This is a genomic window from Pseudomonas sp. RL_5y_Pfl2_73, assembly GCF_963970515.1.
GTDB lineage: Bacteria > Pseudomonadota > Gammaproteobacteria > Pseudomonadales > Pseudomonadaceae > Aquipseudomonas.
Window position 1 is genome coordinate 282730 of record NZ_CAXAPD010000003.1, and the last position, 42832, is coordinate 325561.

Genomic DNA, 42832 nt, shown 5'->3' on the forward strand with positions numbered 1-42832 from the left:
TCCGACCCATAAACTGTTTGTCTTCGACGCCCAGGGCAAGCTGGTCCAAGCCCCAGGGCAGCGTATCGCGAGGGTTGCCTGATGGCTGAAATTCGTTTGCAGAACCTCGCCCACAGCTATACCAGCACCCCGGCGGGCCCCGAGGACTACGCGATTCGCGAGATGAACCACATCTGGGAGCAGGGCGGCGCCTATGCGCTGCTCGGGCCTTCGGGCTGTGGCAAGTCCACGTTGCTCAACATCATTTCCGGACTGCTCAGCCCTTCCGAAGGGCAGGTGATGTTCGACAGCAAGGTCGTTAACGAGCTGACCCCGGAACGGCGCAACATCGCCCAGGTGTTTCAGTTTCCGGTGGTGTACGACACCATGACCGTGTTTGACAACCTGGCGTTCCCGCTGCGTAACCAGGGCATGGCCGAGGCGAGGATCCACACCAAGGTGCAGGAAATCGCCGAGGTCCTGGACCTGCAAAACCTGCTGGGCAAAAAGGCCAGCAACCTCACCGCCGACGAAAAACAGAAAGTCTCCATGGGCCGCGGCCTGGTGCGCGACGATGTGTCGGCGATTCTGTTTGACGAGCCGCTGACGGTGATCGACCCGCACCTGAAATGGAAGCTGCGGCGCAAGCTCAAACAGATCCACGAGCAGTTCAACATCACCATGGTCTACGTCACCCACGACCAGTTGGAGGCTTCGACGTTCGCCGACAAGATCGCGGTGATGTACGGCGGCCAGATCGTGCAGTTCGGCACACCCCGGGACTTGTTCGAGCGCCCCAGCCACACCTTTGTCGGCTACTTCATCGGCAGCCCGGGGATGAACCTGATCGAGGTCACGGCACAGCCCGGTGGCGTCGGCTTCGCCTCGACGCACTTGCCGCTGTCGGAAACCTTGCAACGACGGGTCGCCGAAGCTGGAGGAAAAAGCCTGAAGGTCGGTATCCGTCCCGAGTTCGTGCATGTCTGGGACGGCCCCTATGACGACGCAATGCGGGCTGATGTGGTGCACGTCGAAGACCTGGGCACCTACAAGATCCTGACCCTCAACCTCGATGGCGTACCGCTGAAAGTCCGCTTGGCTGAAGACAAGCCCGTGCCGGAAGGCACCGCGTACATCAGCTTTCCGGGCCAATGGCTGATGGTTTATGCCGATGAATACCTGCTGGAACCGTTGAGTGAGGTGCAGCCATGAACAAGGTGCAAAACAACAAGGCCTGGTGGCTGGTGTTGCCGGTGTTCCTGCTGGTGGCCTTCAGCGCCGTGATCCCGATGATGACCGTGGTCAACTATTCGGTGCAGGACATCTTCGACCAGTCCAGCCGCTACTTCGTCGGCGCCGAGTGGTACAAGCAGGTGCTGCTCGATCCACGGCTGCACGATTCGCTGTTGCGCCAGTTCATCTATTCGGCGTGCGTACTACTGATTGAAATCCCCCTGGGCATCGCCATCGCCCTGACCATGCCGACCAAGGGCAAATGGTCGTCCCTGGTGTTGATCATCCTGGCGATCCCGCTACTGATCCCCTGGAACGTAGTGGGCACCATCTGGCAGATTTTCGGCCGCACCGACATCGGCTTGCTGGGCTCCACCCTCAATGGCCTGGGCATCAACTATAACTATGCGGCCAACACCATGGACGCCTGGCTCACCGTGCTGGTGATGGACGTCTGGCACTGGACGTCGTTGGTGGCGCTGCTGTGCTATTCGGGGTTGCGGGCTATTCCCGACGTGTACTACCAGGCCGCGCGGATCGACCGGGCCTCCAGCTGGGCGGTGTTCCGGCACATCCAGTTGCCGAAGATGAAGAGCGTGCTGCTGATCGCCGTGATGCTGCGCTTCATGGACAGCTTCATGATCTACACCGAGCCGTTCGTGCTGACCGGCGGCGGGCCGGGCAACGCCACCACCTTCCTCAGCCAGACCTTGACGCAGATGGCCATCGGCCAATTCGACCTGGGCCCGGCGGCGGCGTTTTCCCTGGTGTACTTCCTGATCATTCTGTTGGTGTCGTGGCTGTTCTATACCGCCATGACGCACTCCGACGCCAACCGTTGAGGCCCGCACAATGAGCAAGAGAAAGCTGATTCCGCTGCTGATCTACATCCTGTTCCTGCTGGTGCCCATCTACTGGTTGCTGAACATGTCGTTCAAGAGCAACACCGAGATCCTCGGCAGCCTGACCCTGTGGCCCCAGGATTTTACCTTCCACAACTACAAGGTGATCTTCACCGACCCGAGCTGGTACACCGGTTACCTCAACTCGCTGTACTACGTGAGCCTGAACACGGTGATTTCCCTGGGGGTCGCATTGCCGGCGGCCTATGCGTTTTCCCGTTACCGGTTCCTGGGGGACAAGCACCTGTTCTTCTGGCTGCTGACCAACCGCATGGCTCCACCGGCGGTGTTCCTGTTGCCGTTCTTCCAGCTGTATTCGTCCATTGGGCTGTTCGACACCCATATCGCCGTGGCCCTGGCTCACTGCCTGTTCAACGTGCCGCTGGCGGTGTGGATCCTCGAAGGGTTCATGTCTGGGGTGCCGAAAGAAATTGACGAGACCGCCTACATTGACGGCTACAGTTTCCCCAAGTTTTTCGTGAAGATATTCGTCCCGTTGATCGGTTCCGGCATCGGTGTCACGGCGTTTTTCTGCTTTATGTTTTCCTGGGTCGAACTGCTGCTGGCACGTACGCTCACCTCGGTGAATGCCAAGCCGATCGCGGCGGTCATGACCCGCACCGTGTCGGCCTCGGGTATCGATTGGGGCGTGCTGGCGGCGGCGGGGGTGTTGACCATCCTGCCGGGCATGCTGGTGATCTGGTTCGTTCGCAACCACGTGGCCAAGGGCTTTGCCCTGGGCCGAGTCTGAGGAGTCGATGATGGAATGGATGAACTGGACCGCCCCCACGGCGACATTCTTTGGGGTCATCGCCTTGCTGCTGGCAGGCATGACCACGTGGGAACTGCGTTCGCCGAGCATCCCTCGGCGGGGTTTCCTGCCGATTGCCACCACCCGTGGCGATCGGTTGTTTATCGGTCTTCTCGGTAGCGCTTACCTGCATATGCTGGTGATCGGTGCTACCGACTGGAGCATCTGGATAGCGTTCGCGTTGTCCTTGGTGTGGCTGTTGGCAGTGATGCGGTGGGGCTAAAAGGGGTCTGTGTGGCTAATTCGAGTACTCGAATTAACCGTACAGGCCCCTAGTCGAAGGTTCGACGCTCAGGCTCTTAAACCCAAACAGGAGGTCTCTATGTTCAATAAAAACAATAAGCTGCGACATAGCGTTTCATTGGCAGCCATGCTGGCACTCAGCGGGCTGAGTGCTGCGGCCTGGGCCGATGCCTATGAAGACGCCGCTAAAAAATGGATCGGCAGTGAATTCAAACCGTCGACCCTGACAGCCGAGCAGCAGCTCGAAGAACTCAAATGGTTCATCAAGGCATCCGAGCCGTTTCGCGGTATGAAGATCAACGTGGTGTCGGAAACCCTCACCACTCACGAATACGAGTCCAAGGTACTGGCCAAGGCCTTCACCGAAATCACCGGGATCCAGTTGACCCATGACCTTCTGCAAGAAGGCGACGTGGTGGAGAAAATGCAGACGGTGATGCAGTCGGACAAGAACATCTATGATGGCTGGGTCAACGACTCGGACTTGATTGGTACGCACTTTCGCTACGGCAAGACCGAGTCGATCACCGATCTGATGGCCAACGAAGGCAAGGATTTCACCTCGCCGACCCTGGACATCAAGGACTTCATCGGCATCTCCTTCACCACCGCGCCGGACGGCAAGATCTATCAACTGCCCGACCAGCAATTCGCCAACTTGTACTGGTTCCGCGCCGACTGGTTCGAGCGCGCGGACCTGAAGGCCAAGTTCAAGGAGAAATACGGCTACGAGCTGGGCGTACCGGTGAACTGGTCGGCCTATGAAGACATCGCCAAGTTCTTCTCCGAAGACGTCAAGGAAATCGACGGCAAGCGCATCTACGGCCACATGGACTACGGCAAGAAAGACCCGTCCCTGGGCTGGCGTTTCACCGATGCCTGGTTCTCCATGGCTGGCGGCGGCGACAAGGGCCTGCCCAATGGTCTGCCGGTGGATGAGTGGGGGATTCGCGTCGAAGACTGCCATCCGGTTGGTTCCAGCGTCACCCGTGGCGGCGACACCAACGGACCTGCGGCAGTGTTTGCCACCACCAAATACGTGGACTGGATGAAGAAGTACGCGCCACCGGAAGCGGCGGGCATGACGTTCTCCGAATCAGGTCCGGTACCGTCCCAAGGCAACATCGCCCAGCAGATTTTCTGGTACACCGCGTTTACCGCCGACATGACCAAGCCGGGCCTACCGGTGGTAAATGCCGATGGCACGCCGAAATGGCGCATGGCGCCTTCGCCACGCGGTCCGTATTGGGAAGAGGGCATGAAACTGGGGTATCAGGACGTGGGCTCCTGGACATTTATGAAATCCACGCCTGAGAAACAGAAACTCGCGGCCTGGCTCTATGCACAGTTCGTGACGTCCAAGACCGTGTCGCTGAAGAAGACCATCGTTGGCCTGACGCCGATTCGTGAGTCGGACATCAACTCCCAGGCGATGACCGACCTGGCGCCGAAGCTCGGTGGCCTGGTTGAGTTCTACCGCAGTCCGGCCCGCGTGCAATGGACCCCGACCGGGACCAACGTGCCGGACTACCCGCGTCTGGCCCAGTTGTGGTGGAGCCACATCGCCGAAGCCGCCAGTGGCGAGAAAACGCCGCAGCAGGCCCTCGATGGGTTGGCCAAGGACCAGGATGCGATCATGACTCGCCTGGAACGCTCCAAGGCCCAAGCCACCTGCGCCCCGAAAATGAACCCCGAGCGCGACGCGCAATACTGGTTCGACCAACCGGGTGCACCGAAGCCGAAACTGGCGAACGAGAAGCCTAAAGGCGAAACAGTGAGCTACACCGAGCTGTTGAAATCGTGGGAGGCAGCCCGCAAGTAAAGCCCCAAGCGTGAAAACGAACGGCACCGAAAGGTGCCGTTTTTTTTTGCGTGCGCTTGCACCGCCATCGCGAGCAGGCGGCGGGTCAGCTTGCGGCGATGTTGACTGGGCTGACGCTTTCGCGAGCAAGCCCGCTCCCGCAGGGGGATTGTGGTGATCTGGAGGGAGGGTGATCAGCCCGCTTTGGCCGGGGTGGGCAAGGTGTTTGCGGCCATGGGCGATGGCTTGTTGTTCATCAGCGTGTCCAGCGCTTGCCGGTAGTTTTTGCCCGCCAGACTCATGCTGTTGTTATGCGTCGCCCCCGGCACCAGCAACAGGCGCTTGGGCTCCCGGGCGGCGTTGAACAGTTGCTCGCTGAAGCGCGGCGGTACGTAGCGATCGGCAGAGCCGTGCACCACCAGTAGTGGCATGTTGATTTCGCCGATTTTGTCGATGGAGTCGAATTTCTGCGACAGCAACCAGCGCACCGGCAGGGACGTATTCGCCATCGCGGTGGCGACATCGCCCAGGGACGTGAACGTGGATTCGATGACCAGACCTCGGACCTGGGCGGCGCCATTCTTCGCGGCCTCCTGGCCCAACTGCGCGGCGAGGTCCACCGCGATGGCCCCGCCCAATGAATGACCGTAGATCAGCCGCAGGGCCGGGTCTGGTTGCAGTACCTTGAGGCGCTCCCAGGCGATGCGTGCATCTTCATAGACGCTGGCTTCCGACGGCAGATCCCCATGGCTTTTGCCAAAGCCCCGGTAGTCGATGGCCAGTACCGAATAGCCCAGCGCCCTCAACTGCTGGATACGAAACAATTGGCCGGTCAAATTCCAGCGCACACCGTGCAAGTACAGGATGGCCGGCGCGTTCTTGCGTTTGGCCGGCCACCACCAGCCGTGGATATTTTCCCCGGCCTTGAAGTGCTTGGACTTGAGATCGAATTCCTGCACACCGCTGGGCAGCCCACTGAACCAGCTGGCCGTCCCCGGCTCAATGCGAAAGACCAGCTCGCGCTCCTTATGTTGCAGCACTGCACAGCCCACCGGCAGCCCGACCACCATTGCGCTCATGACAAGGAAGGCCAGCCAGCGCCGCCGAAGGCGAGAGAATAAAGGTAAAGGCATCGACGCAATTCACTACTCGAAACAGAAGATGCCTTGTAGCAGATTCTCCGAAAGCGGTGCAGGGATTTCGAATGACCGTGGCGAGGGGGACGCTCGCGCCGGAACCCGTAGGAGCTGGCGAAGCCTGCGATCTTTTGATCTTGATCTTTCGCTTTTGACTCAATGGGCTGTGGAAGGATCGCAGCCTCGTTTCACTCGACAGCTCCTACGCAGCTCCTACGCAGCGCCTATGCAGCGTTTACGGGCGATACATCAGTGCGCATCCTCATACTCAAGCAGCGTCAACACCCGCGTGGTCCGGTCATACGCGACCTTGGGAACGCCCGCCAGGCGTTTGTGCAGGACCTGGGTCAACGACTCTCCTGGCATCAGGCTAGCATCGCCAAAGTCTCCGTCCAGTTGCAGCGGATGCACGATGACCTCAAGCGAGCCATGTGCCGGTGGCGCGGCGTGGTCCAGGTCGGCTGGGGTGCAGACATAGTCGGCTGTCGCACCGCACAGGCTGCGCATGCGCCGGTTGAGCAGGGTCTTGAAGAGGCGCTTGGGCAGGTTCAAGTTGGCCCCCAGGTTGCGCGCCAGGCGCATGGGCACGCGCTGCCGGGCGGCGAAGCGGGCCACCAATTCGCCGATGGGCCAGATGTTGTGCACATGTTGATGGGAATCGAGATGACTGGGACGCAGGCCGTGGTCCAGGCAACATTGCCATTGCGTCTGCAGTTCATCTTCCACCGCCGCCAAATCCTTTGAACCCAGGCGCAGGCAATAACGCGACAGGTTCAGGTCGAACTGGCCATTGGCGTCGCAAAAAAGCGCTCGCGAGGTGATCGCCCGGCCCAACGGCGGGCCGTAGCTGAGGTTGAAGTGCAGGCCAACGTGGCCTTTGAGCAACGGTTGCCGAGCCAGTTCACACGCCTGCTCGAAACCTGGCATGTTGGCCATGGCCGTGGCCGAGCTGATGACGCCGGTCTCGAAGGCGCGCAGGATCAGCGCGTTTTCACTGAGGCTGAGCCCGAAGTCGTCAGCGTTGACGATCACTTGACGAGGCATTGGTGTTCTCCTGGTGCTTGGGGGAGGACGATGCCGTCGTCGCGGTTGGTTTGCTTTGGCGCTTGCCAAACCATGGTTTCAAGCTTTTCCATAGCCGCAAGGCAAATCCCAGGAGCAAGCCCCCGGGTTGCCATGAATAAAAACTCCAGCGCCAGTGTTCCAGTTGGCCGGTCATGCGTTCATGTAACTGATGGCTGGAGTTCTCCAGGCTGACTCGTGATGCATCGATCCAGCGCCAGTTTTCGTCCAGCCCCCAGCGGATCCACTCTTCGAGCAAGACCCGGCCGCTGCCCAGATCAGCGTGCTGCGGCAGGAACGCCAGGTTGTAGTCATACAGCCGCCCCTGATCCAGCAAACCGAGGCGATAGCTGATGCATTCGCCGTTCAGCTCCAGCATCACCACGCGCACCAGGCCCTGGGCGGCGAGGGCGGTGAAGGCGAGGTTCATCCATTGTCGGCGCCTGGGGTCGGCGAAGATGCCGACACCTTCCTCGCCTTTCCAGCTGGCCGCCTCGACATCGGCGATGTTGCGCAACAGTTGCCCCATGCTGATGGCATCCGGTTTCACCCGGCGGATCTCGGCACCGCAGGCGGCGATCCGCTTGCGTGCCCGTCGTAGCTTGTAGCGTGGGTCGCCAGAGATTTCCTGGTGGTCGCTGTCGCTGATCAGGTGCACCGGAACCCGGCAACTCAGGCGTCGTTCTCCGGTGGAACTCAGCGCCATCCAGGCACTGAGGACGCTTTCTTCACCGACCGGTTCGACCACCTCATTCAATTGTAGTAACGCGTGGGGCAGGTGCTGGCGGATCTGTATCAGCGCCTGCCCCATGCCTTCGGCGTCCAGGCGTACCAGCAAGGCGATGCGATCGGCCAATGGATAACCCAGGTGACGCAACACCCGGAACCGCAGACCGCCGATGCGCTCACGCGCCGATACCAGAGGCAGGCACAGGCATAGCGTCTGGTCTTGCCAGCCCAGCAACACGTGCAACTGCTGGTCTGGCAGCAGGGCGAATTCCGCCGCTTGCAGCCAGGCCAGGGTGTTGAAAGGCGTAGCGTCGGGCACTTGGGCTCGCAGCTGTTCATAAGCGGCTATGGGAAAGTCCTCAGCGCCCAGGGAGCGACACCATTGGAGCCGGATCGCCATGGCCATCAGGCCGTCGCAGTCGATGGAGCCGACCGGGCCGGTTTACGAAAGGCGTCCAGTACCGAGCCTGTGTAAAACGTATCGCGGAAAAACCGCCAGCGACCGAACAAGCAGTGCACATGGGTGATCTGGCCGCGCTCCTGGTAGTCCATGCGCAGGTGCAGCTTGACCGCTGGGATGTTGCGCAGGTCACACACATCGACGACTTTGTCGCAGCCCTTGTCCGCCATGACTTTCCATAGATTCAATTGCACATCCACCGACATTTGGCTGCCCCAGTAGGCCCGGATCATTTCCCCCCCGAATTCGAAGAACTCGCCAGGCTTGACCGGGAACCAGCAGCCATAGAAATGGCGGTCAAAGTAATCCCGTGTACTGCCCCATATGAAGCTGACGGTGTCGCCCTGGTCGTCCAGATACATCAATCCGGTGTGACCTTCGGTGGCCAGCTCGCGCATGGTCTCGACGCGGTCACCAAAATGGGTGGCAAAGGCGTCGACGTTTTCTGCGGTAATGAATTCCTGGCGCACCGGTCGATACGGTTTGAGGTTGTGCGGCCGTATCGGGGAGACCAGGTCGCGTTCCATCCACACCAGTTGTGAGTGGAAATACACATAGCGCCTGAATAGCTGTTTGAGGACGGCGCGCAGGCCTTTTTTCTGGATGCGATCACGCAATTTCTGCAGAGCGTTCATGGTGCCTCCTGACGGGTGGCGGGTTGGGGGGAAGAGGGTGCGGTCCAGCTCAGGGCAAACAGGGTTTCCCCTGGCAGGAGAAAGCGGATCTGCCCGGCCTCGCAGTTGAACGGGGCGCTGCGGCTATGGTTGTCGGGGCCGAAATACACCAGCTCGGCTTTGGCCTGGGGGCAGGGCGCGCCGTCCAGGCTGACCTGTTGCGGGCGCGTGCTTTTGTTCACGCCCAGCAGGCTGCGTCTGGCGTCGGTGGCCATGGCCAGCACGTCGACTTCGAAGGCGTCGTTATCCAGGCGCAGCACTTGGGTGAGCCAATGCTTTTGGATGAACTGCTGGGCCAGGCCCACTGGCTTGAGTTCGAAGCGCTGGCTGTCCAGCACTCGAACCATGCCTTTTGGGTACTCCGGTTCGTCGGCGAGCATGAACCAATTGAGCATGTCCAGCAGGCCGTCGGCAGAGGCGTTGATCACCACGGATGTCCACCAGAGGGCGGCGTAGTGAGTTTCCTGATCGTAGGGGCTCAGGCTCGAGCCGCTGGACATGTTGGTCTGGTCCAGCAACAAGGCCTTGCGCGGCCGGCCAGTGGTATCCAGGCCCACCAGGTCGGCGGCCTGGCGCACGCTGTTGCGATAGACCCGGGTCGCCAGCAGGTCGCGGACCATCCATTCATGCCAGGCCAGGGCGTCGATCTGGTCACTGTATTTGGCGAGCAAGCGCCGCGCCCAATCAATGCCGCGCCGGTCCGCGGCGTTTTCCGCCATAGGACCATTGGTCAATCGCGAGCTGGCCGGTATGGCAATGCGCACCCCCGCGCGGGCGTTGGCGGGGATGGCGCGAACCTGATTGGCCATGCTCTCGAACACCTGCTGGTAGCTGGCGAAATCCGGGTAGTTGAGGTTCGGTTCATCGGCGAAACTGAGGTAATGGATACCGTTGCCGCCCAAGGCGCGGGTCGATTTGAGCCAGGCCTGCAAGCCGCTGTTGCTGACGCGGTCGGCTCGCAAGTCAGCTTTGCGTGCGCTGCCGGCCAGCAGGGTGATGTCCCGGGTGATGCCGAAGCGGTCCTGGTACAGGCGCCGGAACTGATTTTCATAGTCCGGCTTGCTAGCGGTGATGTCGACCAGGCTGTAATAGCTGGCGGCCTGGGGCTTGAGGGCTTCGATCACCGGGTAGGCCGATGGTGGGGGCATGACGTAGGGCAGGTATACCCCCAGTTTCGGGGTTGTTCCCAGGACATCGCCATAGAGTTTCAGGCGCGTTTGCCCCGGGTCCTGGCGCAGCGGCTGCAGATGCTCGGCGTCCTGGGCGAACAGGTTCGCGGTGCCGTCCAGCCAGAACGCCGCCTTGCCGTTGCCCTGCAATTGCAGGCGCCAGGTTTGCTCGACATTGGCGACGGGCAGGGCGACTTGATCGAACTGCCAATAGGCCGGGTATGGCTTGAGGTGCAACCGTACCTGTTTGCCATCGGCGATGCGCCGGGCTTGCAGGCTGCGCACGCCGCCGTGGAACTTGCCCGCCAGCACGGCCTGTTCGCCGGGTGCGACCTTGAAATACAACTCATCGCCGTCGTGGCTTTCGGCGTTGAAATGCACCTTGGCCGGGGCGAACAACGCCCGGGTACGGGCATCGTGCTCGACGGTGTAGCGGCGAAAACTGTAGCCGGGAATTTCCAGCCGATAGCTGGCCGCCCCCGGCAACAAAGGCCACTGCTGCTCGCCACGCGCCTGGGTCGCCTTGATCAAACGTTCGCCCACTAGGCGCCCCTGGCCGTTGAGCAGGTACAGGTGTTCTGTATTGGCATCGGCCTGCCAGGCCGGCACCCAACGCACGGTCACGTAAGCGGGGCGGTCGGTCTGCAGGTACAGGCTGCCGTCGCGGATACCGGTCCATTGCATCGCCGCGCCATGAGCCCAAAAGGCCAGGCCCCAGAGGCACAGGCCAGCAGCCACTCTCACTGCAAGCCGACCCACCGCTCCAGCAAGGGCATTACCACCCCCTGAGGGAGCGAGCTTGCTCGCGAGGGTGGTTTGGCTGGCAACCGCACTCATGCCGATTTCCCGAGCAGCATTTTGCGCATCGGCAGCAAGTCGCTGGGCAGGATGATCAGTGTCTGCCACACCGCCACGCCGCTGAGGCGGCAGTACATGGCCAGTAGCGCCACGGTCACGCTCAGGTAGGCGATTGAAGACGCGGCGGCGGCCCCGACGATGCCGTAGAGGGGGATCAGGATCAGGTTCAGCGCCAGGTTCAGCAGAGCGCCCACGCCCATCAGCAGCGAAACCGTGCCGGGTCGGTTCTTGCCTAGCAGATCCAGGCGCAGGATGCTCGCATAGCACAGCCCGAACAGCCCCGGCAGGAGCGCCAGCAAGGCCGGATAAGCCGGCTGGTAGGCCGCGCCAAACAAGGTGACGATCAGCCATTGGCCGATCAGTGCCATGCTCAGGCAGGCGCCGAGCATCACCGTGGCGGTCAGGCGCAGGGCCAGGGGGGTCAGGCGCTGCATGTCGCTGTCCTGTTGCAACAGGCGTTTCATCAGCGGCGTGGTGACGGCTTCCGGCACGATCAGCAGCAGTTCGGCGGCAGCGCTGGCCATGGCGTAGTGTCCCAGCGCCGTGCTGCCCAGCAGGGCACCGATGAACAGGAAGTCCGAGCGCAGCAGCACTTGCTGGAACAGCAGGTCCGGATGGCTGCGGGCGCCGTAGCGCAACAGTTCGTTCTGATGGGTGCGATCCCAGCGCAGGGTGACCACATGATCGCGGCGCAACCACACCCAACCGGCCAGCGCCACCAGACTCAGGCCCGCCAGCCAACTGATTAGCGCCGCTTCCAGGGCGGCGTCTTTCCACATCCAGAACAGCGTGACAAACAGCAGCAGCGGCGCCAGGGATTCCATCAGGCGCAAGGCATTGAAGGCACCCACGCCACCCGAGGCGTTGTGCAGTGTCAGCAGGCCGCTCTTGAGCACGGTCAACGGCACGGCCAGCAACAACAGCCAGGCGAGCAATCCCAATTGCGTGGCGATGTCCAGCTCGCCGCCGAACTCGCGCACCAGCGCCACCACCAGCAAGGTCAGTAGCCCGGCTAGCAGGCAGCCGAAGACCAGCACCTGGCTGAGCAACAGCCCCATCGAGCGTTGCTGCGCTGCCTGATAACCCACGGCAGAATTCAGGCCACCGCTGGTGGCGGCGCTGATCAGGTCCGGCAGGGTGCTGAGCAACGCAAACAACCCACGTTCGCTGGGCCCGAGAATCCGTGCCAGCAGCACATTGCGCAGCAGGCGCAGGCCGATCATCGCCAGGCGTGTGCCCATGCTCAGCGCCAAGTGCTTGAGGTAATGTGCGCGGCTCATGGGCGTGCCCCTCGGCGAATGCGCCAGGCCAGTAATTCAGGGTGATGGGCATTGAGTTGGCTGACGCCGAAACGCGGCACGTTCAACGGGTCGCCGTCGTTGCGATACAGCCCCGCCTCGGTGCCGAGGGCGAAGGCAAAACCATGGGCCGCCACCTGTTGGCGCACCCGGGCATCGTGGTCGCCGTTGGGGTAGCAATATACCGGCAAGGGTTGGGCGCAGCCGTTTTCCAGGGCGATCCAACTGCGCGTCAGCTCTTCGTGCAGGCGCTGGTCATCCAGCCCGGTCAGGATCGCGTGACTGGCGCCATGGGGGCCGAAGCGGATCAGCCCGGAATCTTCGAGCATGCGCACCTGAGGCCAGTCCAGAGCCTGGGGTTGGGAGCCCTGGGGGCAGGCTTCGCTGAGGTCGCTCAAGGTCCCAGCATCGAGGCTCTTGAGGCTTTGCAGGTAGTGCATCAGCGCCAGGCTGCGGCGCTCGTCATCGATGTCATCGAGCATCACCGGCAGCGGTCGACCAACGTGCTGCAAATGCTCGATCAACGAATGCCGCGCCACCTGGCCATGGCTGCCCCAGAGGGTTTCGCCGATGCTTTCCCACCAGAAGTGCTGGCGACTGCCGATGAAATCGGTGGAGAGGAAAATACTCGCTGGCACCTGGTATTGACGCAGCAACGGAAAGGCATTCATGGCGTTGTCGCGCCAACCGTCGTCGAAGGTCAGGGCCACCCGCGGACGGTTCGGAACGTTTTCAGGATCGGCCAGCAACAAGGTCATCAGCGGCACGCACTCGAAATGCCGTTGCAGCCAGATCAGCAAATGTTCAAACGCTTCGGGCCCCACGCACAGCTCGTTGCGATGGGGCAATTCGGCGGCGCGGTCGTTGTTCAACACGCGATGGAGCATCAGGATCACGCCGGCGCCACGCAGCGGGTGGCGGCCCAGGGACGTGTTCAGGTACAGCCAGCCGCCGGTGCGCTTGAAGACTTGTTTGATCGACATCGGCCCTTCTCCTCAGCGGTTCTGTTCGGGGTTCCACTGGCTGTAGCGCTGGCCCCGCAGGAACTGCCAGAGCCCGATGCTCATGCCCGCCAGCGTCACCAGTACGAATGCGGCCAGGCGAAAGGGCCGGGGCAAGCGGTGGCGCGCGTCCATCAAGCCGATCAGCGCCATGGCGTAACCGAGCAATTGCGCCACCAGGCTCAGGCGATAGAACGGATGCTCGTTCCACAGCCAGACGTTGCTCAGCAACAGGGGTAACAGCAGCACCGGCGCGAGGCGGCGGATCAACTTGTGGCTGATCAGCCCGATGGCATAGAGGCCGTGACGCAGCGGGTTGAGCAGTTCCCGGCGCTGGGCCAGGCTCTGCAACCCGCCAACGGTGACCCGCTGGCGCCGACGAAACTGCTTGTCGGCTTCGTCCACGCCCTGGTCGGTCACCCGGGCCAGGGGGGCGTAGACGATGGACTTGCCGGCGGCCGGCGCGCAGGTGCTGAGGAAAAAATCGTCGTTGACCTGGGCCGGTATCGGTTGAAACAACACCCGGCGCAGGGCCAACAGGGCGCCGTCGGCCGAGACCATGCAACCGGTGCGGCTCTCCACCCGCCGCAGCCAGCCTTCGTAATGGCGATACAGGCTGTCGCCCAGGCTCAGGCCCTTGCCCGGCACCGGGATTTCCATGTGCCCGGCACAGGCGCCGACTTCCGGATCGCCCAAGGGCGCCAACAGATGGCTGAGGGTGTCGCTGGCCCATTGGTTATCGGCGTCGGTAAATACCAGGATGTCGCTGCTGCTGTGGGCGACACCGGTATTGAGGGCGGCGGCCTTGCCCTGGCGCGGGAGGTCGAGCACGCTGATGCGCGGATCGATCACCTTGCGTGCGCAGGCCACTGTGTCGTCGGTGGAGCCGTCGCTGGCGAGGATGATTTGCAGCGAATGGGCCCGATAATCCTGGGTCAGCAAGCAGCGCAACTTCTCCTCGATGTGCCGCGCCTCGTTGTGGGCGGCAATGACAATGCTCACGTCCATCGGCAACGCCTTGCCATAGCGACGCCGCGGAAACAGTGGCGCCAGCAGGCTCAGCAGCAAGGGATAACCGAGGTAGGCGTACACCGGCAGCAACAGGCACGACCAGTAAATGAATTCAGCCACGGGCAGGTCTCCTGGTATTCCAATGACACAGGTTAAGCAGCAGTGCGGCGCCGGTCAGGTGCAGGCGCACCCAGTGCAAGGCCCACAATTGCAAGCTCAGGCGCGGATCACGCCGGCTCTGGCGCAGGCTCAGGAACAAGGGCGGCAGGGCGGTGACCAGCAACAGCGTCAGCGCCAGGTGCAACTGCCCCTGGAGCACCGCGAGCACTGCCAGCAGGTCCAAGCCCCAGGCGCCAACGGACAGCGCCGGGAAGCGCAGCAGGCGCAGGCTCGGGCCATGGCTGCGAAGCAATTGCAGATGACTGCCCTGACGCCACAGCTCCTTGCGCATCCACTCGCGCCAGCTGCCTTCGTAGCCCCAGTGCAGGGCGACGCTTTCGTTGACCAGCAGCAATTGCGCGTCGGTCTGGCGCAGGCGCAAGGAGAAATCCTTGTCTTCGCCGGTGCGCAGGGTTTCGTCGAAGCCACCGACCCGGTCGAACCAACGGCGGCGCATCAACAGATTGGCACTGGGCAGCCAGTGCACCCGATGCAGGAGACGTGACCCGGGACGTTGGCTGCGGCGCTGCCAGGCTTCGGCGAACCACGGCGCCTGCCGGGGCGTGTCGAGGTCCAGGCCGAGTACGTCGCCCTGGTGGCCTTCGAGCTCCAGCAACAGCTTGAGCCAGTCGGCCGGCATCTCGATGTCGGCGTCGATGAACGCCAGCCAGTCACCGCTGGCGAGCGCAGCACCGCGGTTGCGCAGGGCGCCGATGTGCACGCCTGGCACGATCAACACCCGTGCCCCCAACTCGTTGGCGATGCGCGGGCCGTGGTCGTCGGAGCCGTTGTCCACCACGATCAATTCACATCCGAGGCCTGCCTGGCGGGCGGCTTCCTGCGCGGCTTGCAGCGTACGACCGATGTGTCGGGCTTCGTTGTACATCGGGATGACAATGCTGACGCAGCTCATGGGCGAGCCTCCTGTGGCGCGGCCTGCTCGGCGTCGTAGCGCAACACACTGGTGAGGGCGAGCATGATCCACAGCAATTTGTGGTTCGGCGCACTGAGGAACATCAGAAACAACGCCAGCGAGAGGAAACTCATACCCAGGTGCGTCAGCAGGTCCGCCTGCGCCCAGTCCCGCCGATGCAACCAGCGTTGGCGGGCGCGCAGCAGGTTGTACAGGCCAAGGCCGATCATGCCGACGAACATCAGCCCGCCGGGGACGCCGATTTCGCTGAAGATTTCCAAGTAAGTGTTATGGGCCCGGCGATAAAGGTCTCCCAGCTTGCGATTGGCCGAGAATGCCTTGGCATAGCCGGTGGGGGCGTAGTGCAGGGGAAAGGTCCCGGGGCCTGAGCCGAGTATCGGATTTTCGCGGATCATCTGGCTGCCGACGATGATGTACGAGGCGCGGCGGCCCAGGGATTCATCCTGGTGGGCGCTGGCGCCGGCACTGAGGATGCTCAGCGACTGGATGCGCGCGACATAGCCGGCCGGCATCACGGCGATTGCCAAGGGAATCAGCAATGCCAGCCCAAGCATGGCGAAGCCCAAGTGCCGTGGGCGGATGCGCGGTAACTGCGCGCGGTAGTGATAGAGCCCGATCATCAGGCTGAGCATCAACACCACCAGCCCTGAGCGCGATTCGGTCTTGGTCATGCCGCCCAGCAGCAGGATGAAACAGCCGCCCCAGAACAACCGGTAAAGCAGGTTCGAGCTGCGCAGCACCAACAGCAGCGCCAGCGGTACGGTAAAGGCAATCAACAGAGCAAAGGAGTTCGGGTCTTCCAGCAGACCGGACGCACGGCCCTGATCCTGGTACCGGGTCGAAAACATCGCCAGCACGCAAGTGGTGGTGACGCTCAAGGTCACCAGGCGACAGAACAGCTCCAGGTTCAATCCACGACCGATCAGCAGGGTGATGACGAACAGGATCAGCCCCACCGTCAGCTCGCGAAAATGGGTCGTGGACAGGCCCATGTTTTCCGACAACAGCAGGCTCAGGCCATAGAGCACCATGAAACCGATCAGCGGCCGCCAGATATTGCTGCGCAGGCGCGTCCCGGGAATCTGGCGCAAGGCCAACTGCAACATCAGGATCATGATCAGCGCCAAGCCAAGGAACTTGCTGCCGGAAAAGGCGTTGTCCTTGAACAGGCCTTCGAACGGTACCAGGGCGGCAATGCCCAGCAAACCCCAGCCGGGCTTGCGGTACAGTACGGCGACACCGACCAGGCCGAGCACAGCGCCCGGTGCCAGGAACGGATAAGGGCTGGCCAGCAACGCCAGGCACACAAGGCCCAGCAGGCTGACGATCGAGAGCGGGACAATCATGAGCGAGCCTCCCGTGCCGTGCGGATGTAAAGCTGCGACCAGCGTTCGGCCAACGTGCGCAGGTCGTAGCAGTCCCGTTGGGTGCGGCGTGCGTTGTCGGCCAGGATCTGCGCCAGAGGCGGTTCGCTGAACAACGTTTCGATCTGCGCCGCCAGTTCCGCGCTGTCGGTCGGTGCTGCGAGCAGGCCGTTGTGACGGTCCTGTAGCACGTCGGGAATGCCGCCAACGCCGAACGCCACCACCGGCACGCCGGCCTGCATGGCTTCGAGCAGAATCATCGGGGTGCCTTCGGTGCGCGAGCTGATCACCAGGGCGTCGAGGCGACTCCACCAGGCGTTCATGTCGGTCTGGTAACCCGGTAATTCGATACGCGTGGGCAGTCCGGCATCGGTGATGCGCTTGAGCAGCGCCTGGCGTTCCGGGCCGTCGCCGAGCATCACCGCGTGCAGCGATGAATGCTTCTGGCACAGCGGGATCATGGCGTCGAGGAACAGGTCCGGGCCTTTCTCGCTGCTCAAGCGGCCGACGTAGCCGACCCGCCAGCGTTGTTTGTCGGCGCGATGGGCCAATGGCGTGCTGGGTGCTGGCAGGCCATTGGGGATGACATCGAGTTTTTCCGCCCGCACGCTGGCCCGGCGATGCAACGTGGCAATGCTCTCGGCCACGCAGACGACCCGCTTGACCGAGGCGGTGCGGCACAGTTGCAGGCTCAGCCAGGTATAGAAGCGCTGTTTGGGACTGCGCGGTGTGAAGCCATGTTGAGTGATCACCAGCGGCAGGCGCAGCAGCGTGGCGGCGGACCAGCCGAACAACAACCCCTTGAAGTTGTGGGTGTTGAGCAGCGGTTGCTCGTCCCGGCGCTGGCGCAGGTGCTGCAACAGCTCGGCCCAACTGGCGCAATGACGGCAATCGACCCCGGCCTGGCGAAAACGCGTGATCAAGGTCGGCGGTGCCGCCAGGAACAGCACCTGGTGCTGTCCGGGCGTTGCCAGGCAATGATCGAGCAGCATCCGCTCGGCCCCGTAGAAGCCGCCGCTGTCGAGCAGATGAATGATCGACAGGGGGCTGCTGTGGCGGGTCGGGCCGAACGGCGCGTTCAATTTCGCACCCAATGGACAAGGCTGGGCAGGCTCCAGTTACGGTGGGGGTTGATCTGGTCGGGGGACTGCTCGTTGATCACCAACAGCACCGGCACATCCAGTTGCTGGGTGATTTGCGCTGGATGCTTGAAGCGATGGTCGAAGAACTCACGTACATAGACCAGGGCAATCGCCAGCAGCAGGCCGCTGAACATGCCGAAGGCAATGATCAACATCGGCTTGGGAAAGGCCGCAGCGGTGGGTTCGAACGGTGGGCTCAGGACTCGGGCGTTGGACAGGTCGGTGTCCAGCGAGCGCGCGGTGCTGGCTTCGGCGAAGCGCTGGGCATAGGTGGAGAACGCCGCATGCAGGGCGTTGATCTCGGTGTCCATCTGCCGCAGCTTGCTCTGGGTTTCCTGGAGTTGGTGGATGCGCTCCTTGAAGGCGGCGATACGCTCGACCTTCTGATCGATCACCGAACTGACCACCGCCAGGTCGGTGGTGCGCTCCTGGATCCGGTTGTTCACTATCTTCAGGAACTGCTGGCGTGTGCGGATGATCTGCTCCCGGGCCAACAGCATCGGTTCGCTGCCGGGCTGGAAGATCGCCAGGTCATTCATGTAGCGGCTGACCTGGCTGGTCAGTTGCTCGCCCAGTTGCCTGATTTCCCGGTCTTCGAAGGCAATGTTGTCCACGGTGGTGGTGAAGGTGAACGGGAAGGTGTAGTCGTTGAACCGCGATTTGTTCGCCGCCGCAAGATTGGTCTTGAGGTAGTCGAGCCAGCGTTGGCTTTGCAGCAGGCGATCCTGGTACAGGTTCAGGGCCTGTTCTTCGGTATTGATGGCGTTCAGGCGGAAGGTGATTTCTTCCTTGGGGTCGGATGAACCGATGTTTTCAAGCAGCCCCAACCGGGTGCCTTCCAGACCGTCGAGACGGGTCTGGTATTGGGTTTTCTTCTGTTCATAGAACGTCTGCGGCAGTTCGATCGATTGCAGCTCCTGGCGGCTGCTGAGGTAGTTCTGCAGCAGTTGCGCCACGAACCGGGTGCCCTGGGCCGGGTCGCCGAAACTGTAGACGATGGAGATGACGTTGGAGCCAGGCAGGGTCTCGATCTTCAGGTTTTCGATGGCCTTGTCGGTCAGTGTATCGAGCGTTGTGTCGCGCACCGGATCGACCTCTAGCCCCAGGCCATCGCGCAGCGGGTTGATGACGTACTCGCGCAGGGGCTGGGTGATGTAGCGCTTGAGTGGTTCGCTGACCCATTTGTTGAAAATGCCGGGGCTTGGGGTGTATTCGCCCTGGTCATGCAGGGTGCTGATGGTCTGCCGGATCAACGCGGGCGAGCGCAGGATATTGCTCTCGGTTTCCATGTCCGCCAGGGACGGCGGGATGAAGGTTGCGTTCTCCTGGTTCAGCGACGTGGTGGCGTCGCCCTGGGAGAGTTTTTTCGACTGGACGATCACCTGGGCGGTGATATCGAAGCTCTGCTTGAGCATCAACGGCAGCACCAGGGCGATCACGGCGAAAATCAGGAAGACGCGCTTCACCCACTGCTTGTTGGCGAAGAAGATCCTGAAGAACTCATGCAGATAGTTTTCCTTGGGGTTCATGATCGGTCACCTGAGTTTCAGTTGTCGCTGCCTTTGTTGTCGACGCGGTAGCCGAAGCTGAACCCCACGCCCTGGAACAGCACCACGTCAGCCAGTTGCCTGGCCAGTTCACCGGCGCTGGCAAGTTTGGTCTTGGGCACGTAAAGCATGTCTTCCGGTTGCAGGTAGGCGATCTGCGAGGCGTCACCGCTCAGGGCTTTCTCCACGTCATAGTGGCGGGCTTCGACCTGGTTGCCGGTGCGCCGCATGATCACCACCGAGTCGAGCCTTGCCTTGACGTTTGTGCCCCGGGCCAGGGTCAAGGCCTCGAGGACCGAGATCGGCCGGCGGATCGGGTAGGAACCGGGCTGGGCCACTTCGCCGAGGACGTAGATCTCGTTGCCGGCGGTGGACTTGAGCAGCACATCGACGGTCATGTGGCCTGGCAATTGGGCATAGCGCTCGTTGAGGAAGGTCTCCAGTTGGGTCACGGTCATGCCCTGCAACGGCACCGCGCCGATTTCCGGGAAGCTGGCATAACCATCCCGGCCCACGATGATCTCCCGGCTCATGCCGGTGCCCGGGTGGGTCAAGGTGTTGCGCAGATGCGTCTCGCTGGACAGTGGGCTGGTCACCAGCACCGTCAATTGGTTGCGATTGGGCTGGAACAGCATTTTCTGGTCATAGGCACGTTGCACCGCCAGGCGGGCTTCGTCGGTGGTCAGACCGGCGATTTTTACCGAGGTGTTGGCCCCTGGCAGTTCGATACTGCCGTCGGGCATCACCTGTTGCGTGCCGTTGAGCTGGCTGGCGGCGGTGAAGTTCAGGGCAACCTGGTCGCCCGGCTGTACTCGATAAGCCTGGGACGAGGTCGTGTCGATGTGAAAAATCACGTCCAACACATCCTGGGGCCTCAAGGTTTGCTCGACCTTGGGCATGTCGGTGGCCTGGGCGTTGGCCGGCGCGGCCGTGAGGATCTGCACCGGCATCGATCGGGTATCGGTATTGCTGGAGCAACCGGCAAGCGGCAGCAACAGCAGGACAAGCATTCTGGCGTTCATCTCGTCATCCTTTTGCAGGCTTACAGGTTGTTGTAGAGCCACTTGGGCATGTAGTACTTGCGGCGATTGAACACGCTGCCCACCACTTTCGCGCCGGCTTGGGACAGGCGTTGGTGGGCGGCCTGGGCCACTTCCCAGCGGGTCTCTTCACCACGCACCACCAGCACCACGCCGTCTACCTGGGTGCTGAGCACCAGGGTGTCGCTGGCCGAATACACCGCGTCGGCGTCGATCACCACAAAGCGGTATTGCGCCGCCAGTTGCCTGAACAGTGGGCGCAGTCGCTCGGGGCTCAAGCGTTCGGCATTACGGCCCAAGCGCCCCTGGGGCAGCAGGTCGAAGGGCAGGCTGGACGTCTGCACCACGCAGTCCTGCAACAAGGGCGGGGCGAGGCTGTTGAACAACAGATCGGTGAAACCGCGCTCCTTGTGCAACGACAGTTGCTGGCTGAGGTTGCGCGGTGACTGGCTGGCATCCACCAGCAGTACGCGACCGCTGCTCATCTGCGCCAGTTGAGCGGCCAGCGCCATCGCGCTGGTGCTGGTGCCGGTGCCGGTGTTGGCGGCCGTCAAGAGCAGGATCCGCAGGGAAGGGTCGAGCACGGTCGAGGTCAGGTTGGTCTCGCTCGGGCTTGCTATGGTCAGGATATTGGTTGAACCGTCCATTTAACTCGCTCCGTGGCCGCTGAAAACTTTGAAGGGGGTAATCATCAGGATCTTCAAGTCCAGCCACAGGCTTTGTTCAGCGATATAGCTGAGGTCCAATTCCACACGCTGGTCGAAGTCGATATTGCTGCGCCCGGATATCTGCCAAAGGCCGGTCATGCCGGGGTAGATGCTCAGGCGCACAAGATGGTTGTCCTTGTAGCGATAGGCGTTGAACGAGGTCGGCCGCGGGCCCACCAGGCGCATGTCGCCGGTCACTACATTGATCAGGTTCGGCAGTTCGTCGAGGCTGCTGCGTCGCAGGAACCGGCCGATGGGCGTGATGCGCGGATCGTTGTCGATCTTGAAGTCGATGGCATCGGCGCCGTGTTTGTTGAGGTGGCGCAGCGACTCCTTGAGAGCCTCGGCGTCGGCGACCATGGTGCGGAACTTGTACATGCCGAAGACCCGGCCGCGATAACCGGTGCGCTTTTGCACGAACAGCACGGGGCCGGGGCTGGAAAACTTGACCAGCAGCGCCACGCTCAGCAGCAGCGGGAATAGCAGCAGCAGGATCGCCAGTGCGCCGAGGCAGGCCACTACGCGGTTGGTGCGTGAGACGGTCCAGGGCCGGCCGCCGTCGCGACCGGTCAACCAGCCACGGCCCTGGCGGTGGATGGCCGCGTCCAGGCGCCTGCGGTGATCAGGGTCGACACGCTTGTCGCGTCCCGGGGCGTTGATCTCGATGACTTGCTCATGTCGGGTCATAGACTCCTCCGCTGAACTTCAGCCGCGAACGGCGTATGGGCGATGGGTACTGCGTAGTAATCGAGGAACCACTGGATGAAACGACCCAGGCCGTCGTCCAGTTCGATACACGGCTTGAAGCCGGTGGCCCGTGCCAGGTCGCTGGCATCGGCGCAGGTGTTGAGCACATCCCCCGCTTGCAGGGGCAGCAGTTCGATGCGGGCGGTTCGTCCCAGGTGTTTTTCCAGCAGCGCGACATAGGTGCGCAGCGCCACCGGGTGCTGCCCGCCGATGTTGTAGATCCGCCAGGGCGCGCGGCTGCTGGCTGGGTCCGGTTGTGCGTGATCCAACAGTGGCGTGACCGGGGGCGCATGCTCGATCAGGCGCGCGATGCTTTCGACGATGTCGTCGATGTAGGTGAAATCGCGTTGGTGCTCGCCGTAATTGAACAGCTGCAGCACGCGGTCTTCGGCGATGGCGCGGGCAAACTGGATCGGCGACATGTCTGGCCGGCCCCAAGGGCCGTACACCGTGAAGAAGCGCAGGCCGGTGCAGGGGATGCCGAACAGGTGGCTGTAGCTGTGGGCCATCAGTTCGTTGGCTTTTTTGCTGGCCGCGTACAGTGACAGCGGATGGTCGACGTTGTCCTGAACCGAATAAGGCGTGCGCGGGTTGGCACCGTATACCGAGCTTGAGGAGGCGTAGATCAGGTGCTTGACCGGATAGCGACGGCAGCTTTCCAAAATGCTCAGGAACCCGGTGATGTTGCTGTCGACATAGGCCTGCGGGTTTTCCAGGGAGTAGCGCACGCCGGCCTGGGCGGCAAGGTGAATCACGACGTCCGGGCGCCGGGCCTGGAACAGTTCATCGATGGCGGGTGTGTCGGCCAGGTCGATCCGCGCCAGGGGAAATTCGCCGGCCTGGTCGTTTACCCAGGTCACACGGTCGTGCTTGAGCTGCGGGTCGTAGTAGTCGTTGAAATTGTCCAGCCCGCACACCCGATGGCCGTCGCGCAGCAGTCGCAGCACGACGTGGGCGCCGATGAAACCGGCCGCGCCGGTGACCAGGATGTTCACGCTTGTGGCCCTGGTGCCGGGGTGCCTGGCACGGTGTGCCGCAGCCCGATACCGCGATACAACAGCCCGGCGGCGGCCAGGTGTTCGGGGTTGTACAGATTGCGGCCATCAATGATCACCCGGGCGCGCAACTTGCTGGCCAGCAGGTCGAAGTCCACCACGCGAAAATTCTTCCATTCGGTGCAGATCACCAGGGCGTCGGCGTCTTCCAGGGTGTCGTCGCGGGTCGCACAGAGGTTCAGGTCCTTGCGATAGCCATAGAGGCGACGGCACTCGGACATGGCTTCCGGGTCATAGGCCTGGACACGTGCGCCTTCGCGCCACAGCGCCTCCATCAGATAACGGCTGGGGGCTTCGCGCATGTCATCGGTGTTGGGCTTGAACGCCAGCCCCCAGATGGCAATCGACTTACCGGCCAGGCCATCCTGGAATTGCTTCGCCAGTTTCTCGAAGAGGATGTGCCGCTGGCTGTCGTTGACGTCGGTGACGCTGCGCAGCAGGCGCAGCGGCATGCCGCTTTGTTCGGCGGTGTGCAACAAGGCCCGCAGGTCCTTGGGAAAGCACGAACCGCCAAAACCGCAACCGGGGTAGATGAAGTGATAACCGATGCGCGGGTCCGAGCCGATGCCTTTGCGCACCGCTTCGATGTCGGCGCCCAGCCGTTCGGTGAGGTTGGCCAGTTCGTTCATGAAGCTGATGCGGGTGGCGAGCATGGCATTGGCGGCGTACTTGGTCAGTTCGGCGCTGCGGTTGTCCATGAACATCAGTTTTTCGTGGTTGCGGCAAAAAGGCGCGTAGAGCTCCGTCATCTGGTCGCGAGCCAGCGGGTCGGCGGTGCCGACGATGATCCGGTCCGGGCGCATGCAATCGGCCAGGGCGCTGCCTTCCTTGAGAAACTCGGGGTTGGACACCACGCGCATGTTCAGTTGTTTCAGGCCCCGCCGCGCCAATGCCTGGCGGGCGCATTCAGCCACCTTGTCGGCCGTGCCCACCGGCACCGTGGACTTGATGACCAGCGTGCGGTCGCTGTCCATGAAGTCGGCGATTTGCCGGGTGACGGCCAGCACATGGCTCAGGTCTGCCGAGCCGTCTTCATCGGCAGGGGTACCGACGGCGATGAAAATCAGCTCGCCATGGTTGACTGCATCGCTGCCCTGGGAACTGAACGACAAGCGTCCGGCCTTGATGTTGTCTTCGAGCAAAGTGGACAGCCCGGGCTCGCTGATGGTCGGTACGGCTTGCTGCAGTTGTCGGATTTTGTTCGGGTCGATATCGATGCACAAAACGCGGTGTCCAACGTCGGCCATTGCGGCCGCCTGGATCAATCCGACATACCCCGTACCAAATACACTTACGTCCATCTTTGGCGTGCCTCGCAGACCGAATGATGTAACTCGGATGAAACTGTTTAGAGGGGTATAGCGCAGCCTCAGAAAAGCGTGTCAGCAAAATGACAGTTGTCAGTGTTGGTAATTCAAGTGATGTCGGGCATTTTGATATCAAGTCCTTGACTGCCTTAGCAAAGTGGCTGTTTTGTTGGGATTAATGGGTTTTTTACAAATCGATGAACGGTAGTAACCCATAGATTTTTACATTTCTCGACGTGGTTACGTGTCATTTTTGGGGTAACTTTTTTTTGACGCGTTGAGGGGGGAAGCATTTCTTGCGCTTTGAAAAGCGGCTGCTAACGTGCAGGAATGAAGTGCTTTTGACACGGCGATCGGGTCGAGGAAAACATGCTCCGCTACCTCAAGGAATTGCTGCTGGTTCTGTACCTGCTCAAGGGGTACGACTATTACCTCGACCGTCTGAACGCGTTGGGCCTGGGGTTCGCAACGTTGCTGTTTGGCGCCATGTTCGCGGTGCTGGTGCTGGCGCTGTGGATGAGCGCCTACATTCGCCAGACCCTGGTGAGGCATGTATTTGCCTTGGTGATGTTTGTTTCAGCGGTGTTTTTCGAGGTATACACCCGGGTCACGGACAGTTACCTGACCTATAGCCAGTTTGTTTCGCTGGTGTACTCAGGGGGATTTATCCAGGAGGCGGCCTACCAGTACCGCGAGGTGATTATCAGCGCGGTGATCAGTGGCTTGCTGCTGTTGTTCGGCATCGCGCTCAAGCCTCAAAGGTCGGTGCGGTTGCCTGGCTACCTGCCAATGGCGGCGCCCGTGCTGGGTGTGTTGTTGCTCAGTGGCGTGTTGTTCATGCGGGCGGGCGAGGGCGCGCGGGGCCTGCCGGTGATGTACACGCCGTTGGCCTATTTGAATCTGTTTGCCTACGAGTCCTTGGACAACACCGTCGGCCCTCGGGAGCCGGTCACCATGGTGCGACGATCGTCTGTGATCGAGCAGGATATCGTGCTGATCATCGACGAAAGTATTGGCGGAAATTATCTGGATATCAACGCGCCATTCGGCGTGCACACCAGCCTGAAGACGCCGCCTGAGGGCGTGGATATTTTCAACTTCGGCTATGCCGCCTCCATCGCCAATTGCAGCGCCGACACCAACGTGACCCTGCGCTATGGCGGTACGCGCGCCGACTACATACGGATCAACAGCACCCGGCCGTCGATCTGGCAATATGCTAAAAAAGCGGGGTTGCGTACCGTCTACATCGACGCCCAGCGCACCGGTGGCTACCTGCAGAACCTGATGACTGAGCTGGAAAAACAGGACATCGACGAATTCGTCCAATTCGACCAGGCCAGCGTGCGCGACCGCGACATGGCGGCTGCGGCGAAGTTGATCGAGCTGCTGGGTGACAACCAGGCCGAACTGGTGGTGATCAACAAGATGGGAGCGCATTTCCCCGTACACGACAAATACCCCGACGATTTCATGACCTACCGCCCGGCCTTGCCGCGAGGGCAGTTCCAGGACGTGGCCGACACCGGCAGCCGCGACGGCTTCAACGGCCAGAAAGATGACTGGTTGCTGTACCGCAACGCTTACCAGAACACCTTGCTGTGGAATGTCGGCGAGTTCTTCAAGCGAATCTTCCAGCAGGCCGATTTGAGCCATGCCGTGTTGATCTACACCTCCGACCACGGCCAGGACCTTCACGAGCGCGGCAACCCCGGGCTCAACACCCATTGTGGCGGTGACCCGGTGGCGGAGGAGGGGTTGGTGCCGTTGGTGGTGATCCAGGGCAGCCAATTGCACACCCTTGATTGGCGCGATGCCTGGGCCCAGAACAAGGATCGTTCGAGCCACTACAACATCTTCCCGACGCTGTTGCAGTTGATGGGTTACGACCCGGCCGGGGTTGAATCGGCCTATGGGAAATCCCTGAGCCAACCAACCGATGATGATTTCACTTTCAACTATCGCTTTAATGCGCGGTTGGGGGCGAAGCCGGCTTGGAAACACATCGACTTGGGCGACATCGTGACACCGCAGTCCGGCCAGGTTGAGATGGCGGTGGGGCATTGACTGGCGCTGAGCTCTTGTTGGTTGAGTACATATCCCTTGCTGCTAAGCGGCCGTTACCGCAGAAATGGATATACACCCCCAACCCGACGAGCGATGAGAAACCCGTGGGTGGGGACCGCCCCTCAACTCCGCTATCCTGACCCCCACGTTCTTTCATCGAGCCTTTCAATGCTTGAAGTCCGCCAAGTGCATAAAAGCTACCCCACGCCCCAAGGCCCATTGCCGGTGCTGCAAGGCATCGACCTGACGCTGATGCCCGGCAGCAGCCTGGCGCTGATGGGAGAGTCGGGCAGTGGCAAGAGCACCTTGCTGCACCTGGTCGCCGGGCTGGACAAGGTCGATGGCGGCAGCATTCGCAGTGGCAAATACCGACTCGACGGCATGAGCGAAGGCCAGCTGGCGAATTGGCGACGTACGGAAATCGGCTTGGTGTTCCAGCAGTTCAACCTCATCAGCAGCTTGTCGGTGGAGGACAACCTGGCGTTCCAGGCGCGTCTGTGCGGCCGTTATGACGCGGCTTGGCAAGCCCATCTGGTGCAGCGGCTCGGGCTTTCAGCGCTGTTGCGGCGTTATCCCGAGCAACTGTCCGGCGGCCAGCAACAGCGGGTGGCGCTGGGTCGGGCGCTGGCCTCGCGACCGCCCTTGTTGCTGGCCGATGAACCCACCGGCAGCCTCGACGAAGCCACCAGCGACGAAGTGCTGCAACTGCTGCTGGAACTGCTGGAGGGCAGCCCCACCAGCCTGCTGATGGTGACCCACAGTCCACGGGTGGCGGCTCGCCTGGCCCAGCGCGTGGTGTTGCACGGCGGGCAGTTGGCGCAAGTGGCCCAAGGGTGATGATTTTTCGCCAGACCCTCAAGGCCCTGCTCAGCCATTGGCGCCAGCACCCGGTGCAATTTTTCAGTGTGCTGACTGGCCTGTGGCTGGCCACCAGTCTGCTCACTGGCGTGCAAGCATTGAACAGTCAGGCCCGGGACAGCTACGCCCGGGCCAGCCAACTGATCGGCGGCGAACCCCAGGCCAGCCTTAGTGCACCCGGTGGCGGCACTTTCCCTCAGCAATGGTTTGTCGAACTGCGGCGCCAGGGCTGGCCGGTGTCGCCAGTGTTGCAGGCCCGGGTGGCGCTCAAGGACCACGAGGATCAGCGCCTGCAACTGATGGGCATCGACCCGGTGTCGCTGCCGCCCGGTGCCGCACTGGCGGGGCAGGCGCGGGAGATGAGCGAGGTAGTGGCGTTCTTTACCGATCCCGGTCGCACCTGGATCGCCCCGCAAACCTTGCAAGCCTTGGGGTTGATCGAGGGTGACCAACCCCAGAGCGTCGATGGGCAATCCCTACCACCGCTGCATGCCCAGGAGGACATGGCGCCGGGCGTGCTGTTGATGGACATCGGTTTTGCCCAACAGGTACTCGGGTTGCCGGAGCAACTGTCGCGGCTGCTGTTGTCCGCCACGTTCAGCGCCGCGTTGCCGGAGGCGTTCAACGGTCGCCTGCAACTCAAGCACGCCGATGAAGAAAACAACCTGTCGCGCCTGACCGAAAGTTTTCACCTGAACCTCGACGCCTTGGGGGTTTTATCCTTCGTGGTAGGGCTGTTCATCGTTCACGCGGCCATCGGCCTGGCCCTGGAGCAACGCCGCAGTCTGTTGCGAACCCTGCGCGCCTGTGGCGTCAGCGCGCGGGTGCTGGTCACCAGTCTGGCCATCGAATTGGGCGCGTTGGCCTTGCTGGGCGGGATCGCCGGGGTGCTCAGCGGCTATTGGCTGGCGAGTCTGTTGTTGCCCGATGTCGCGGCGAGCCTGCGGGGTTTGTACGGTGCCGAAGTGGCCGGGCACTTGAACCTCAGCCCGTGGTGGTGGTTCAGCGGTGTCGGCCTGAGCTGGCTCGGTGCGCTGCTGGCCGGCGCCAACAGTCTGTTACGGGCGGCGCGCCTGCCCTTGTTGACGCTGGCCAACCCCCAGGCCTGGCATCAGGCCCATGGGCGATGGCTGCGCCGCCAGGGTTGGGTGGCGACGCTGGCGGCGCTGATTGCCGCATGGGCGTTGATGTGGGGCGATAGCCTGGCCAGCGGTTTTGTCCTGATGAGCGCCTTGTTGCTGGGGGCGGCGCTGGCCTTGCCGGTATTGCTCAACAGCGCGCTGAAGCGACTGTTGCGCCGCAGCCGCTCGGTGCTCGGGCAATGGTTTCTTGCTGATTGCCGCCAGCAATTGCCGACGCTAAGCCTGGCGTTGATGGCCTTGTTGCTGGCGTTGGCGGCGAACATCGGCGCCGGCAGCATGACCGCCGGTTTCCGCCAGACTTTCAGCAACTGGCTCGAACAACGGCTGACCGCCGAGTTGTACATCAACCCGCAAACGCCGGCCCAGGCGGACGAACTGCACGCCTGGCTCAAGCAGCAACCGGCGATCACTGCCGTAGTCCCCCTTTGGCAAGTGTCGATCCCGTTGCAGGGCTGGCCGACAGAGATCCACGGCATCATCGATCACGCCCACTATCGACAGCATTGGCCGCTGCTGGAGTCGGCCGGCGACAAGCCGTGGGAGCAACTGGCCGCCGCCGACACCCTCATGCTCAGCGAACAACTGGCCCGACGCCTCAAGGTGAGTATCGGCGATCAGTTGACCCTGCCGACGCCGCAGGGGCCATGGGCACTGCGCATCGTCGGAATCTATGCCGACTACGGCAATCCCAAGGGCCATGTGCTGGTCAACGCCGAGCACTTGTTGGCGTACTGGCCGAACCTGACGCCGAACCGTTTCAACCTGCGCATCGAACCGCCCGCGATACCGGCGCTACTGACAGCCTTGCAAGGCCGGTTCAGCCTGGACGACAGCCGCATCGTCGACCAGGCCCGGCTCAAGGGCTGGTCGACCCAGGTGTTCGAACGCACCTTCGCCGCTACCGCCGCCCTCAACAGCCTGACCCTGGCGGTGGCCGGAGTGGCGTTGTTCATCAGCCTGCTGACCCAGAGCCAGAGTCGCCTCGGCCAGTTGGCGCCGCTGTGGGCGCTGGGGGTGACGCGTCGGCAGTTGATGCTGCTCAACCTCGGCCAGACCTGGCTGCTGGCACTGCTGACCTTGGTCCTGGCGTTGCCGCTGGGCATCGCCCTGGCCTGGTGCCTGGACACGGTGATCAACGTGCAGGCCTTCGGTTGGCGCCTGCCGTTGCGGGTGTTCCCGTTGCAATTGGTGCAGTTGCTGGCCCTGGCGATGCTCGCCACGCTCCTGGCATCGGCCTGGCCGCTGTATGCGTTGTACCGCACGCAACCGGCGGATTTGCTGAGGACCTTTGCCCATGAAGATTAAAGTTGGCGTGTTGCTACTGGCGTTGCTCAGTGGTTGCGATGACTCAGTGCCAACGCAAGGGGGCTTTGCCGGCCTCGGCGACCGGGCTGTTGCGTTCACGCCGGTCGTGCCTGGGCGGGTATTCAGTTTCCCCGCCGACCATGGCCCTCATGAAGGTTTTCGCATCGAGTGGTGGTACGTCACCGCCAATCTCAAGGATGCCCTGGGGCATGAGTTTGGCGTGCAATGGACGCTGTTTCGCAGCGCCTTGAATGCCGCCCCCCAGGTCAGCGGCTGGCGCAACCAGACCATCTGGCTCGGTCACGCTGCGGTTACGTCCGCCACCGTGCACCATGCCGCCGAGCGTTACGCGCGAGGCGGGACGGGCCAGGCCGGGGTGCAGACGGCGCCCTTCAGTGCCTGGATCGACGACTGGCAATTCAGTACCCAGGCTTTAGCGGCCGAGCCGTTGGCGGACATGCAATTGAAGGCGCGCGACCCACGCTTCAGCTATGCATTGCGGCTGACGTCGAGCCGGCCGTTGGTGTTGCAGGGCGATCAAGGTTTCAGCCAGAAATCCGAACAGGGGCAGGCGTCGTACTACTACAGCCAGCCGTTCTTCCAGGCCAGCGGTGAATTGGAAATCGATGGCCAGCGTTACGCGGTCAGTGGCCCGGCCTGGCTCGACCGCGAATGGAGCAGCCAGCCCCTGACCGCAAACCAGACCGGCTGGGACTGGTTTTCCCTGCATCTGGACACCGGCGAGCACCTGATGCTCTACCGCATGCGCCACAAGGACGGCGCGCCGTACCTCACGGGCACCTGGATCGACGCCCAGGGCCAAGCGCAAACCCTGCACGCCGGGCAAATCAGCCTCGTGCCCCAGGACACCGCCAAGGTCGCTGGGCGCTCGATGCCGATAGGCTGGGCCATCAAGGTCCCCAGCAAGCAACTCGACATCACCCTTCACGCACTGAATCCCAATGCCTGGATGGACCTGCGCATTCCCTATTGGGAAGGGCCGGTGCGACTGGGTGGCAGCCAGGGCGGCACCGGTTACCTGGAAATGACCGGCTACTGAGAATCGCCGGAACTCCCCGCGAACGTCGACCCTCATAGTTTATGAATGTCTCGCAGGAGCCCGTCATGAGCGATGACCTCAAACTTGCGTCGCTGGCCGATTGGCAGCGATTGTTCGACGACAAGGCCTACTGGCAGCAGTCCCCCGATGCTCACTTCAGCGAGCTGATGCGGGTGGCCAATGACCTGTTCGGTCAGGGTGCTATAGACCTGGCGCAGTGGCAGGCCTTGAAGACCCGGGCCGAGCAACTGCACCAGCGCTCCCCGAATACCAATGTCGCTGAAGCCGTCGCCGACCCCGACGCCTGATTCCAGGCCTGAAAGGTTCAAGGAGTTCACCATGCAGCACCGCCCCGATCAAACCTGGCAAAACCCCGACGCCCCGGTATTGCCCGGTGAAGTGGAACGCGATAACGACGCCTTGCGGCCCAATGACCCGGTCAAGCGCAAACAACGGCATGGCGACCCTGAGGCAGGGGATACCGATGCGCAGAAAACCGGTCGACGTGGTTGAATGACGTCACGTCGGACGGGTATTAAAAAGAGTTTTTCAGAACTGTTTAATTTTGTTTTGCCGATAACTTTGTCTACTTGTCCATGTTTTGTATAACTGTTTGTACAGCGATACGCAGCCCCCAAACTCGGGCTAGACAGGCGTTGTGTGCACTCTGTGTAGGAGCTGTCGAGTGCAACGAGGCTGCGATCTTTTGATCTTTTGATCTTTCGCTTGAGATTCAAGTGTGTGGGGAAAGATCGCAGCCTCGTTGCACTCGACAGCTCCTACGCCCCTACGCCCCTACGCTCCAGCGCTTGAGTGGGGGCAGTTGCAATAATGAATAATTATTTAAACAGGCTCACGGACATATTCTAAAAGTTCGATTATTATTGTTCCCGTTCGCCCAGTGTCAGGCTCTTTACCAGTGCATGGATTGCCGAGGCCATCGCACTGGGCGAACACCATCCTGAATCAACCGCTATCGATTATTTTCAACGGCACATCGACCCGCAGAGCTGGCCGATGCGTGAGCGGCTGCCTGCGATTCAACCGGCGGCCGGTGCACGCCCGTCATCGGAGCCCGAGGTACCGCTGACTTCGTGGGTCCAGGTAATCTTGCGATACGTGAAGTGCACGTCTTCCAGATGGGTGAAATGAGCGTTCTCTGGGTCCTGGCAGTTGAGCATGTAGTCCTTGATATCGACGATGATCGCGTCCTCCAACGTGGTGGTGTAGTCGTGCTTCTGGGTGCCGGCAGCCGAAGTGCGGTACCACTGGATCTTGACTTCGGTCAGGCGTTCGCCGCTGGTCAGGGCGACTAGCTGCAGGGGCGAAGCTTTGTCGAATACCTTGGTGATGATCAGGGGTTTGTGTATGCGCTGACCGGTTGGCTGGCCGGACTGAAGGTCGCGAGGGATGGTCACTTGGTGCTCGAAAGCCTGCACCATGACTTGGTCTTCATGACCCTCTTGGTAGGTGTTGCCCACCGAACCGGCGGTAAACGCACCGGCAGTGATCAGCACTTGTTTGGTGCCTGTAACGGACATAGACGCGGGGGTAGCCAATGGATGCTAACGATAGGGCCTGGGACGGGAGTCGCCCCGAGGTGGCCTCACGGTTATCAAGAGCTATGCCATTTTTTAAAAATCTATATATATCAATAGGTTGATGTTTTATTTTGGGGGGGCTCCCTGCAGGCAAGCGAGAAATCGCTCAAAGGCTTGCCCGGCTCATTGCAGCTCCTCGCGGCCTGATCAGACATCGCGATACCCGGGCCGGGTGACCGAGAAAGGCGCGCCGCACGCACGCCTGTCAGGCAGTTTTTTGCCGTTTGTCCTTCGGCTTGTTCCTACACGCCCAATGCAGTCCTGCTCTCATCGATGGAGCGTTGTTGCGTCTGGGCGTACAGCTCCAGCTCATCAATGGTCGCTAGGCCCAGCGCCTCTTCGAAGGCTTGACGATTGGACTGACCGGCATAATGACTCTGGGCGGCATCGCCAAGGTTCGACTGGAAAATGCCGGCGGCGCTGACGGGCAGGAAGTCCTCGTACACCAAGGGTTCGGCGCGCAGGTATTGCTGCTCAAGCAAGTGCTCCAGCGAGGCCGCGTGCTCAAGGGCGCCCTTGGCGGCGAGGCCCTTGGGGGTGACGAAATAGCGGAAGTACGCCAATGCCTGTCGGCGCAGCTCATCGTGGCTGTCAGGGAATGCGACGAAGTGTTCGGCCATCAGTCGGTTGTAGCGTTCGGCGTTGGCTTCGTTGGGAAACTCCCCCAGTGCGTCGCGCGCGGCGTTGAGCAATTGATCGTAGAGCGCGCGGCCCTTGGGCGTGAGAGCTGCGCCGCGTTGTTCGATTTCGCCGAAGCGGGCGCTGTGGCTGCCTTGGGACTGTGACTGGTCAGTGAAGGCGACGGGTTCGTCGAGTGCCTTGAAACTGGTCTGACGCAGCAGGATCGGGCATTGGCGGCGGGGAGGGCCTTCGATCACGGCCTTGGGGGTAATGCCGTGCACGGGCATCCGGGCCTGGACGATGTCGATGTCCAGGGTGCGCGGTGTCAGGTGATTGATGTGTGGGCCTTTGAACGCCACCACGTCGGCGATCAGGCGATGTTGGGCGCTCAGTTGCCGGTACTGTTCGGCGGTGACGGTGGCGCTGTGGTGCCAGCGAAAGGTTTCCAGAGCTTGTAGGACGAAGTCCTCAGCCTGGGCTTCCGTCAGGCCACCCTGGCGTTCGGTCAGCTCAATGAGCTCAAGGGCGCCGGGGGTAAAGATCTGCCGCTTGTCCAGCACCGACTCGGCAAAGGCCCGAAGCTCGGCGTTCTCGATCAGTTCCAGGCGCAGCAGCGAGGTAAACACCCGGAACGGGCTGACCTGCAACGCGCTTTCGTGCACGGCGCGGAAGGCGGTGGAATGCACCGGCACCCCGGCAGGCGTGAGGTCGTAATAACCCACCGGCTGCATGCCCATGACCGCGAACAGACGCCCCAGGGTCGCCAGTTCGGCGGCGGTGCCGACGCGGATCGCACCGTGGCGTTCCAGGTCCAGGCGTTCGAGTTCACCGGTGCTGCGCAGGTGTGCCGCCAAGGCCGGGTCTTCGGCCAGCACCTGGGCGTTGGTGTGCTCCACCAGCTTCATCAGGGCGCCATACAGCGGCACCTCGTCGCGATACATGTCGGACATCGCTCTGGAGAAGCGTTGGCGGATCAGGTCGGGGCTGACGAAGCTCATCGTAAGAATTCCTGGGCGAGGGCGGTGGGAAAGTGGACGAAAGATCGCAGCCTTCGCAGGCCCCGGCAAACGAAGAATCTTCAGGACTTCATTCTGTCAGGGACTGATCCACCAGTTCGATCCAGTGCCGCACGGGCGTGCGACCGGCGCCGTCGAGGTGGTTCTGGCAGCCGACGTTGGCGGTGACGATCAGCGCCGGCTGGCCGCTTTCCAGCGCATTGAGGCGGTTGTCCCGCAATTGCCGCGCCAGGGTAGGCTGGGTCAGCGAATAGGTGCCGGCCGAGCCGCAACACAAATGGCCGTCGGGCACCTCGGTGAGGTTGAACCCCAGCCGTGTCAGCAGCGCTTCGATGCTGCCGCCGAGTGTCTGCGCGTGCTGCAAGGTGCAGGGGCAATGCACGGCGATGCGCTGGTTCCTGGCCGCGCAGATCTGTTCCAGCGGTTCCTGGCCGAGTACTTGCACCAGGTCCAGTGCCCGTTCACTCACCTGCCTGGCCTTGGCGGCATAGGCGCGGTCGTGTTGCAGCAGGTGCCCGTAGTCCTTGATGAATGCGCCGCAGCCGCTGGCCGTCTGGACGATGGCTTCAGCGCCGTTTTCCAGGTGTGGCCACCAGGCGTCGATGTTCTGCCGGGCGCGATCCAGCCCGGTGGCCTGGGCGTCGAGGTGATAATCCAGCGCACCGCAACAGCCGGCCTGCGCACAGGGGATCGCGCTGATGCCGAGTCGATCCAGCACCCGCGCTGCCGAAGTGTTGGTGTTGGGCGACAGGCCCGGTTGCACGCAACCTTCGAGCATCAACACCGTACGCCGATGCCGGAGAGGTGGGCGCTCGTTGTGGGCTGAGGAAGCGCGAGGCAACTTGGCGGTCAGGTTCGTTGGCAGCAGCGGACGGAAGATCGTCCCAAGACGCAGCAGGGCCCTGAACCGCTCGGGGCTGGCGGCCAGGCTTCGCAGCCCCAGGCGCAGCGCGCGTTGGCCGGCGGGGCGTGGCACGGCGTGATCGACCACCGCCCGGCCGATGTCCAGCAGGTTGTGGTAATCCACGCCGGACGGACAGGTGGTCTCGCAGTTGCGACACGACAGGCAGCGATCCAGGTGCAGTTGAGTGCTGGCCGTCGCCGGCTGGCCTTCGAGCACTTGCTTGATCAGGTAGATGCGTCCGCGCGGGCCGTCCAGTTCATCGCCGAGCAATTGGTAGGTGGGGCACGTGGCATTGCAGAAACCGCAATGCACGCAACTGCGCAGGATCCGTTCGGCTTCTTCGGCGCGGGGCAGATTTTTGCTTTCCTCACTAAACCGAGTCTGCATAGGGAGTGTCCTGTATCACAGATGCTGTTTCTTTTTGACGGCGTCTGTTGCCGTCATGCAGCGCTGCCGCTCCTCGCCATAGCGGGCCATGACCCGTCGCGGCGCCCTGCCTGACGACAACCGCCACTCGTCAAGAAGGAACGCATTTGCGACACAGGACACTATAGCTCCGGGTACATCCGGCCAGGGTTGAACAGCCCCTGGGGATCAAGCTGGGCCTTGAGTTGCCGGTGATAGCGCAGCAGTGCCGGGGCCAGTGGCTGGAACGGTGTGTCGCTGACACCCTGACGATAGCAGGTGGCATGGCCGCCGACTTCATGGGCCAGGGCTTGCACCGTGTCGGCCTCGGTTTTCAACCAGCGTTGGGCGCCGGCCCAGTCGATCAACTGCGTGCCGGGCAGGGTGAGCGGCCCGGTATGGTTGGGCAACGACAGGCGCCACAGGGGCAAGCCTTCATCGAAGAAGGCCAACTGATGTTCATTGAGTGCCATCCAGTATCGATCGTCGATCACCTCGCCACCGAAACGCTGATGAGCGGCACTGACCGAGCCTTCGCCACCCTCCAGGCGCAGGTGCAGGCAGTCGCCGTCATGGCTGGCGGCGTTGATGGGCAGGGGCTGACGGCCCCATTCGGCGAGTTTTTCCAGGGCCTCGGTGCTGTCCAGTTCCAGGCGGATACTCAGGCTGTGACGGGGCTTGGGCAGGACCTTCAAGGAGACTTCGGTGATCACCCCCAGGCACCCGAAACTGCCGGTCAACAGGCGCGACAGGTCGTAGCCAGCGACGTTTTTCATCACCTCGCCGCCGAAACGCAACAACCTGCCATGGCCACTGATCAGGCGTGTGCCCAGGACGAAGTCGCGCACCGAACCGGCCCATGGGCGACGCGGTCCCGACAGCCCGGCAGCGACCATGCCGCCGACCGTGGCGTCGTCGCCGAACGCCGGCGGTTCGCAGGGCAGCCGTTGCCCGGCGGCGTCCAGGGCGGCCAGCAGGTCCCGCAGCGGGGTGCCGGCACGGGCGGTGATGACCAGTTCGGTGGGGTCGTAGTGGACGATGCCACGGTGCACGCGGGTGTCCAGCACTTCGCCGGCCACTTCGCGCCCCAGGAAAGCCTTGCTATTCGAACCCTGGATACGTAGCGGCGTGGCGTTGGCCCGGGCGTGATTGACCTGTTCGAGCAGCAGGTCGCTGGCGTCCTGGTCGGCTTCGCGGCTCATCAGAAACGCTCCAGTTCAGGAAACGGCAGTTGCCCGCCATGGATGTGCATGGCGCCGAATTCGGCGCAGCGCTGCAGGGTGGGGATGTTCTTGCCGGGGTTGAGCAGGCCTAGGGGATCGAACGCTGCTTTTACCGCGTGAAACAGGTTCAGTTCGTCGCTGTTGAATTGCGTGCACATCTGATTGATTTTTTCCCGGCCGACACCGTGTTCGCCAGTGATGCTGCCGCCCACCTGGACACACAGTTCGAGGATTTTTCCGCCCAGGGTTTCGGCGCGCTCCAGTTCGCCGGGCTGGTTGGAATCGAACAGGATCAGGGGGTGCATATTGCCGTCACCGGCGTGAAAGACGTTGGCGACCCGCAGGCCATGCTCGGCACCGAGGCTGGCGATGCGCTGCAGTACTTCGGGCAAGGCGCGTCGCGGGATGGTGCCGTCCATGCAGTAATAATCCGGCGCCAGGCGGCCCACCGCCGCAAAGGCGTTCTTGCGCCCGGCCCAGAAGCGCAGCCGCTCGGCCTCGTCCCGCGCCTGACGCACCTCGGTGGCACCGGCCTGTTGCAGCACCTGGCGGACCCGTTCGCAATCGTCATGGACATCGGCCTCGACCCCGTCCAGTTCGCACAGCAGGATCGCTTCGGCCTCCACCGGATAGCCGGCGTGGATGAAGTCCTCTGCGGCGCGGATCGCCAGGTTGTCCATCATTTCCAGGCCACCGGGGATGATCCCGGCGGCGATAATGTCGGCCACTGCCCGCCCGGCCTTGTCCACCGAATCGAAACTGGCCAGCAGTACCTTGGCGACTTGGGGCCGGGGCAACAGTTTGACGGTCACTTCGGTGATCACCCCCAGCAAACCTTCGGAACCGGTGAACAGTGCCAGCAGGTCCAGGCCCGGCGAATCCAGGGCTTCACTGCCCAGGGTCAGGCGTTCGCCTTCGACGGTGAGGATTTCCAGCTTCAACAGATTGTGCACCGTCAGGCCGTACTTGAGGCAGTGCACGCCGCCGGCGTTTTCCGCGACATTGCCGCCGATGGAACAGGCGATCTGCGACGAAGGATCCGGTGCGTAATACAGCCCGAACGGCGCCGCCGCCTGGGAGATCGCCAGGTTGCGCACACCCGGCTGAAGCCGTGCGGTGCGGGCATCGGGGTCGATGTGCAGGATCTGGTTGAACCGTGCCATCACCAGCAACACGCCGCTTGCCAGGGGCAGGGCGCCGCCGGACAGACCGGTCCCGGCGCCCCTGGCGACCACCGGCACATTCTGCCCATGGCAGAGCTTGAGCAGCGCCTGGACCTGCTCGACCCGCCTGGGCAAGACCACCAGCAGGGGCGTGGTGCGGTAGGCCGACAAGCCATCGCATTCGTAGGGCTTGAGGTCTTCCTCCTGATGCAGGATGTCCAGGTCTGGAATCTGTGCCTGCAAGGCTTGAAGCAGGGCCTGTTTGTCCACCTTGGGCAAGGGGCCGTCGAGGTGTTCGTCGTAGAGGATGTTCATGAAGCCGATACCCTGTAGCTGACGAGTGTAACGAGGCTGCGATCTTTCCCCTGGCGATTGAACCTTGAGCGAAAGATCCCATAGATCAAGATCAAAAGATCGTCCGAACGCGGCCCGAGCCTGCGGCACCCCTACGGAGCGCAACCCAGCGGGAGCAAGCTCCCTCGCCACGGACTCATCCCTTGCATCGCCGTCACTGCCCCAACTCCTTGAGAAAACCACGGTACAGCGCCGCGGTTTTTCCCGGTTGTTCGATCATGGGCAGGTGGCCGATACCGTCCCAGATTTCCACCCGTAAGTCCGCGATGCCCTTGCTCCACACCGGCACGCTGCTTACATCGATCACCCGGTCCTGACGGCCCCAGAGCAGCAGCGAAGGGGCGCGAATGTCGGCCAGGAGAGGCTCCATCGATGGGCTGGCGCGAAAGTCGGAGTAGATCTCCGCCAGTTCTTCACGGTGCTGTACATAACGTTCGGCCACGGCCGCCATCACCATGCCCGGCACCCAGGGCGGCGAGGCCATGGTCATTGCGTAGAACGGCATGAATTCTTCTTGCGAGTGCACCAGGGACGGGTTACGACCGGCGGCCAGTTGGCGGTCCATGTCGCTGGGCTGGGGCGCGGTGACGCCGGCCGGATTGAGCAGCGCCAGGGTCAGTACACGTTCGGGTGAAGTGGCCGCCAGCCACGCGGCGAGATGCCCACCCATGGAATTACCGATCACATGGACCTTGTCCAGGCCGCAGGCATCGAGCAACTCGATGATCCGCCGGGCCTGGGTCGGGATGTCGTAGCCGCCACCGGCCTTGAAGCCGGTTTCGCCATGGCCGGGGAGGTCGGGGATCACTACCCGGTAGTCACCGACAAAATGCCGGGCAACGCGTAGCCAGAGGTTCTTGTCGCCGCTGTAGCCGTGCAGCATCAGTATGCTGGCGGACGCTTCATAAGGCCCACCCTGCCAGGTCGACACGGTCATCTCGCTGATGGGCACGGTGATTTTGCGTAACCGGTAAAGGCGTGCCTCCAAGGCCATGTTCATGTCGTAGATCACATGGCCAATGCCGGGATACGTCAACCAACTCCAGGCGATAAGTACAGCAAGAACTACACACAACACCAGCATGTTTTGCCCTCCATGGGCGATGACAGAATGTGATCGAACGGATCAGGTGGTGATAAGTGAAGCTGAAACCCGGGAACATCGCTGCCCAGAGGCCTCCTTTCTGAAGGCTTACAGGATTTCCATGTCATATATAGCCAAAATCCGAGCAGAGTTGCGTATTTGAAGAAGAATAAATCGCCCTGCATTCATTGGTGGCTATTTGATGTCGCCCTGATAGACTCCAAGCTACCCCCCTTCCCAATGACTTGGGAAACCCGCGGTGCAGAGGTTCCTATGCAAAAAACGGGAAAAAAGGGACGGACGCTGGCCAGGAGGCTCTATATATCGCGCATTCTGGGCCTGACGTTGGGGTTGCTGTTGGTGAGTGCTGCCGTCTTTCCCCTCGAACCGGCGCTGTGGGTCTGGGGTTTCATGTTATTCCATGGCCTGCTCTGGCCACACTTGTCCTACTGGTGGGCCCGGCGTTGCGCGATGCCGTACCACGTCGAACACATCAATTTATTGATCGATGCGGTGCTTGGCGGCTTCTGGGTCGCGGCAATGCAGTTCAACCCGCTGCCCGCAGCCGTCACGCTGGCGATGATGGCGATGAACAATGTCTCCATTGGTGGCCTGCGTTTCCTGCTCATTGGGGCCTTGGCCCAAGTGGCCGGCATTGTCGTGGGCGTGCTGATCTTCCCGCTGACCAGCGTGCCCATGACCAGCCCGGCACAGATCTATGCCTGTTTGCCGTTGCTGTGCCTGTACCCGATGGCGCTGGGTTGGTTCTGCTATCGCCAAGCCTACGCACTGGGCCGGCAAAAGCGCGAGTTGCTGGCCCTGAGTCGCACCGACAGCCTGACCGGCTTGCTTAACCATGGCGCCTGGAAAGATCGCCTCAACGAGGAGTTCCAGCGCTGTTTGCGTCACCCAGATGACGGGGCAGGGCGCGGCGCGCTTGTGCTGATCGATATCGATCACTTCAAGGCCATCAATGACACCTATGGCCATGTCGCCGGCGACATCGTGCTGCGCCAGCTGGGCAAGATGCTCAAGCAAAACCTGCGCGCCGCCGATGTGGTCGGGCGTTATGGCGGGGACGAGTTCTGTGTGATTCTGCCGGACCTGACGCTTCACAACGCCGTGCAGGCCATGGACGGGTTGCGCGAGCGCTTTGCGACGCTCAGCTATGAACAGAACCCGGCGCTGAAGGTGAGCCTGAGCATTGGCCTGGCGGCCTTCAACCCGGCCTATGGCGATGCGACCCATTGGCTCAATGATGCCGACCAGGCGCTTTACGAGGCCAAGACCGGCGGGCGCAACCGGGTCACGTGTTACCGGCATCGGCAGGCGTTGGAGGCATCGGTCATTTCCCCTTGAGGTGGCCACCTGCGGTCTAGAGCCTTGGCCCATTGTCGGGTAGGGTGCCTATGGCACTCTTTCGATACGGAACAAGGATGAAATCATGATGATGACCGCTCTTCGCTCCCGTCTGGCCGTCAGTCTTGGCCTGAGCCTGGCCCTCGGCGCCTTCGCCCCCGTTGCATTCGCGCAGCCCCATCAACAAGTCCTGAACGACGCCGGACAGTACAAGGGCGAGGCCCTGAAACTGCTCGAACGGTTGGTGAACATCGACTCTGGCTCAGGCTATGTGCCGGGGCTGACCCAGGTCGGTGATATTGCGATCGATGAATTGACGAAGTTGGGCGCCACCATCGAAAAGGTGCCTAACTCGGACGGCACCCAGCACATCCTGGCGACCCTCAAGGGCACCGGCAAGGCAAAAATCCTGCTGATGGCCCACATGGACACGGTGTTCAAGGAAGGCTCGGCCGCCGAGCGTCCCTTCCACATCAAGGATGGCCGGGCCTATGGGCCGGGGGTGATGGATGACAAGGGCGGCATCGTTGCCGGGATCTATGCGCTGAAGGTGCTCAAGAACCTGGACTTCAAGAACTACGCGCAGATTACTTTCCTGCTCGACGCCAGCGAAGAAACCGGCTCGGACGCCGCCACCGACCTGATCAAGAGAACCGCCAAGGCCCATGACGTGACCCTCAACCTCGAGCCGGGTCGCCCGGCCGATGGTTTGGTGGTGTGGCGCAAGGGCAGTGCCACGGCGCTGGTGGAGGTCAAGGGCAAGGCGTCCCACGCCGGTGTCGCGCCGGAACTGGGGCGCAATGCGGCGATGGAAGCCGCGCACCAGATTCTGCAACTGGGCAAGCTCGGCGACGCGGAAAAGAAAACCACCATCAACTTCACGGTGATCAAGGCCGGCGACCGGACCAACGTGATCCCCGACCAGGCGAGCGCCAAGGCGGATGTGCGTGCGGCGGTGCCGGAAGAGTTCGACCGCATCGAAAAAGACCTGGCCCGGGTGTCGCAGGACAAGCTGATCGCCGACACCGAAGTCACCACCAGCCTCAAGCGCGGCCTGCCACCGATGCCGCAGACGGCGGAGTCGGACCGGTTGATGGCCATGGCCCAAGGCATCTATGGCGAACTGGGGCGCAAACTGACGGAAGAAGGCAGCGGTGGAGCGGCGGATGCCAGCCTGTCGGCCGGGGTTGGCACGCCGACGCTGGATGGTTTTGGCATTGTCGGTGGCAACATTCACACCCCTGAGGAATACGCCGAAGTCGAGAGTGTGGTGCCGCGGATTTACCTGTTGTCGCGGATGATCATGGAGTTGGCTGGGCGGTAAAGCGCTGCCCGTCCTTTAAGGATACGCAGGCTCTTGTGGCGAGGGAGCTTGCTCCCGCTCGGCTGCGCAGCAGTCGTAAAACCGGCTGATGCGGTCTGCCTGAAAGGCCGCGTCAACCCATTTGGGGCTGCTGCGCAGCCCAGCGGGAGCAAGCTCCCTCGCCACAGGTTTTTTGGGTGAGTCGGCTAGCGCGCTTCGACGTTGTCCAACGCTCGGTTTGCCAGCTGTCCACTCAATTCGATCAATTGCTGGATGCCCAGGGCAATATGGCGCCTTGAGCCTTCCAGATCGAAGGCCAGGTCGCCGAGCATGGCATTGGCCGAGGCCAGGTTTTCGCTGAGGTTGGCGAGCAGGGTTTCGGTGTCGACACCGTTGATGACAGTGAAGAGTTGGCCTGGCTCAGCCTCGGTTTTGGTGGCTTTTGGCTTGAGGTAGTAGTCGAGGGCGCGGTCGGCGGCTTTGTCGAACGCTTTTGATGATGGATCAGTATCCGGTGGGTTCGGTGTTGGCTTGAGCATGGATTGAAACTCCTTGGTAATTGGAGCCGCAACCTTTTGCTACCAAACATTAGGTGGCGGCTATACGCAGGTTGGTAGACCGGGTACCAAGGCAAACCCAGCGCGCCCAAGGGCGCCCCGCGCACAGCCGCCATAATAAATATGCCGGAGCCGTGCGCCTTAGTTTTACCCGGGCTACCAAACCCGATCGCTGATTCGTCAGCGACCCGGAAACGATAAAACCTGGCCCCAAGGCGCACAAGCCGGCGAATTCTGGCGTAGTTGTAGGCAATGGCGCAAGGTGAGGCAGTTCGCTCCTACGTCGAGAGGAATGCGATAAACATTCAAGCTTTTTGTGGCGAGGGAGTCCCCGCCGCGTCTTCGACGCTGCGCTGTCGCGCAGCAAACAAGTGCTCGGCTTAAGATTGGGTGCGCGCGGGGAAAGAGGCCGTAGCTATCACTGGTGTGTCAGCACCCGCG

The 42832-nt window shown here is 62.1% G+C and carries 38 protein-coding genes (1 of these 38 cut by a window edge); 14 read left to right on the forward strand and 24 right to left on the reverse strand.

Going from position 1 to position 42832, the window contains the following annotated elements; all coding sequences use genetic code 11:
* The 6 genes from AACY42_RS04570 to AACY42_RS04595 form a co-directional block, all read left to right on the forward strand.
* Positions 1-82, forward strand: the 3' portion of a protein-coding gene (locus tag AACY42_RS04570) for an ABC transporter ATP-binding protein (protein WP_339476965.1). Its footprint begins 1013 nt before the window's first position; the window shows 82 of its 1095 coding nt (coding positions 1014-1095); its start codon lies off the left edge, out of view; the stop codon is at positions 80-82.
* Complete coding sequence (locus tag AACY42_RS04575) at positions 82-1191, forward strand: ABC transporter ATP-binding protein (protein ID WP_339476967.1); 1110 nt, start codon at positions 82-84, stop codon at positions 1189-1191. Before AACY42_RS04570 ends, AACY42_RS04575 begins: the two co-directional genes overlap by 1 nt.
* Positions 1188-2054: a carbohydrate ABC transporter permease gene (locus AACY42_RS04580; protein ID WP_339476968.1), complete on the forward strand. Its 867-nt coding sequence runs from the start codon at positions 1188-1190 to the stop codon at positions 2052-2054. Before AACY42_RS04575 ends, AACY42_RS04580 begins: the two co-directional genes overlap by 4 nt.
* A gap of 10 nt (positions 2055-2064) precedes the next feature.
* Complete coding sequence (locus AACY42_RS04585) at positions 2065-2865, forward strand: carbohydrate ABC transporter permease (protein WP_339476970.1); 801 nt, start codon at positions 2065-2067, stop codon at positions 2863-2865.
* A gap of 10 nt (positions 2866-2875) precedes the next feature.
* Positions 2876-3148: a DUF2160 domain-containing protein gene (locus AACY42_RS04590; protein ID WP_339476973.1), complete on the forward strand. Its 273-nt coding sequence runs from the start codon at positions 2876-2878 to the stop codon at positions 3146-3148.
* A 99-nt stretch (positions 3149-3247) separates the two neighbouring features.
* Positions 3248-4990 carry an ABC transporter substrate-binding protein gene (locus tag AACY42_RS04595; RefSeq protein ID WP_339476975.1) on the forward strand — a complete coding sequence of 581 codons (1743 nt, stop codon included), beginning with the start codon at positions 3248-3250 and terminating at the stop codon, positions 4988-4990.
* A 173-nt stretch (positions 4991-5163) separates the two neighbouring features.
* Here AACY42_RS04595 and AACY42_RS04600 read toward each other — a convergent pair whose 3' ends face one another.
* From AACY42_RS04600 to AACY42_RS04680, 17 genes are all read right to left on the reverse strand, one after another.
* A complete protein-coding gene (locus AACY42_RS04600) occupies positions 5164-6102 on the reverse strand; it encodes an alpha/beta hydrolase (RefSeq protein WP_339476977.1) in 939 nt (312 codons plus the stop codon).
* Positions 6103-6354: 252 nt separating this feature from the next.
* Positions 6355-7149 (reverse strand): ChbG/HpnK family deacetylase, encoded by a 795-nt coding sequence (locus tag AACY42_RS04605; protein ID WP_339476979.1) that lies wholly within the window; start codon positions 7147-7149, stop codon positions 6355-6357.
* On the reverse strand, positions 7121-8296 hold the full coding sequence (locus AACY42_RS04610; protein ID WP_339476982.1) for a GNAT family N-acetyltransferase: 1176 nt from the start codon (positions 8294-8296) through the stop codon (positions 7121-7123). Before AACY42_RS04610 ends, AACY42_RS04605 begins: the two co-directional genes overlap by 29 nt.
* A 5-nt stretch (positions 8297-8301) precedes the next feature.
* Positions 8302-8991 carry an N-acetyltransferase gene (locus tag AACY42_RS04615; protein ID WP_339476984.1) on the reverse strand — a complete coding sequence of 230 codons (690 nt, stop codon included), beginning with the start codon at positions 8989-8991 and terminating at the stop codon, positions 8302-8304.
* On the reverse strand, positions 8988-10883 hold the full coding sequence (locus AACY42_RS04620; RefSeq protein ID WP_339476987.1) for a hypothetical protein: 1896 nt from the start codon (positions 10881-10883) through the stop codon (positions 8988-8990). Before AACY42_RS04620 ends, AACY42_RS04615 begins: the two co-directional genes overlap by 4 nt.
* Before the next feature lie 149 nt (positions 10884-11032).
* Positions 11033-12337 (reverse strand): lipopolysaccharide biosynthesis protein, encoded by a 1305-nt coding sequence (locus AACY42_RS04625; protein WP_339476990.1) that lies wholly within the window; start codon positions 12335-12337, stop codon positions 11033-11035.
* The gene (locus tag AACY42_RS04630; RefSeq protein ID WP_339476993.1) at positions 12334-13338 is read right to left on the reverse strand and encodes a polysaccharide deacetylase family protein; all 1005 of its coding nucleotides are present in this window, start codon (positions 13336-13338) and stop codon (positions 12334-12336) included. The genes AACY42_RS04625 and AACY42_RS04630 overlap by 4 nt, the downstream gene beginning before the upstream one ends.
* Positions 13339-13350: 12 nt before the next feature.
* On the reverse strand, positions 13351-14487 hold the full coding sequence (locus AACY42_RS04635) for a glycosyltransferase (protein ID WP_339476995.1): 1137 nt from the start codon (positions 14485-14487) through the stop codon (positions 13351-13353).
* Complete coding sequence (locus AACY42_RS04640) at positions 14480-15439, reverse strand: glycosyltransferase (RefSeq protein WP_339476998.1); 960 nt, start codon at positions 15437-15439, stop codon at positions 14480-14482. The genes AACY42_RS04635 and AACY42_RS04640 overlap by 8 nt, the downstream gene beginning before the upstream one ends.
* Positions 15436-16806 (reverse strand): O-antigen ligase family protein, encoded by a 1371-nt coding sequence (locus tag AACY42_RS04645; RefSeq protein WP_339477001.1) that lies wholly within the window; start codon positions 16804-16806, stop codon positions 15436-15438. The genes AACY42_RS04640 and AACY42_RS04645 overlap by 4 nt, the downstream gene beginning before the upstream one ends.
* Complete coding sequence (locus tag AACY42_RS04650; protein WP_339477003.1) at positions 16803-17906, reverse strand: glycosyltransferase family 4 protein; 1104 nt, start codon at positions 17904-17906, stop codon at positions 16803-16805. Before AACY42_RS04650 ends, AACY42_RS04645 begins: the two co-directional genes overlap by 4 nt.
* A complete protein-coding gene (locus AACY42_RS04655) occupies positions 17903-19495 on the reverse strand; it encodes a GumC family protein (RefSeq protein WP_339477005.1) in 1593 nt (530 codons plus the stop codon). Before AACY42_RS04655 ends, AACY42_RS04650 begins: the two co-directional genes overlap by 4 nt.
* A 17-nt stretch (positions 19496-19512) precedes the next feature.
* Positions 19513-20535, reverse strand: coding sequence for a polysaccharide biosynthesis/export family protein (locus AACY42_RS04660; protein ID WP_339477008.1), 1023 nt, complete (start codon positions 20533-20535; stop codon positions 19513-19515).
* 20 nt (positions 20536-20555) lie between these two features.
* On the reverse strand, positions 20556-21200 hold the full coding sequence (locus AACY42_RS04665) for a CpsD/CapB family tyrosine-protein kinase (RefSeq protein ID WP_339477010.1): 645 nt from the start codon (positions 21198-21200) through the stop codon (positions 20556-20558).
* Positions 21201-21947 (reverse strand): sugar transferase, encoded by a 747-nt coding sequence (locus tag AACY42_RS04670; RefSeq protein ID WP_339477013.1) that lies wholly within the window; start codon positions 21945-21947, stop codon positions 21201-21203.
* A complete protein-coding gene (locus AACY42_RS04675) occupies positions 21944-23002 on the reverse strand; it encodes an NAD-dependent epimerase (RefSeq protein WP_339477015.1) in 1059 nt (352 codons plus the stop codon). The genes AACY42_RS04670 and AACY42_RS04675 overlap by 4 nt, the downstream gene beginning before the upstream one ends.
* A complete protein-coding gene (locus AACY42_RS04680) occupies positions 22999-24363 on the reverse strand; it encodes a UDP-glucose dehydrogenase family protein (RefSeq protein WP_339477016.1) in 1365 nt (454 codons plus the stop codon). The genes AACY42_RS04675 and AACY42_RS04680 overlap by 4 nt, the downstream gene beginning before the upstream one ends.
* 375 nt (positions 24364-24738) lie before the next feature.
* Between AACY42_RS04680 and AACY42_RS04685 the strand changes: the two genes are divergently transcribed.
* The 6 genes from AACY42_RS04685 to AACY42_RS04710 all read left to right on the forward strand — a co-directional run bounded on the left by AACY42_RS04685 (position 24739) and on the right by AACY42_RS04710 (position 31314).
* Positions 24739-26436 (forward strand): sulfatase-like hydrolase/transferase, encoded by a 1698-nt coding sequence (locus AACY42_RS04685; protein WP_339477018.1) that lies wholly within the window; start codon positions 24739-24741, stop codon positions 26434-26436.
* A gap of 168 nt (positions 26437-26604) precedes the next feature.
* Positions 26605-27273 (forward strand): ABC transporter ATP-binding protein, encoded by a 669-nt coding sequence (locus tag AACY42_RS04690; protein WP_339477020.1) that lies wholly within the window; start codon positions 26605-26607, stop codon positions 27271-27273.
* Positions 27270-29741, forward strand: coding sequence for an ABC transporter permease (locus tag AACY42_RS04695; RefSeq protein ID WP_339477022.1), 2472 nt, complete (start codon positions 27270-27272; stop codon positions 29739-29741). The genes AACY42_RS04690 and AACY42_RS04695 overlap by 4 nt, the downstream gene beginning before the upstream one ends.
* Entirely contained in the window at positions 29731-30801 is a 1071-nt protein-coding gene (locus tag AACY42_RS04700; protein WP_339477025.1) for a lipocalin-like domain-containing protein, read from the forward strand. The genes AACY42_RS04695 and AACY42_RS04700 overlap by 11 nt, the downstream gene beginning before the upstream one ends.
* Positions 30802-30866: 65 nt before the next feature.
* The gene (locus AACY42_RS04705; RefSeq protein WP_339477027.1) at positions 30867-31109 is read left to right on the forward strand and encodes a hypothetical protein; all 243 of its coding nucleotides are present in this window, start codon (positions 30867-30869) and stop codon (positions 31107-31109) included.
* Between the two features lie 31 nt (positions 31110-31140).
* Complete coding sequence (locus AACY42_RS04710) at positions 31141-31314, forward strand: hypothetical protein (protein WP_339477029.1); 174 nt, start codon at positions 31141-31143, stop codon at positions 31312-31314.
* Positions 31315-31841: 527 nt separating this feature from the next.
* Here AACY42_RS04710 and AACY42_RS04715 read toward each other — a convergent pair.
* The 6 genes from AACY42_RS04715 to AACY42_RS04740 form a co-directional block, all read right to left on the reverse strand.
* The gene (locus AACY42_RS04715) at positions 31842-32360 is read right to left on the reverse strand and encodes an Hcp family type VI secretion system effector (protein ID WP_339477031.1); all 519 of its coding nucleotides are present in this window, start codon (positions 32358-32360) and stop codon (positions 31842-31844) included.
* A gap of 284 nt (positions 32361-32644) precedes the next feature.
* Positions 32645-34021 (reverse strand): 2-oxoadipate dioxygenase/decarboxylase HglS, encoded by a 1377-nt coding sequence (gene hglS, locus AACY42_RS04720; protein ID WP_339477033.1) that lies wholly within the window; start codon positions 34019-34021, stop codon positions 32645-32647.
* 88 nt (positions 34022-34109) lie between these two features.
* Positions 34110-35330, reverse strand: coding sequence for a glycolate oxidase subunit GlcF (glcF, locus tag AACY42_RS04725; RefSeq protein ID WP_339477035.1), 1221 nt, complete (start codon positions 35328-35330; stop codon positions 34110-34112).
* A 161-nt stretch (positions 35331-35491) separates the two neighbouring features.
* Positions 35492-36550 carry a glycolate oxidase subunit GlcE gene (glcE, locus tag AACY42_RS04730; RefSeq protein WP_339477038.1) on the reverse strand — a complete coding sequence of 353 codons (1059 nt, stop codon included), beginning with the start codon at positions 36548-36550 and terminating at the stop codon, positions 35492-35494.
* On the reverse strand, positions 36550-38049 hold the full coding sequence (gene glcD / locus AACY42_RS04735; protein WP_339477040.1) for a glycolate oxidase subunit GlcD: 1500 nt from the start codon (positions 38047-38049) through the stop codon (positions 36550-36552). The genes glcE and glcD overlap by 1 nt, the downstream gene beginning before the upstream one ends.
* 193 nt (positions 38050-38242) lie before the next feature.
* Complete coding sequence (locus AACY42_RS04740) at positions 38243-39172, reverse strand: alpha/beta fold hydrolase (RefSeq protein ID WP_339477042.1); 930 nt, start codon at positions 39170-39172, stop codon at positions 38243-38245.
* Between the two features lie 273 nt (positions 39173-39445).
* Here AACY42_RS04740 and AACY42_RS04745 point away from each other — a divergent pair, with 273 nt between their 5' ends.
* Positions 39446-40531, forward strand: a complete 1086-nt coding sequence (locus AACY42_RS04745; protein ID WP_339477043.1) for a diguanylate cyclase — start codon at positions 39446-39448, stop codon at positions 40529-40531.
* A gap of 85 nt (positions 40532-40616) precedes the next feature.
* Positions 40617-41855, forward strand: coding sequence for a M20/M25/M40 family metallo-hydrolase (locus AACY42_RS04750; RefSeq protein ID WP_339477045.1), 1239 nt, complete (start codon positions 40617-40619; stop codon positions 41853-41855).
* A gap of 185 nt (positions 41856-42040) precedes the next feature.
* Here the strand turns inward: AACY42_RS04750 and AACY42_RS04755 are convergent, their stop codons facing one another.
* Positions 42041-42373, reverse strand: a complete 333-nt coding sequence (locus AACY42_RS04755; protein ID WP_339477047.1) for a DUF6124 family protein — start codon at positions 42371-42373, stop codon at positions 42041-42043.
* Positions 42374-42832 lie beyond the last annotated feature (459 nt).

Coding starts and splice junctions, on each gene's coding strand:
- AACY42_RS04575 (WP_339476967.1), top strand. CDS start 82: ATGGCTGAAATTCGTTTGCAGAACCTCGCCCACAGCTATACCAGCACC.
- AACY42_RS04580 (WP_339476968.1), top strand. CDS start 1,188: ATGAACAAGGTGCAAAACAACAAGGCCTGGTGGCTGGTGTTGCCGGTG.
- AACY42_RS04585 (WP_339476970.1), top strand. CDS start 2,065: ATGAGCAAGAGAAAGCTGATTCCGCTGCTGATCTACATCCTGTTCCTG.
- AACY42_RS04590 (WP_339476973.1), top strand. CDS start 2,876: ATGGAATGGATGAACTGGACCGCCCCCACGGCGACATTCTTTGGGGTC.
- AACY42_RS04595 (WP_339476975.1), top strand. CDS start 3,248: ATGTTCAATAAAAACAATAAGCTGCGACATAGCGTTTCATTGGCAGCC.
- AACY42_RS04600 (WP_339476977.1), bottom strand. CDS start 6,102: ATGCCTTTACCTTTATTCTCTCGCCTTCGGCGGCGCTGGCTGGCCTTC.
- AACY42_RS04605 (WP_339476979.1), bottom strand. CDS start 7,149: ATGCCTCGTCAAGTGATCGTCAACGCTGACGACTTCGGGCTCAGCCTC.
- AACY42_RS04610 (WP_339476982.1), bottom strand. CDS start 8,296: ATGGCGATCCGGCTCCAATGGTGTCGCTCCCTGGGCGCTGAGGACTTT.
- AACY42_RS04615 (WP_339476984.1), bottom strand. CDS start 8,991: ATGAACGCTCTGCAGAAATTGCGTGATCGCATCCAGAAAAAAGGCCTG.
- AACY42_RS04620 (WP_339476987.1), bottom strand. CDS start 10,883: ATGCAATGGACCGGTATCCGCGACGGCAGCCTGTACCTGCAGACCGAC.
- AACY42_RS04625 (WP_339476990.1), bottom strand. CDS start 12,337: ATGAGCCGCGCACATTACCTCAAGCACTTGGCGCTGAGCATGGGCACA.
- AACY42_RS04630 (WP_339476993.1), bottom strand. CDS start 13,338: ATGTCGATCAAACAAGTCTTCAAGCGCACCGGCGGCTGGCTGTACCTG.
- AACY42_RS04640 (WP_339476998.1), bottom strand. CDS start 15,439: ATGAGCTGCGTCAGCATTGTCATCCCGATGTACAACGAAGCCCGACAC.
- AACY42_RS04645 (WP_339477001.1), bottom strand. CDS start 16,806: ATGATTGTCCCGCTCTCGATCGTCAGCCTGCTGGGCCTTGTGTGCCTG.
- AACY42_RS04655 (WP_339477005.1), bottom strand. CDS start 19,495: ATGAACCCCAAGGAAAACTATCTGCATGAGTTCTTCAGGATCTTCTTC.
- AACY42_RS04660 (WP_339477008.1), bottom strand. CDS start 20,535: ATGAACGCCAGAATGCTTGTCCTGCTGTTGCTGCCGCTTGCCGGTTGC.
- AACY42_RS04665 (WP_339477010.1), bottom strand. CDS start 21,200: ATGGACGGTTCAACCAATATCCTGACCATAGCAAGCCCGAGCGAGACC.
- AACY42_RS04670 (WP_339477013.1), bottom strand. CDS start 21,947: ATGACCCGACATGAGCAAGTCATCGAGATCAACGCCCCGGGACGCGAC.
- AACY42_RS04680 (WP_339477016.1), bottom strand. CDS start 24,363: ATGGACGTAAGTGTATTTGGTACGGGGTATGTCGGATTGATCCAGGCG.
- AACY42_RS04685 (WP_339477018.1), top strand. CDS start 24,739: ATGCTCCGCTACCTCAAGGAATTGCTGCTGGTTCTGTACCTGCTCAAG.
- AACY42_RS04690 (WP_339477020.1), top strand. CDS start 26,605: ATGCTTGAAGTCCGCCAAGTGCATAAAAGCTACCCCACGCCCCAAGGC.
- AACY42_RS04700 (WP_339477025.1), top strand. CDS start 29,731: ATGAAGATTAAAGTTGGCGTGTTGCTACTGGCGTTGCTCAGTGGTTGC.
- AACY42_RS04705 (WP_339477027.1), top strand. CDS start 30,867: ATGAGCGATGACCTCAAACTTGCGTCGCTGGCCGATTGGCAGCGATTG.
- AACY42_RS04710 (WP_339477029.1), top strand. CDS start 31,141: ATGCAGCACCGCCCCGATCAAACCTGGCAAAACCCCGACGCCCCGGTA.
- hglS (WP_339477033.1), bottom strand. CDS start 34,021: ATGAGCTTCGTCAGCCCCGACCTGATCCGCCAACGCTTCTCCAGAGCG.
- glcF (WP_339477035.1), bottom strand. CDS start 35,330: ATGCAGACTCGGTTTAGTGAGGAAAGCAAAAATCTGCCCCGCGCCGAA.
- glcE (WP_339477038.1), bottom strand. CDS start 36,550: ATGAGCCGCGAAGCCGACCAGGACGCCAGCGACCTGCTGCTCGAACAG.
- glcD (WP_339477040.1), bottom strand. CDS start 38,049: ATGAACATCCTCTACGACGAACACCTCGACGGCCCCTTGCCCAAGGTG.
- AACY42_RS04740 (WP_339477042.1), bottom strand. CDS start 39,172: ATGCTGGTGTTGTGTGTAGTTCTTGCTGTACTTATCGCCTGGAGTTGG.
- AACY42_RS04745 (WP_339477043.1), top strand. CDS start 39,446: ATGCAAAAAACGGGAAAAAAGGGACGGACGCTGGCCAGGAGGCTCTAT.
- AACY42_RS04750 (WP_339477045.1), top strand. CDS start 40,617: ATGATGATGACCGCTCTTCGCTCCCGTCTGGCCGTCAGTCTTGGCCTG.
- AACY42_RS04755 (WP_339477047.1), bottom strand. CDS start 42,373: ATGCTCAAGCCAACACCGAACCCACCGGATACTGATCCATCATCAAAA.